This window comes from Bradyrhizobium lablabi (assembly GCF_001440475.1).
GTDB classification, from domain to species: domain Bacteria; phylum Pseudomonadota; class Alphaproteobacteria; order Rhizobiales; family Xanthobacteraceae; genus Bradyrhizobium; species Bradyrhizobium lablabi.
Genome location: NZ_LLYB01000109.1, coordinates 66,653 through 123,804, shown reverse-complemented (window position 1 = coordinate 123,804; position 57,152 = coordinate 66,653). Strand labels below are relative to the sequence as shown.

Genomic DNA, 57,152 nt, shown 5'->3' with positions numbered 1-57,152 from the left:
TTTCCTCGGCTGGCGCGGCGTGCTGGCCGTGCTCGGGGCGATCGTCGTGGTGGCTTCGATCGTGGTCGCGATCGGGTTTCGCGGCGCGGCGCTGACCCATCCGCCTCGCACCAGCTTGTGGGCCCTCAAGCAGGGCTATCGCACGATTTTCACCAACCCGAACGCGCGCATCTGCTACTCGGCCGTCTTTATCGAAGGCTGCTGCGTGCTCGGCCTGTTTCCGTTCATTGCCTCGTTCCTGTTCGATCTCGGACAAACCTCGCTGTCGATCGCAGGCGTCGTCATCGCCGGCTTCGCGGTCGGCGGCCTCATCTATACCATGACGGTGTCGCGGCTGCTGCCGAAGATCGGCGTCAACGGGATGATCATCGGCGGCGCGGCGCTGGTCGGTGTGCAGCTCATGGCGGTCGCGTTGGGGCTGGATTGGAGATTGCAGCTACTCAATCTGGTCTTCATGGGCTGGGGTTTCTACATGATCCACGGCAGCCTGCAGGTATTCGCCAGCGAATTGTCGGCGGAAGCGCGGGCGACCGCGCTGTCGTTGCATGCGTTCTTTTTCTTCATGGGCCAGACCGTCGGCCCGATCGCCTACGGTTTTGGAATCCAGCATGCCGGCAAGGTGCCGACCTTGCTCACCGCGGGGGCGATAATGATCGCGCTGGGCTTCGTCTGCGCCAAACTCCTGCGCCAGACGCGGCCGGCGGATGCACCGTCGACGTAGCCTGTCTCAGCGTGCGTTCAATGCCGCCGACAACAGCTTCTCGGCCTGCCGGGTCGCTTCCGCAAAGGCCGCCTGTTTCGGCGCGCGTTCGGCGAAGCAGCTCTTGTAGGCGTCTTCGCCCTTCTGACGCAGATTTCCCAGCCTGTCGTATGCCTTGCGGTCGATCTTTCCTGCCCGGAGATCGTCGTCGGCCTGTTCGGCCTTCTGGTTGTAACCGGTCCGGACCGTGATGCAGGCCGGGACCGTCACCTCGGGTGAGATCGATCCGTAGGCGACATAGATCTTGCCGCCGGCGATCGCGGATACGAATACGTGGTCGGCGGCATCAGGTATTTCGGATTGCGTTCGCCCGGCCAGTATGGCGTAGGCGAAGCTTGTGCCGGCAGGTTTTACAATCGGCAGCGAATTGAAGTTGACGACGGCGGAGCCGCTCGACACCGCCTGTGTATAGAAACTTTCATCCTTCAGCGCGGCGCCGATCTGTTGCGGCACGTTCCTGGCGCCCTTGTCCCACCAGTCCTTGTGGGCGCGCAGCCATCGTTCGAACAGCGTCTGCGTCGCGACGATGATGTGCGCCTTGGGTTCGACATACTTGCCGTCGGTGCCGTCCTGGCCTGCCTTCTCACCGTTCTTCCCGAGCAGGGCGTCGAAGCGCAGGCCGTCGAGCATGCCAAAGCCTTCGTCGCCCTTGGCGAAGGTGTCGATGTGCAGCCTGGCCGGGCCAAAGCCCTCGCGCGCGGACTCGTTGAGAATGGCGCGCATCTGCGCCCCGAGATCGGCGCTCGCCGCGTCCTCGGCCTTCCGCGCGGCATCGTCTGCGTTACCGGCATCGTAGATGGCCGAGATCTTGTCGATCGCCGCATCGCGCGCCGCGATGTAGCGATCCTCAGCCGATTTTGACGGTGGCGCGGCTGATACGTTCGAGATCGTTGCGGCGAGACAGAGAGGGACGAGAAGCCGGAGGACGGCAGAGGGAGCTTTGTTCATGTGCGGTGGTCGGTCATACCGGCTTTCGGGTTCAAGCAGCGGAGGTAAGGCTGGGCGCTATCAGCAAAAATTTTGCTGCCCATCAGAATTTCAAAGTCGCAATTCCGGGGCGCACGGGCCAATTTTGCTTCGTGATCTCAACGGGCGTCGGCGCTTCGTCGGATGCCACGCCGCAACTGGGAGCGAGGCCAAGTTGAACAGGTTCAGGGCCATCATGTTCGACGTCGACGGAACCATGGCGGAGACAGAGGAATTCCATCGACGCGCATTCAATGAAGCGTTCAGCCATTTCGACCTGCCCTGGAGCTGGGATGTCGCAACCTACGGCAAGCTGCTACGGATCGCAGGCGGAAGAGAGCGTATCCGGTATTTTTGGGAGTCGTTCTCCGAGGATCGCTTCGATCTGTCGGATAGCCGCATCAACGAACTGCATCGCTTCAAGACGCGCCGATATGCGGAACTGGTCGGCAGCGGCGCCTGCGGACTGCGACCGGGAGTAGCCGACCTGATCCGTCGAGCCCGCAACGCGCGGCTGCGGCTGGCAATCGTGACCACCACGTCGCGGGACAATATCGGCGCATTACTGAGCCAAAATCTGGGACCAGATTGGAATCGGAATTTCGACGTGATCGTTTCGGGAGACGAGGCGCCGAACAAAAAGCCGGCACCGGACGCCTATCACGCGGCGCTCGACACTCTTGGTGTGCCTGCCGCGTCTTGTCTAGCCATCGAGGACTCTCGCAACGGTCTGGTTGCAGCGGTCTCCGCCGGCGTCCCCGTCCTGATTACGCGCAGCCTGTACTTTCGAGACGAGGATTTCACGGGCGCTGCCAGCGTCACGGATGATCTGACCGATTTGCCCGACGACTTCTGGTTCGATCCCGGCCCTTGATCCCATTGGTCGAGCGGACTAGGTCGCGCTCCATTCGATCACCGCATCAATAAACTCCTGCGGCGGCAGATATCCGTGTGCAACGACATAATGGAGCACGAGCAAAGGAGCCACATAAATGATCCCGGCGGCGCTCGCGACACGAATCTCGCCATTTCCCAGCGTTCGAGCCGCAGGGTCGAGCATGCGTATCCTGCCAGGCGACACGGTCTTTGCCGGTTTTGGACAAAATTCGCAGAAATGCCAGCCGCGGGTGAGATTGACTGGCGAGGCGATCAATCGCTCAACTGCGCGAACCAGTTGTTCGTCGGGGATGCCAACGGGGAACGCCTGAGCGGCGGACAGCCAGCCTACGTTCAGCACGTTTGGTTGAGGTTCGGTCTGCCCGTACTCATACGGCGTGAGATCGGGGAAGTACATGCTATCGAGTCCAACGCTTACCGGTCCGCGCTGATCATGCTTCCTGCTTGACGGTCTGTCTCATCCTCGTCCGCGATAGGGCGCGACGCCCTGGTCGGGGACCCACATGTCTTTCGGCAGTTTGCCGGTCTGCCAGAACACGTCGATCGGGATGCCGCCGCGCGGATACCAGTAGCCGCCGATGCGCAGCCATTTCGGCTTGATCTCGGCCGCGATCCGCTTGCCGATCATCACCGTGCAATCCTCGTGAAAGGCGCCGTGATTGCGAAAGCTCGCGACATAGAGTTTCAGCGATTTGGACTCCAGCAGCCATTGCCCCGGCACGTAGTCGATCACGAGATGCGCGAAATCCGGCTGGCCCGTCACCGGGCAGATCGAGGTGAATTCCGGTGCGGTGAAGCGGACCAGATAATTGGTGCCGGCTTGCGGATTGGGCACGCGGTCGAGCTTTGCCTTTTCCGGGCTATCCGGCCATTCCACGGCGCGGCCGAGCTGCAATGATGCCGGCAATGACTTCTGCGATGATTTCTTGGCCATCATGATCGTCCTGTTGCGAGGGCTGACATGGACGCAACAAGCGTGGCCGTCAACTGTCAGCGCGAGGCGGGGTCGGCGAGAAACTTCACCAGCGCCTGCCGTTCGGCGGCGTTCTCGATGCCGCGCATCGACATCCATAATCCCGGAAACATCGCCGCGGGGTCGGCAAGGAAGGTCTCCAGTCGCTTCGCATCCCAGCGCAAGCCTTCGTCGCGCGCCTTGCGCAGCACCGGCGAGTAGTCGAAGCCGGCATCGCTGCCGACCGCGCGACCAATCAGGCCCGAGAGATTGGGGCCGGGCAGGTTGCGCTCGGCCGGATCGAGGCTATGGCAGGCGCGGCAGGGGGTGAACGCCTGCGCGCCGTCTTCGGCCGCATGGGCGGAAGCGGACAGGAGGAGAGACAGCAGCAGAACGCCGAGTGACTTCACGCAGGCGCGACCGTCTGGATCATCACAAGCCGGTCATTGCCGGATTCGCCGCCCCAGGTTTCGCCGGGTCGGCCGTCGAGTTGGCGCACATTCGCGCCCGCTTTGTCGCTCGGGAATGCGGTGAACTTTTCGGTCACGGGGTCGAAGCGCACAATTGCGTTCGCGCCGAAATCGGTGACCCAGACCTTGTCCTTGTCGTCGACATAGACTGCATAGGTGCGGGGATTGCTGCCCGGCAGTTTCCACGCCTTCCAGGAGCCGTCGGCGGGATCGTGCATCGACACGTTGCCGCTGTTCCACTCGCTGACCCAGATCCGGCCCTTGGAATCCGACCACACCCGCCGCGCGCCCTGGCTCGGCGTCGGCGGCTCCACCACGGTCGCGTTGCCGGTCGCCGGATCGATTTTGGCGATGTGGTTGCCGGCGAGCGAGGCGTACCAGATGTCGCCCTTCGGCGTGATGGTCATGCCGTAGGTACCGCGGCCGCGCGGCGATTTGAACACGGTCATGTCGCCCGATTTCGGATCGAGCCGGCCATGGATGCCGGACTGGCCGGTGAACCAGTAGATGCCGTTCTTGTCGAACACGGCCGTGTTGAGATTGGCGTATGCCTCCTTTTCGGGCAGGCGGAACAGCGTCACCTTGTGATCTCCGGGATCGACGCGCGCGATTGCGTTCTGGCCGCCCTCGGTGACCCAGGGCGCGCCATCCGGGCCGATGATCACGCCATGGGGCGCTGCGCCCTTGCCGAGGTCGACCAGCTTGTAGGAGCCATCGCGTGGATCGAGACGGCCCAGCGTGCCGTTGCGCTGGCCGCAGAACCAGATCGTACCGTCGGGGGCGGGGGTGGTGTCGCGCGAGCCCATGCCCGCGGCGACCGGATAATATTTGACGCGGAACGGGCCTTCCTGGGCGGCGGCCCTTCGCGAGAGGGCGGGCGCGGCAAGGATTCCAATGACGGCGGTTCCAAGAAACTGGCGGCGATTCATTGCGTTACCCCGGCTTGTGAACGTGAAGGTTTGGACGCCGATATCAACCTTGGATCAGTCTATCCTGACGGGTTTTGGCCGTCCGGAAAAGGCCGGCGGTCAAGCGTTCACATTTGCTTGCTTGCCGTGTAAGACGCCCCCGAAACCGGACCATCCACTCCCAGGAAAGTGCAGACATGACCGCCATCGTCGACATCATTGGCCGTGAAATTCTCGATAGCCGTGGCAACCCCACCGTTGAAGTCGATGTCGTGCTGGAAGACGGCTCGATCGGCCGCGCGGCGGTGCCGTCGGGCGCCTCCACCGGCGCGCATGAGGCGGTTGAACTCAGGGACGGCGACAAGAAGCGCTATCTCGGCAAGGGCGTGCAGAAGGCGGTTGAGGCCGTCAACGGTGAAATTTTCGAGGCGCTCAGCGATCAGGCGGTCGAGGACCAGGTCCATATCGACCAGATCATGATCGATCTCGACGGCACCCCGAACAAGAGCCGGCTGGGCGCCAACGCCATCCTCGGCGTCTCGCTGGCCTGCGCCAAGGCGGCGGCCGAATCCTTCGACATGCCGCTCTATCGCTATGTCGGCGGCACCTCGGCGCGGACCTTGCCGGTGCCGATGATGAACATCATCAATGGCGGCGTGCACGCCGACAACCCGATCGACTTCCAGGAATTCATGATCCTGCCGGTGGGCGCTGCAAGTTTCGCCGAAGCGCTGCGCTGTGGCGCGGAAATCTTCCACACGCTGAAGAGCGAGTTGAAGAAGGCGGGACACAACACCAACGTCGGCGACGAGGGCGGCTTTGCGCCAAACCTGCCGTCGGCGGATGCCGCCCTTGAATTCGTCGTCAGCGCGATCGGCAAGGCCGGATACAAGGCCGGCAGCGACGTGATGCTCGGGCTGGATTGCGCCGCGACCGAATTCTTCAAGGACGGCAATTACGTCTATGGCGGCGAGAACAAGACCCGCTCGCGCTCCGAGCAGGCGAAATATCTCGCCGATCTGGTCTCGCGCTACCCGATCGTCACCATCGAGGACGGCATGTCCGAAGACGACATGGAAGGCTGGAAGGAATTGACCGACCTGATCGGCAAGAAGTGCCAGCTCGTCGGCGACGACCTGTTCGTCACCAACGTCACCCGCCTGGCTGACGGCATCAAGAACGGCCGCGCCAATTCGATCCTGATCAAGGTCAATCAGATCGGCACGCTGACGGAGACACTCGCCGCCGTCGAGCTGGCGCACAAATACGGCTATACCTCCGTGATGTCGCACCGTTCCGGCGAGACCGAGGATTCCACCATCGCCGACCTCGCGGTCGCCACCAATTGCGGCCAGATCAAAACCGGCTCGCTGGCGCGCTCCGACCGCACTGCCAAGTACAACCAGCTTCTGCGCATCGAGCAGCAGCTCGGCAAGCAGGCGAAATATGCCGGCAAGTCGGCCTTGAAGGCCTTGGCGTAACGCGCCAGCGCATCCAGATAGAACGAGCACCAGGGGAGGGACTACGATGAGTGACGGCAACAGCGGGCTTCAACTGCGTACACTGCTCAAGAAGAGCGGCGAACTCGAATTGTCGCTGGCGAACGTCCCGACGCCTGAGCCGGCCGACGACGAAGTCGTGGTCCGGGTCGAGGCGACGCCGATCAACCCGTCCGATCTCGGGCTCCTGATCGGCCCGGCCGACATGTCGACCGCCAAGGAGTCCGGCAGCAAGGACGCGCCCGTCGTCACCGCGAAGATGCCCGATGCGGCGATGCGGATGATGGCGGCGCGGCTCGATCAGTCGCTTCCCGCGGGCAATGAAGGCGCCGGCGTCGTGATCCGGACCGGCTCCTCGGACGCCGCCAAGGCGCTGATGGGCAAGACCGTCTCGATGATCGGCGGCGCGATGTACACGCAGTACCGCACCATCAAGGTGCGGGACGTGATGGAATTGCCTGAGGGCACCACGCCCGCCGACGGCGCGTCATGGTTCGTCAATCCGCTGACTGCGCTCGGCATGACCGAGACCATGCGGCGCGAAAATCACAAGGCCCTGGTGCACACCGCCGCCGCCTCGAACCTCGGCCAGATGCTCAACAAGATCTGCATCAAGGACGGCATCGGCCTCGTCAACATCGTGCGCAGCAAGGAGCAGGCCGATATCCTGCACAATATCGGCGCCAAATATGTCGTCGATTCCACCGCGCCGACCTTCATGGAAGACCTCACCAATGCGCTGGTCGAGACCGGCGCGACCATCGCCTTCGACGCCATCGGCGGCGGCAAGCTCGCCAGCCAGATCCTCACCGCCATGGAGGTGGCCGCCAACAAGACCGCCAAGGAGTACAGCCGCTACGGCTCCAACGTGTACAAGCAGGTCTATATCTACGGCAGCCTCGACAACCGCCCGACCGAGCTGAGCCGCGCCTTCGGTCTGACCTGGGGCGTCGGCGGCTGGCTGTTGACGCCGTTCCTTCAGAAGATCGGCCCGGCCGAAATCGGCCGCCTGCGCCAGCGCGTGGCCTCCGAACTCAAGACCACGTTTGCCAGCCACTACACGCAGGTGGTGTCGCTGCAGGAGACGCTGCAGCTTTCCAATATCGCCGTCTACAACAAGCGCTCCACCGGCGAGAAATTCCTGATCAACCCGAACAAGGGTTGATGCTGCTGCGCTTCTCTAACCATCAATAAAACAGGCCGCCCGAGAGGACGGCCTGTTTTGCATTGTGCGCATGTCGACGAGCGCAGATGCGCAAGTACTGAGCTAAAATAAGATCGCGAAACTACCGTTGCGATTTCGATCCGGCGTCCGTCGACTTTCGTTTCGGATGGAGCGTTCGCGCGGAATGCGCGGCAGCTTCCTCGCGTTCGACGGCGCGCCTGATCCTTTGCAGTTCCAGATAGGCCTTCGCAACGTCAAAACGAGCCCTTGGCGTTTCCGCCGACATTCGATCTTCCATGACAGCCCCTTCCCGTGATGGCGCGCACGCTAACACTGTTGCCGGGGCAACGTATGTACAATCTAAGACGTANGAACTACTGGGTTCCATCGGTGGAACTCCTGAATTTCAGATGATGGTGGTCANCCCTGACGCCGTGACATCGCCGCCAACAGAGCGGCTCGCGTTGCCTGACGGTCGAGGATTTTAGTCCTGGCGGCCCGCGGCGGTGACGCCGGCTTCCGAACCGATCGCGTGGCCCGGGGGAGAGTAGCCAAATCTTGACCGGACGGAGTGCGGCCGAACCTGTAAAGGTCATTTCATGCACTTGCATCTTTCCGGCGATCTGACGTAAGGGAAGGAGCAGACGCTTTCACTCCAACAGGGATATCCAATGGCTACGCATACCATCGTCACGATCGTCGGCTCGCTCCGCAAGGAGAGCTTTTCGCTCAAGCTCGCCAACGCGCTCGCCAAGCTGGCGCCCGCGTCCCTCAAGCTCGACGTGACTACGCTCGAAAGCATTTCCTTTTTCAACCAGGACCTCGAAGCCAATCCCCCCGCCGACTGGCTGGCGTTCCGCGAAAAGCTGCAGAAGTCGAACGGTGTGCTGTTCGTGACGCCGGAATACAACCGCTCGATCCCCGGCGTCCTGAAGAACGCCATCGACGTCGCCTCGCGCCCCTACGGCAAGAGTTCGTTCCTCGGCAAGCCGATCGGTATCGTCGGCAACGCGCCCGGCGCGCTCGGTGGCGTCAGCGCCGTCAAGCATCTGCAGAACATCCTGCCCGGCATTGCCGGCCCGATCCTCGGCCAGCCCGAAATCTATTTGAACGGCATCGGCGACGCCTTTGACGACAAGGGCCAGCTGACCAAGGAATCGGTGCAGAAACTGCTGCAGCAATATCTCGACGCGTTTGCGGCTTTCATCGAGAAGCAGAACAGGTAATTTCTCTCTCAGNGTCGCGCGAATGCGCGCCCGATGACAGGCTCCGCGACGAAGCAATCCATCCATCCGTTATGCTGAGCTATGGATTGCTTCGCTGCGCTCGCAATGACGTGGCGGCATTTGTGCCCGCTTCTTTAGGAATCCATTAACCGGACCATCGCATCTTGGCGCATGGTCTCCCGCACCCGATTGAAATCCATCCTGACCGGCCTCGCCCTCTATACGGTGGCGGCGCTGATGGTCGGCTATTTCGGCGTCAACGCCTATACCGGCAAATACGGTCTGAATGCGCGCCAGGAGCTCGATCAGGAGATCATCGCGCTCACCTCGGAGCTGGCGCGGCTGAAGTGGGAGCGGGCAGAGGGTGAGCAGCGGGTATCGCTGCTGCGCTCCGACCGGGTCGACCCCGACATGCTGGACGAGCGCGCACGCTTCCAGCTCGACTACGCCAATCCACGCGACCTGATCCGGACCATCAAGCCGAACTGATTTTCAAGCCGCTGTCATCGTCAGCGCAATTGTCGGCACGATACTTCCGTCTCCGTCCGCAAATTTCAAAAAACTGCAAAATCAATTTCGAAAATGTCCCGCCACGTTGCAGTGCGGCATAGCAATATTTTCTCCAGCGCACGCAATCCTTTCACGGCGGTTTGAGTTGGGATAGAGAGGGCTGATCCCGTCTCTCTTCTCACCCCCGGAATTGCCATGGCTGCACCCAAGAAAAGCGTCGTCGCGAAGGAAGCTGGACAGGAGAAGGCAAACGAGTCCCCACCTGAATTCACCAAGGCGCAGGAATTGGCTGCGCTGCGGGACATGCTGCTGATCCGCCGCTTCGAGGAGAAGGCCGGCCAGCTCTACGGCATGGGTGCGATCGGCGGTTTCTGCCACCTCTATATCGGCCAGGAAGCGGTCGTGGTCGGGATGCAGATGGCCCTGAAGCAGGGCGATCAGGTCATAACTGGATACCGCGATCACGGCCACATGCTGGCCTGCGGGATGTCCGCAAACGGCGTCATGGCCGAGCTCACCGGCCGCCGCGGCGGCTATTCCAAGGGCAAGGGTGGCTCCATGCACATGTTCAGCATGGAGAAGAATTTCTACGGCGGCCACGGCATCGTCGGCGCCCAGGTCTCGCTCGGCACCGGCCTTGCGTTCGCCAACCGTTATCGCGGCAATGACAACGTCGCGCTCGCCTATTTCGGCGATGGCGCCGCCAACCAGGGCCAGGTCTACGAAAGCTTCAACATGGCGGAGCTGTGGAAGCTCCCGGTGATTTTCGTGATCGAGAACAACCGCTACGCCATGGGCACCTCGGTATCGCGCGCTTCGGCGCAGTCCGATTTCTCCAAGCGGGGCGCTTCCTTCAACATCCCCGGCAAGCAGGTCGACGGCATGGACGTCCGCGCGGTCAAGGCCGCCGCGGACGAGGCGGTCGCCTGGTGCCGCGCCGGCAACGGTCCCTTTATCCTGGAGATGCAGACCTATCGCTACCGCGGCCACTCGATGTCGGACCCCGCGAAATATCGCACCCGCGAGGAGGTCGAGAAAGTCCGCCACGACTCCGACCCGATCGAGCAGGTGCGTAGCCGCCTGCTGGCTGCCAAGGTCACCGAGGAAGAATTGAAGAAGATCGACGCCGAGGTCCGCGAGATCGTCAATGCGTCCGCCGATTTCGCCCAGCGCGATCCCGAGCCCGATGTGTCCGAACTCTGGACCGACATCTACCGCTAAGCGCAAGCCCCAAAAGTATCCGGAGCTACCATGCCGATTCAAGTACTGATGCCTGCGCTGTCGCCCACGATGGAAAAGGGCAACCTCGCCAAGTGGCTGAAGAAGGAAGGCGAGACCATCAAGTCGGGCGATGTCATCGCCGAGATCGAGACCGACAAGGCGACAATGGAGGTCGAGGCGACCGATGAGGGCACGCTCGGCAAGATCCTGATTCCGGAAGGTACCGCCGACGTCGCGGTGAATACGCCGATCGCGATGATCCTCGCCGACGGCGAGAACGCCGCCGAACTCTCGAAGGCACCGGCGGCGCCCGCTGCCAAGGCCGCGGAATCAGCGCCTCCCGCAGAAGCCAAGGCGGAAGCGCCGCAGCCCAAGGCCGCACATCATCCGACAGCGCCGGCGTCCGTCAGCGAACCGGAGCCGGAAGTGCCGGCCGGGACCGAATTCGTCACCCAGACCATCCGCGAAGCGTTGCGCGATGCGATGGCCGAAGAAATGCGCCGCGACGGCGACGTCTTCATCATGGGCGAGGAAGTCGCGGAATATCAGGGCGCCTACAAGGTCACCCACGGCCTGCTGCAGGAGTTCGGCGCCCGGCGCGTGATCGATACACCGATCACCGAGCACGGCTTTGCCGGTGTCGGCGTCGGTGCGGCGATGACGGGGCTGAAGCCGATCGTCGAATTCATGACCTTCAACTTCGCCATGCAGGCGATCGACCAGATCATCAACTCCGCGGCGAAGACGCTGTACATGTCCGGCGGCCAGATGGGCTGCTCGATCGTGTTCCGCGGCCCGAACGGCGCGGCTGCCCGCGTCGCCGCCCAACACAGCCAGGACTATTCGGCCTGGTACTCGCAGATCCCGGGGTTGAAGGTGGTCGCGCCGTTCTCGGCCGCCGACTACAAGGGACTGCTCAAGGCCGCGATCCGCGATCCCAACCCGGTCATCTTCCTCGAAAACGAGGTGCTCTATGGCCACACCGGCGAAGTGCCGAAGCTCGACGACTATGTCGTGCCGATCGGCAAGGCGCGCGTGGTACGCAAGGGCAAGGACGTCACCATCGTCTCCTGGTCGATGGGCATGACCTATGCGCTCAAGGCCGCGGAAGAACTCGCCAAGGAGGGCATTGAGGCCGAGGTGATCGACCTGCGCACGCTGCGTCCGATGGATACCGAAACGATCATCGCCTCGGTGCAGAAGACCGGCCGCGCGGTGACGGTGGAGGAGGGCTGGCAGCAGTCCGGCGTCGGCGCCGAGATCGCCGCCCGCATCATGGAGCACGCGTTCGACTATCTCGACGCACCGGTGGCGCGGGTCTCGGGCAAGGACGTGCCGATGCCCTATGCAGCCAATCTCGAAAAGCTGGCTTTGCCGTCGGTCGCCGAGGTGGTCGCGGCCGCCAAGGCCGTTTCCTATCGGTAAGCCCAGATGGCCGGTCCCAGCGAACAGCCATTGCCGCCCGACGTCATCGGCCGCGACGACGCCGTCGAGGTTTTGCGGGCGTTCGTCGTCGATGGCGGGCTCTCGATCGCGTTCCAGCGCGCCTTCGAGGAGCCTGACATGTGGGGCCTGATGCTGGTCGATATCGCCCGCCACGCAGCCCGCGCCTATGCGCGCGAGAGCGGCTACACCGAGGACGAGGCGCTCGCGCGCATCGTCGATATGTTCGAAGCCGAAATCAACCGGCCGACCGACACGGGTTCCACCACGCCGCGGTCGCAACAAGGTCACTGACAATGCCGATCAACATTTTGATGCCCGCGCTGTCGCCCACGATGGAAAAGGGCAACCTTGCCAAGTGGCTCAAGAAAGAGGGCGACAAGGTCAAGTCCGGCGACGTGATCGCGGAGATCGAGACCGACAAGGCGACCATGGAAGTCGAGGCGGTCGACGAGGGCACGATCGCCAAGATCCTGGTGCCGGAGGGCACGCAGGACGTCCCGGTCAACGACGTGATCGCGGTGATGGCCGGTGACGGCGAGGACGTGAAGGCGGCGAGTGCCGGAGCAGGCGCCGCGCCCGCAGCGAAGCCCGCCGAAGCACCGAAGCCCGCTGCTGCCGCGCCTGCCGCCACACCAGCGCCTGCACCGGCTGCAGCGCCCGCGCCTCAGGCGGCGGCCGCGCCCGCCAAGGGCAACGGGCACGCTCGCATCTTCTCATCGCCTCTGGCCCGCCGTCTTGCCAAGGACGCCGGCATCGATCTTTCGCGCATCACCGGCTCCGGCCCGCATGGCCGCGTCGTCGCGCGCGACGTCGAGGACGCGAAATCCGGCAAGGGCCTGAAGGCGCCGGCAGCTGCGCCTGCGGCGGGCCCAAGCCTCGCGCCGTCCATGTCGGACAAGCAGATCCTGGCGCTGTTCGAAGAGGGCTCCTACGAGGTCGTGCCGCACGACGGCATGCGCCGCACCATCGCGCAGCGGCTCACCGCCTCGGTGCAGACGGTGCCGGTGTTCTATCTGACGATGGACTGCGACATCGGCAAGCTGCTCGTGGCCCGCGAGGAGATCAACGCGGCCGCGCCGAAGGACAAGGAAAAGAAGCCGGCCTACAAGCTCTCGGTCAACGACTTCGTCATCAAGGCGATGGCGGTCGCGCTGCAGAAGATTCCGAACTGCAACGTGAGCTGGACCGAAGGCGGCATGCTCAAGCACAAGCATTCCGACATTGGCGTCGCCGTGGCGATGCCGGGCGGCCTGATCACGCCGATCATCCGCAAGGCGGAGACCAAGACGCTCTCGACGATCTCGTCCGAGATGAAGGATTTTGCGGCGCGTGCGCGCGCGCGCAAGCTGAAGCCGGAAGAGTATCAGGGCGGCACCACCGCGGTGTCCAACCTCGGCATGTACGGCATCAACCACTTCACCGCCGTGATCAATCCGCCACATGCGACGATCCTCGCCGTTGGCACCAGCGAGGAGCGCCCCGTGGTCCGCGATGGCAAGATCGAGATTGCGCAGATGATGAGCGTGACGCTGTCCTGCGATCACCGCGCCATCGACGGCGCGCTCGGCGCCGAGCTGATCGGCGCGTTCAAGCAGTTGATCGAAAATCCCGTCATGATGATGGTGTGATCGGCGCGCCAGGGGGCAACATTGAATGTCCGGACACGCTGGCCATGGATATCGATGCTGCTCACGGCCGCCGTCGCGCTCAATCCCGTCGGGATCGACTTTCTTCGCTCTGCCTTCTTCGCCGGCGAACAGCTGGCGCGGAACATCGCCCAGCCGATCGTCCTGACCGCGATGGCGATCCTCGGCCTGATCGGCGCGCTCGAATGGCTGGTCAGGCTGTTTATTATCAATCGCCGCGCGCGCGGCGGAACAACTGCGTGAGTTGAACGGGAGCCGCCATGGCCGACACATCCTTCGACGTCATCATCATCGGCTCCGGGCCCGGCGGCTACGTCACCGCGATCCGCTCGGCCCAACTCGGTTTCAAGACCGCCATCATCGAGAAATCCTATCTCGGCGGCATCTGCCTGAACTGGGGCTGCATCCCGACCAAGGCGCTTTTGCGCTCGGCCGAAATCTTTCATTACATGCAGCACGCCAAGGATTACGGCCTTTCCGCCGAAAAAGTTTCGTTCGATCCGAAGGCCGTGGTGCAGCGCTCGCGCGGCGTCTCGAAGCGGCTCAATGATGGCGTCGGCTTCCTGATGAAGAAGAACAAGGTCACCGTGATCTGGGGCGACGCCTCGATCGATGCGCCCGGCAAGGTCAGCGTGAAGAAGTCCGCCGTCGAGGCGCCGAAGGGCGCGCTGGGCGAGGGCGCCTACCAGGCCAAGCACATCATCATCGCCACCGGCGCGCGGCCGCGCGTGCTGCCGGGGCTCGAGCCCGACAAGAAGCTGGTCTGGACCTATTTCGAGGCGATGGTGCCGGACCGGATGCCGAAATCGCTGCTGGTGGTCGGCTCCGGCGCAATCGGCATCGAGTTCGCCTCGTTCTTCCACACCATGGGCGCCGACGTTACCGTGGTCGAGGTGCTGCCGCAGATTCTACCGGTCGAGGACGCCGAGATCGCGGGGCTGGCGCGCAAGCGCTTCGAGAAGATGGGCATCAAGATCCTCAGCGACACCAAGGTGACAAAGCTGGAGAAGAAGGCCGACAGCGTCGTTGCCACCATTGACGACGGCAAGAAGCCGCAGACGGTCGAGTTCGAACGGGTGATCTCCGCGGTCGGCGTGGTCGGCAATGTCGAGGGCCTCGGGTTGGAGAAGGTCGGCGTCAAGACCGACCGCGGCGTTGTCGTGATCGACGGCTACGGCAAGACCAACGTCCCCGGCATCTACGCCATCGGCGACGTCGCAGGTCCCCCGATGCTCGCCCACAAGGCCGAGCACGAAGGCGTGGTCTGCATCGAGGCAATCAAGGGCCTGCACCCGCACCCCATGGACAAGAACCTCATCCCCGGCTGTACCTATTGCCATCCGCAGGTCGCGTCGGTGGGCCTGACGGAAGCGAAGGCGAAAGAGGGCGGCCGCGAAATCCGCGTCGGCCGCTTCCCCTTCGTCGGCAACGGCAAGGCGATCGCGCTTGGCGAGGATCAGGGCCTGGTCAAGGTGATCTTCGACAAGAAGACCGGGCAACTGCTCGGTGCGCACATGATCGGCGCCGAAGTGACCGAATTGATTCAGGGCTACGTCGTCGCGATGAATCTGGAAACCACCGAGGAAGAGCTGATGCATACCGTCTTCCCGCATCCGACGCTGTCGGAGATGATGAAGGAAGCCGTGCTGGATGCTTACGGGCGGGTCCTCAATATCTAGCGTAATCCTCACAATGGCGACGTGGGACGATTGGTCGGAAGCCGGCGCCAATATCCTGGCGCCTGAATTGCTAGCCAAGGTTCAGTATATCCTGGAACGCGAGCCGATTATTCTGGAGCACCGATTGTACGCGGGGAGTTCTGCTCCGCTACGATTGGTCTTCGACGAATACGACGATTTTCTGCGCCACCTGAAGTCCCGCGCCCGTCCCGGCGATCATATTCTTATTTGGGGGTACTCCAGCCTGTGCAGGAACGATAACATCGCCATAGATGCAAAATACCCGGATGATGCTGGCCGGACCCCGCGCGGCGGCTCTTACTGAAGATCAAACTGCAACATCACATCACCACGAAAGAACAGTTGTGAAAGACAACGACAACCTCACCATCGAACGCCCGACCTTCGTGACCCATCTCGAATGCGCGATGGAGGGCGACCGCTATGAAGCCGACCAGATCCACAACCTCTCCAAGGCAGGCAAGCCGCTCTTGGTGAGCTACGATCTCGCCGGCGTGAAGAAGGCGCTGACCAAGGAAGCCCTCGCACAGCGTCCCACCGACATGTGGCGCTATCGCGAACTGCTGCCGGTGCGGAAGGTTAGCGACATCGTCAGCCTCGGCGAAGTCATGACGCCGCTGATCCGGCTGCCAAAGCTTGCGAAGAAGCTCGGCGGCGGGGAGATCATCGTCAAGGACGAAGGCCGGTTGCCGACCGGTTCGTTCAAGGCCCGCGGCCTCGTGATGGCGGTGTCGATGGGCAAGGCACTTGGCATCAGGCACATGGCGATGCCGACCAACGGCAATGCCGGCGCGGCGCTCGCGGCCTATGCCACGTCCTGTGGCATCAAGACCACGATCTTCTGCCCGGCCGATACGCCCGAGGTGAACGTCAGCGAGATCGAGCTGCAGGGCGCCACCGTCTATCGCGTCAACGGCCTGATCGACGATTGCGGCAAGATCGTCGGCGAGGGCAAGGCCAAGGCCGGCTGGTTCGACACCTCGACGCTGAAGGAGCCGTACCGGATCGAAGGCAAGAAGACGATGGGCCTCGAGCTCGCCGAGCAGCTCGGCTGGGAGATGCCCGACGTGATCTTCTATCCGACCGGCGGCGGCACCGGCCTGATCGGCATGTGGAAGGCGTTCGCCGAGCTGGAAACGATCGGCTTCATCGGCTCGAAGCGTCCGCGGATGGTGGCGGTGCAGGCGTCCGGCTGCGCGCCGATGGTGCGTGCTTTTGAAGCAGGCACCGAGCACGCGCCGCGCTGGGAAGACGCCCACACCATCGCGTCGGGCATCCGCGTGCCGCAGGCGGTCGGAGATTTTCTGATCCTGCGCGCGATGCGCGAGAGCAAGGGATTTGCGATTGCGGTCCCGGATGAGAAGATTTCTGCTGCGCTCAACGAAGTCGCGCGCGAGGAAGGGCTGCTGCTGTGTCCGGAGGGGGCGGCGACCTATGCCGCCTATCAGCAAAGCCTCGCCGAGGGCCGCGTGACGAAAAATGATCGCGTCATGCTGTTCAATTGCGCGACGGGGCTTAAATATCCGCTGCCGCCGGTCACGCGCACGCTCGATCGACACAAGCCGATCGACTACGCTAGCCTCTAGGCCGTCATTGCGAGCGCAGCGAAGCAATCCATCGGGCGACACCGGAAGAATGGATTGCTTCGTCGCAAGAGCTCCTCGCAATGACGACGATGAGGCGTTTGAGGGAGGACGTGATGCGTAGGGTTGTTTGGGCCGTATTAGTCGTATTGTTGGCATTTGCTGGCCAGGCAGCCGCACAGAATTTTCCATCGCGTCCCCTGACCATCATCGTGCCGTTCTCCGCCGGCGGTCCCTCGGATGCGATGGCGCGGATACTGGCCGAGCGAATGAAGGTCACGCTCGGCGAGCAGCTCCTGGTCGAGAACGTGACGGGGGCAGGCGGTTCGGTCGGCGTCGGCCGCGCGGTGCGCTCGCCACCTGACGGCTACACCATTAGCTTCGGCCATCTCGGCACCCATGTCGCCAACGGCGCGATCTACAAGCTCGGCTACGATCTCGTCACCGATCTGGAGCCGGTCGCGCTGCTGCCGAGCAACCCGATGATCATCGTCAGCAAGAAGGCGGTTCCGGCAACGTCGCTGAAGGAATTTCTCGCCTGGCTGAAGGCGCAGCCGGCGCCGGCGACCGCGGGCACGGCAGGCGCTGGCTCCGGCAGTCATATCGCCGGGCTCTATTTCGAGAGCGTCGCCGGCATCAAGCTGCAATACGTGCCCTACCGCGGCACGGGCCCCGCGATGAACGATCTCGTCGCCGGCCAGATCGATCTGATTGTCGACCAGACCTCGAACTCGATCGGGCAGGTACGCGCCGGCAACATCCGTGCCTACGCCATCACGGATTCCAAGCGCGTCGAATCCGCCTCCGACATCCCGACCGTGGACGAGGCGGGACTGCCGGGATTTCACATGACGCTGTGGTCCGGCCTCTGGGTCCCGAAGGACACGCCCAAGGACGTCGTCGCTAAGCTGAATGCCGCGACCGTCGATGCGCTAAGCGACCCGGCCGTGCGCAAGCAACTCGAGAATCTCGGCCTGCAGATCCCGCCCAAGGACAAGCTGACGCCCGAAGCGCTCGGCGCCTGGCAGAAGGCCGAGATCGCAAAGTGGTGGCCGATGATCAAGGCCGCCAATGTGAAGGTGGATTGAATGGCCGAAACCGGATAGCCGCATTTCCGAGATTTCCCCCTAACCGGACACGCCAAAATCGGCGCCAATGACCGGGAACGGGCATTCCGGGCGATATGAACTTGGTGGCCCCTGGCTGCGACGCGACCTGCATCCTTTGATCGTCCCTTGTGGCACCGGCTCGCGGGGGGGGCTCGTTGACCGGCGAGCGGTAGATCTGTGGGACGCCGCGCGATTTTCTTTGTCTTGGGTTGCGCGGCAGAGGTATCGTCCAGGGCATGTCAATGACCGCGAAAGCGCTTTTGCTCCGACTGCTTACCCTGCTGTTCGGTGTGACGCTGATGGCATCGCTCGCCGTGGCCGAAAGCCCCATGAAGGGGGCCGACTTTTTGCGTGTCGTCGCGGATCAAATGCATCAGCTGCAGATCGTGAAGGTCGGGACTTATGCGTTCCGCGCACAAACGTCGGCAATCGGTCAGATCGGATACAATGAGGATGCCAGCACGATCGTTCTGACGCCATTCTCCGGCCGGATTACCCGTCTGATTGCCAGGCTCGGCGATCAAGTCAAGAAGGGTGATCCGCTGCTGGAAATCGACAGCCCTGAGCAATTTGTCCTGCAGAACGACTTCATCGCGGCGCAGGCTGTAAAACGCAAAGCGAACTCTCAACACAATTTGGCACAAATCGTCGAGAAGCGCGTTCGCGACCTTCACGAGGGCAAGGCTGCACCGTCCAAGGATTTGCAGCAGGCCGAGGCGCAGCTCGTCAGCGCCGAAAATGACCTGCGATCGGCTGATTCGGCGTTCGAGGCCGCCCGCGCCCGCCTGCGGATCCTCGGCCGTACCGACGCGGAAATTTCGAAACTCGAGGAGACCGGCACGCTCAGCCGCGTGACCACGATCACGGCACCAATCGGTGGCACCGTCGTCTCACGCAAGGTAGGGCCCGGACAGCATGTCAAAGCCGATTCGGGGGACGCCCTGTATACGATCGCCGATCTCTCGACGATGTGGTTGAAGGCCCAGATCTTCGAGCAGGATATCGTGCGGGTACGTATCGGCCAGGAGATCGAGGCCAGGGTTTCTGCTGTGCCGGGCAGGATCTTCAAAGCCCGCATCAACGCCATCAACGCGGCTTCAGACTTGACGACGCGCCGTGTTGTCGTCCGATCCGAGATCGAGAATGCCGACGGTCTGCTCAAGGCCGAGATGTTCGCCATGTTCAAGATCAGCATCGATGATGGATCGACGAGCCCGGCGGTGCCGACGGACGCGGTGATCCGCGAGGGGGACGTTGCCGCCGTCTGGGTCGAGACCGAGCCAAGGCTGTTCAAACGCCGCGTGGTCGACATCGGTATCCAGCAGGACGGTTTGACGCAGATTCGCAGCGGTCTCGATCTCGGAGAATTGGTGGTCGCGCGAGGGGCGATCTTCGTTGACAACGAGTGGCGCCAATGACTCGGCGGTACGGGGCTATCGATGCTGCGTAGTCTGATCGCATTCTGCCTCTCGCGGCGGCTCTTGGTGATGGTCGCGTTTGTGGCCTTTCTCGGTCTCGGCAGCGTCGCTTTCCTGGCCCTGAACATCGAGGCCTATCCCGATCCGGCGCCGCCGATCATCGAGATCATAGCCCAGCAGGCAGGCCAGTCGCCGGAGGAGGTGGAGCGCTACATCACGATTCCGATCGAGATCGCGGTCGCCAGCACGCCCGGCCTGAAATTCATCCGCTCCAACACTGTCTATGGACTGGGCTTTATCCGTCTGCAGTTCGAATACGGGCGCGACTATCATTTCGTTCGTCAGCAGACCATCAACCGGCTGAAGGATGCGGTTCTGCCGGCCGGCGTCCTGCCGGTGATCTCGCCTGCCGGAGGCATCAGCGAAATCTTTCGCTACGAGCTCACCGGGCCTCCGGGCATGGACGTCATGAAGCTCAAGACGCTGCAGGACTGGGTGGTCGAACGCAAGCTGCGCACCGTACCGGGTGTCGCCGACGTCGCCGTGCTCGGTGGAAAGACCAAGGAGTTCCAGGCCGAGATCAATCTCGACCGCATGATGGCCCATGGGCTGACGCTGCCGCAGATCATGACCGCGATTTCGGCGAGCAATTCCAATGTCGGCGGCCGCACGATCGCGATCGGCGAACAATCGGTCAATGTCCGCAGCATCGGCGTCGTCACCTCGATGGACGACATCGGCAATATCGTATTGACCCAGCAGGGCGGTGTGCCGGTACTGGTGTCCGACGTAGCCAAGGTCCAGATCGGCTACGCGCCCCGGCTCGGCCTCGCCGGCCGGGACGACAGGACCGACGTCGTTACCGGCATCGTCCTCATGCAGAAACTCGAACGCACCATGGACGTGGTCAAGCGCGTACGCGTTGCGGTGGAGCGTATCAACTCCGACGGATCGCTGCCGGCCGGCGTCAAAATCGTGCCATTCTATGATCGCGGTGATCTCGTTGCGATCACGGTGCAGACCGTTTTGCATAATTTGCTGTTCGGAATAGCGCTCATCTTTCTTATCCAGTGGGTGTTTCTCGGCGACCTCCGCTGCGCGTTGATCGTCGCTGCCACAATTCCGGTGGCGCTATTGCTTGCAGTGATAATCACGGTGATGCGGGGCGAGTCTGCGAATCTGTTGTCGGTCGGTGCTATTGACCTCGGCATCATCGTCGACGGCACCGTCATCATGGTGGAAAATATCTTCCGCCAGATCGCCCATCACTCGCCACGGCTGCCGCCGGGACGCCAAGCCACGCTCAGCGATAAACTGAGCTGGATCCTGACCGGCGCGGTCGAGGTCGACAAGGCGATCTTCTTTTCGGTCATGATCACCATCGCAGCGTTTCTGCCGCTTTTTACGATGCAGGGCGTGGAAGGCCAGATCTTCGGGCCGATGGCGCGGACCTACGCCTATGCATTGCTCGGCGCCGTGATCGCGACCTTCACGGTAACACCGGTGCTGGCCTCATATCTGCTGCCGGCCGATGTCCAGGAAGTCGAAACCTTTGTGGTCCGCCATATCCGCAAGCTCTACCAGCCCATTCTGGCGCGCGCGGTCCGCAACTATCGCCGCGCCGCAGCCATCGCCGCAGTGTTTCTCGTGCTGTGCCTCAGTCTCGGGCTGTGGCTCGGCACGGAGTTCCTGCCCAAGCTGGAGGAGGGCAACCTCTGGATCCGGGCCGTGATGCCGCCGACCATCACGCTCGAGGCCGGGATGGAAACGGTGGCCAAGATCCGTACCATCATATCGAGCTATCCGCCGGTTCAGACCGTGTTTTCCGAGCAGGGACGCGGTGATGAAGGCACCGATCCCGACGGCTCGTTTCTCGCCGAGTTCTTCGTTCCGCTCAAGCCGGCCGACACGTGGCCATCGGGGCTGACCAAGGAGCAGATGGTCAAGCAGATGAGCGAGAAGCTCAACCGTGAATTCGTCGGCGTCGATTTCAACTTCTCGCAGTACATCCAGGACAATATGGAGGAAGCCGTCTCCGGCGTGAAAGGCGAGAACTCGATCAAGATCTTCGGCAGGGACCTCCATGAGCTGGAACGGCTTTCCAAGTCGGTGAAGAACGAACTCTCGGCCGTCCGCGGCGTCGCCGACCCCGCCGGTTTCAACCTGCTCGGCCAGCCGAATTTGATCGTCCAGATCGATCGCGCCAAGACCGCGCGCTACGGCTTCTCGATCAGCGACATCAATTCCGTGGTCCAGGCCGCGATCGGCGGCCAGGAAGTTTCCAAGGTCTATGACGGGGAGATGATCTTCGCGCTGACGGTCCGCCTGGCGCCGGAATACCGCAGAGATGTCGACGCCATTCGCGCTATACCGGTAGCGCTTCCGAACTCGGATCCCAAGTCGCCGACGGCCTATATCCGGCTTGGCGATCTTGGCGAGATCAAGCTCGTCAGCGGCGCGGCCTATATTTACCGTGAGAACAACCAGCGCTTTATCCCGCTGAAGTATAGCGTCCGCGACCGGGACCTCGGTTCGACCGTGGTCGAGGCCCAGGAGCGGGTTCAGAAGAACGTTCCGCTCCCCCAGGGCTATTCGCTCGAATGGTCCGGCGAATACGGCGCTCTGGTTGACGCAAAGAAGCGGCTCGCGCTGATTGTGCCGTTGAGCCTGCTTCTGATCCTGATGCTGCTCTACAGCCTGTTCAATTCGATACGGGACAGCCTGCTGGCGCTATCGGGCATCCCGTTCGCGGTGGCCGGCGGAATTCTCGGGCTCCATATCGGCGGCCTGAATTTCAGCGTCTCGGCCGCGGTTGGCTTCATCTCGCTGTTCGGCGTTTCGGCGATGGATGGCATCCTGCTGATGTCCTATATCCGCCGCGACATCGAGGAAGGCATGGGGACGGAGGATGCCATCATCCGCGCTTCCCAAACAAGGATGCGGCAAATCTTCATGACGGGGCTATCGGCGTGTATCGGCCTGGTTCCGGCGGCCATCTCGACAGGAATCGGTTCGCAGGTTCAGCAGCCTCTGGCGTTAGTCATCGTTGGCGGGATGCTGCTGTCCCCGATCTGCAGCCTGCTGGTCATCCCGGTGTTGGCAAGGCTATGGATGCCAACGATAAAGGAAACCGGGATGCGTGAGCTTGCAGTCCGCTAAAGCATTTTCAAGCGAAGTGGATGCCGGCTCGCATAGCAGTCAAGCTTGCGCAGATAGCGTAAACCTAGAAAAGGCGTCAAAACAAGAATCCAGAGCATCGGTTCTGATTCAATCAGAACCGACGCTCTGACTGGCCGGCGCATCTGCTATTCGGCAGACCGCACATGGCCTATCGATGCGGTGAGCTTATTGTTGCGCCGCGCTTGCCGCCGGCACCGGCGCCGCATTCACCTCCCGCGTATTGGCGCGCTGGTCGGTCTTCGAGGCCACGGCGGCGTTGTTCTCAAACCGCACGCGGTAGACCGCCAAATTCTCCATCACGCGCTGGACATAGTTCCGCGTCTCCGAAAACGGAATGCGCTCGACCCAGTCGACCGCATCGACCTTGGGGTCACGCGGATCGCCATAGGCCTTGACCCAGTCCCGCACCCGGCCCCGGCCGGCATTGTAGCCGGCAAAGGTCATGATGTGATTGCCCTTGTATTCGCTCAGCAGCGCGCTTAGTTCGGCGGCGCCCATCTGCGTGTTGTAGACCGGGTCGGAAACCAACCGGTCCCAGTCATAGCTGACGCCAAAACGCTTGGCGGTATCGCGTCCGGCTTCCGGCGTCACCTGCATCAGCCCGACTGCATTTGCCGCGGACTTGTCGCGCTGGTCGAACGCACTCTCCGTGCGCGCCACCGAATAGATGATGCTGTGCTCGATTTCGGGGGCGTGCTGGCGGTGCGGTGGAATCCCGATGATGGGAAACGCGTAATGGTCAAGCGGCAGTCCGCGGCCGAGTGAGGGCTTTCCGACCTGCAGCATCGCGCGGGCGTCGTTGCGGCGGCCGGTGAGCTCGCCCAGCGCTTCGAGCAGGGTAACATCGGAGCTTTGTTCGCCGAGATCGGCGGCAAAATAGAGCACGACGTCGCGCTCGCCGATCTCGTAGAGCATGTCGGCGGCGCGCACGCGTTCGTCAGTAGCCGGCGCATCGGCGGCCGCAAGAACGGGCGAGGGCGCACGTAGTTCGATCTGGTCACGGCCGAGCCTGGCGCGCGCAAGCTGCCCGTAATAAGCGGTAGGATAGCGTGCGGCCGCTTCGTAGCTCGAGCGCATCGCATCTTTCTGGCCGAGGGCTTCGGCGGCGCGCCCGCGCCAATAGTGCGCCCGCGACAGCACGGTCGGATTGACCTGTCCCTCATCGATGCGGGCGAAATGGCGGGCCGCGGTGGCGGGGTCGTCGAGGTAGCGCAGGGCGATCCAGCCGCACATGAAGTGGAAGTCGGACCGGTAGTATTCATTGGCCGGCAGCGCGGCGGGGCGGATCACCTGGTAGGCGGTCTGGAACTTGCCGTCATCGAGCAGCTTGCGGGCGAGAGAGCGCCGCTCGCGCCACCATTGATCGGTTTCCTGCAGCGCCATGGTCTCGGGAGCCGCGGCCAGCATCAGGTGGGCTGCATCGTCAATGCGGTTCTGGGCGAGCATCCACTGGATGTGGCAAAGGGTGTAGCCGAGATCCTGCCGTGCCTCGACCGCGACATCGTCGAGTGCATCCTTCGCCTTGTCCGCTTTTCCCTTGACCGCGGCACAGGCCTTCACGATCGCAAGCTCGTCGTCGCCAAGGCGCCGCGCGGCGCGCTTCGCGCCGGCGAGATCCTTGGCGCCGATGCGCCTGTCCATGCGCGCGCGGTGGTCATCGCGATTGAGAAGGTCACGGAACGTCTCGAGCACATCCGTCTCCAGGCGCTCCGACAATTCGTCCGATCGCCATGCGTCGCGCGCCAGCCTGGCCGCGCCGTCCCGATCGCCCTCAGCCAGCAGCACGCGCGCCAGCGCCAACTTGCCCTTGGCACTGGTGGGCCGATCGCCGGTGAAGGCGCGAACCGTCGCCGGGTCACTGCGCTGCTCCCACAGCCGTGCCTCTGCGCGCCGGCGGAGCAACGCTGCACTCGGCCATTCCGAATTAGCGGCGAGGAATGCCGCGTAACGGCCGAAATTCGCGATCGTGGCCGGGTGACGCAGGATGAACCACTCGACGAGCTTTTGCGCCGCCGGATCCGCGATCCTGTTCCTGATGTCCGTTGCCTCTTCGGTCTTTGCCTTGCGCGCGAGATCGATGGCTTCCTTTACCAGCGCAGGATCGCCCGTCAGCGGAGCGATGGCCTCCTTGGGAGCAGGCGGAGCCTCCGGCCGCTTCGCCTTGCGTTGCGCGGAAGTGTGCTTGGCGTGCCGATTTTTTCCGAGCGCAGCGCTGCGATCGGGGCGAGCTTGCTTCCCCGCGTGCGACTTCTTGGTCGCTTCGTGCGCCTTCTGGGCTTGGGGCTTATGGCTGGTCCGTGCGCTCGCATCCGTCGAGAGGAGGGCGAGGCCAGCTAGCGTGAAAAAACAGGATAGCGAGCGTAAGCATCGGTTCATTCCATGGTCCCCCTGCGAAAGCCACGTCACAAACACTGTCGAAACCACGAGATCGCGCGATGCGTGTGGTTCGAACTGTTCGAAAAATACCACAACCCTCAAGATGCAATTGTCACCTCTGCACAACAAACGCGCGCAAAATGAGGCAGATTGGGACCCGACGAGTTCCAGCGTCGCGGCGCGCACTTGCTCGCCGCCGCAAAAGGGGTGACCAATGACCGAGGGGCCGCCGATGTCAGGGCGGATTGGCCGCAGAGCACCGTAGTCCCGATGACGCGTTGTCCGCCGTAGCTCGACGGAAGCAACATCCGCGATGTCGCTCGTACGGGGCCACTACCGGGTGGCCCAAAGAGAACGCATCGACGCAGTCCAGCGCCCGGCGACGCTGCAATCGACACCGGACGCTGGAGAACAAGGGCCGGGAGGCGGCCCTTGTCCGTGATTGTGTCTTGTTGTTTTCGGCCTAGCCGTACATGGCCATGTTGGCCATTGCGGTGGCTTCGTTGTGGTGGCCGCCGTCGGTGCCGCCATTGGCCAGCACGCCGTCGTCCTCCAGTTGGAAGTGCGCGCCGTTGAGTTCGCCGACCTTTTCGTAGGCGCCATACACCGTCTGGGTCACGGCAATGTCGCTTTGCTTCACGAGGTTGCCGTAGACGGTGATGGTGCCGAGCAGATCCTCGTCATGCGCACCGGCATTGCCCTGCTGGCTGATGACGGTGATCACGCTGTAGTCGTTCTTGCCGTCACCATTGCTGTCCTTGTACTCGATCGACTTGACCTCGGCGGTGTGGCCGGAGATTTCGATCTTGTCGCCCTGGGCGCGGTTGAAGTCGCGGATCACGTCATTGCCGATGCCGTCGACCCAGTGGTCGTGGGTGGCGTTGTTTTCGCCGGTCACGCCAACCCAGTCGATCGTGCCGTCAGCATTGACGTGCTTGGCGACGATCTCGTCCTTGGCGTTCACGTTCATCTCGAAGCGGAACGTGTCAGCCCCGCTGCCGCCGGTGATGGTGTCGTTGACCGCCTTGAACGCCGCCGATTCGGTGGCGAAGATCTGCGTCTTGCCGTCTTGCGCCGCGACCATTTCGCCGGCATCCGAGCGGCTGAGCAGCACGTCGTTGCCGGTGCCGCCATCCATCCGGTCGGCGCCGAAGCCGCCGACGAGAAGGTCGTTGCCGGAGCCGCCGGCGAGGTTGTCGTTACCCGAACCACCCCACACCTTGTCGGCCCCGGAGCCGCCGTTCAGCGTGTCGTTACCGGCCATGCCGGCGAGCGTGTCTTCCTTGGCGCCGCCGGACAACGTGTTGTTGCCCGTTGTCCCGTTCAGATGGTCATGGTCGGCGGTGCCGCCGCCGAACCTGGCGAAAACATCTTCGAAGCGGCCGTCATCGAAGAATCTGTTCAGATTGAAGCGTGCCATTATTCAAACCTCTTACTCAGAGGCCTCACGTACTAAAAACGACCACGGACTTTGGGAAAGCCTCGCGTGATGCGCGCGGGAAGGACGTGAGGCAGGATCCTTCACCCGCATCGAAGAATGAACAGCCAAACGGGCCCGGGGCTGGACGTGCGCGCGGCGGATTTGCGTTTCGCAGGGGCAATATGGTGACGCGAAAGGCATCACTGCGACCGATCTTCCGCGCATCCGTCGAATTGTGTCGGCGATCAAAACCGCTGCGACAAATTACGTACGACGTTGTTTCATCTCGGGTATCAACAGATCAATTCGTTGATGCGCCTATCGCGACAAGGAATCATGCGTGACGAAAAACTGACGCAAAAAGTGCCGACCGCACAATGTTGACGCGATCGCTTCGGGCGCGATTGAGGTCAGGCCATGCAGCTTTCGGTGCTTCGCAGTTTGAGTTGCGCCAGGCGATCCAGGGAATCACTGCAGCGACGTCGATCGAATCGCGCTTTGCGATTCTCGGCGGCGCGCAGGGGGGACGCCGAATTCAGTCTGAGGTTGCAGCGGAGAAACGTCTGTTGTGATCGCCCTCAGGTTGCGAACCGCTCACGAATAGGGGTTCGCGCTGGCCTCGAGGTCGGATGGACCCCGGAAAATGGCGACACCGTGGGTTTCATAAGTCCGAATAATGGTTGCCGTCGCGCCACGATTGTTGCGAGGTTGCAACAATAAGGGAACATTTGGTTAACCACCCCGGCTGCCTCTTGCTTGCGCCGCTATTTAGCCACACCCCTCAATGAAACCATTTCTTTCAAAGCTGATTGGCCCGAAGGCGACGGGAAATTGCTCCCGAGACCGACAAGGAGATGGCTGGGAAACAGGTTCCACGGATGGACGCCAAGACCGACATCAAGAAGAGGTTGCCGAGCCGTCATGTGACGGAGGGGCCGGAGCGCGCTCCTCATCGGTCCTATCTCTACGCGATGGGTCTGACCACCCGGCAGATCCACCAGCCTTTCGTCGGCGTCGCGTCCTGCTGGAACGAGGCCGCCCCCTGCAACATCTCGCTGATGCGTCAGGCTCAGGCGGTCAAGAAGGGCGTCGCGGCCGCCGGCGGCACCCCCCGCGAATTCTGCACCATCACCGTGACCGACGGCATCGCCATGGGCCATGACGGCATGCGCTCGTCGCTGCCGTCGCGCGAATGCATCGCCGATTCGGTCGAGCTGACTGTCCGGGGCCACGCCTACGACGCCCTGGTCGGGCTGGCCGGCTGCGACAAATCGTTGCCGGGCATGATGATGGCAATGGTCCGGCTCAACGTGCCCTCGATCTTCATTTACGGCGGCTCGATCCTGCCGGGCAATTTCCGCGGCCAGCAGGTCACGGTGCAGGACATGTTCGAGGCGGTCGGCAAGCACTCGGTCGGCGAAATGTCGGATGCTGACCTCGACGAAATCGAGCGGGTGGCCTGTCCGTCGGCTGGCGCGTGCGGCGCACAATTCACCGCCAACACCATGGCGACGGTGTCCGAGGCGATCGGCCTGGCGCTGCCGTATTCGGCTGGCGCGCCAGCGCCTTACGAGATTCGCGACGCGTTTTGCGCCGCCGCCGGCGAGAAGATTCTGGAGCTGATCGCAGCCAACATCCGGCCGCGCGACATCGTCACCCGCCGCTCGCTGGAAAACGCAGCAGCCGTGGTTGCCGCCTCCGGCGGCTCGACCAATGCTGCGCTGCACCTGCCGGCCATCGCGCATGAGTGCGGCATCAAGTTTGACTTATTTGACGTCGCCGAAATCTTCAAAAAGACTCCTTATGTCGCGGATTTGAAGCCGGGGGGCCGTTATGTTGCCAAAGACATGTTCGAGGTTGGCGGCATACCGCTTCTGATGAAGACGCTGCTCGACAATGGCCACCTGCACGGAGATTGCCTAACCGTCACGGGCCGTACGATCGCCGAAAACCTCAAGAGCGTGAAATGGAATCCGCACCAGGATGTGGTGCGGTCCGCCGACAACCCGATCACCGTCACGGGAGGCGTTGTCGGGCTGAAGGGTAATCTCGCTCCGGAGGGTGCGATCGTGAAGGTCGCGGGCATGTCGAAGTTGAAATTTACCGGTCCTGCCCGCTGCTTCGATCGGGAAGAGGACGCCTTCGATTCGGTCCAGAAGCGAACCTACAAGGAAGGCGAGGTCATCGTGATCCGCTACGAGGGGCCGCGCGGCGGTCCCGGCATGCGGGAGATGCTCTCGACCACGGCGGCGCTGACCGGGCAGGGGATGGGCGGCAAGGTCGCCCTGATCACCGACGGCCGGTTCTCCGGCGCCACCCGCGGCTTCTGCATCGGGCATGTTGGACCGGAAGCGGCCGTGGGCGGTCCGATCGCCCTGTTGCAAAATGGTGACATTATCGAGATCGACGCCGAGGTCGGGACTCTTAACGTAAAATTGACCGACGCCGAACTCGCCGAACGTAAAACCAAATGGGTGCCCCGACAGACTAACCACACATCGGGTGCGCTGTGGAAATATGCCCAACAAGTTGGGCCGGCGGTGGACGGGGCTGTGACCCATCCGGGTGGTGCGCACGAGAAACAGTGTTATGCGGACATCTAGGCGTATCATTCTTGCGTTGATGCTGGGGGCCACACCAGTGGCGGCTCCCGGATTCGCATTTGATGGCGCGCCGGTGAAGCCGGACGCCACGCTGCCCATGATGAACCAGCCGGCTGCCGCGCAGGCCGTCACGGCCCAGGCTCTGAAGAAGGCTCCGCCCGCCGCGCCGACGGCAACGACGGTCGCAGCACCCTCCCTGAACTCGCTGCAATACGCCGCTGAGGGCGGCCATCCCGTGGCGCAGTGGAAGCTCGGCCGGATGTATGCCGATGGCGATGGCGTCGTGCAGGATGATCTGCGCGCCTTCGAATATTTCAGCCGTATCGCCAACGCGCATGCCGAGGACAGCCCGTCGGCGCCGCAGGCCACGATCGTCGCCAACGCCTTCGTGGCGCTGGGACGCTACTACCTCAACGGCATCCCGAACTCGAAGATCAAGCCGGACTCTGATCGCGCCCGGGAGATGTTCTCCTATGCCGCGTCCTATTTCGGCAATGCCGACGCGCAATACGATCTGGCGCGGCTTTATCTGAAGACCCCGGACGCCTCGCGGGACGACTTCCGCTATGGCGCGCGGTGGCTCGGCCTTGCTGCCCAGAAGGGCCAGCATCAGGCGCAGGCCATGCTCGGCCAGATGCTGTTCAACGGCGACCGGCTGCCGCGGCAGGCCGCCCGCGGCCTGATGTGGCTGACGCTGGCGCGCGACAACGCTGCCCCCGACGAGTCCTGGATCCGCGAAAGCTACAACCGCGCGTTCGCCAAGGCCTCCGACGACGACCGCGCCACGGCGCTGCAGATGCTCGAGCACTGGGTGCAGGGCAAGCGCGACTGACGGGCGATTGTAGGGTGGGCAAGGCGCTTCGCGCCGTGCCCATCATCTCTCCAAAATCGCTGACGTGAATGGTGGGCACGCGGAGCCTTTCATCGGACGCGCATTCGCGCGACCCGTTGGCTTTGCCCATCCTACGACTTCGCGACAATTTCCTTCGACATCGGATAGCCGCCAGCCGTGCCGAACTTTCCGGTCGGCGCGCCGTCATCGATATACCCTGCCGATTGATAGAAGCGATGCGCGGTCTCGGTGCTGGTGAGCGTGCAGCGGCGATTGCCTCGGTCGGCGGCTCTGGCTTCGAGCGCCCTCAGCAAGGCACGGCTGACGCCGCGAAACCGCGCATTGGGTGCGACATAGTTCAGCCTGATCTCGCCGGCGTCGGTTACGGCCCCGACAGCCAGGACGGCATCGCGCTCGACCGCGAGCAGGAGCGAGTTTCCCTCCTGCCTTGTCCATTCCGCCACGATTTCCGGCGTCTTGTTGGCCAGCCAGGCGTTCAGGATCACCGGATCATTGCCGTGATCGGCAACGCACAATTGCGCGATCGATTCCCTGAGTACGTGGCAGGCGGCAGCGGCATCTTCGGGCGCTGCATCCCGAACTTCCGGCTTCGCTGCGCCTGACGCGCTCAAGCCGTCTCCAGATCGAAATCCGCCCAGACCGGGACGTGGTCGGACGGCTTCTCCCAGGCGCGCACATAGCTGTCGATGCCGACATTGGTCAGCCGGTCGCTTGCCTGCGGCGACAGCAGGAGATGATCGATTCGCAGGCCCCAGTTCTTCTGCCAGGCGCCCGCCTGATAGTCCCAGAAAGTGTAGAGGCCCGGCTCGTCGGTCACCGTGCGCAGCGCATCGGTGAGGCCAAGGCCGAGCAGGGACTGGAAGGCTTCGCGGGTTTGCGGGCGGAATAGGGCGTCGTTGCTCCAGGCGGCGGGGTTATAGACGTCGGCTGCCGCCGGAATGACGTTAAAGTCGCCTGCGAGCACCAGCGGTTCTTCCGCCTTAAGCCGCTCCTTCGAATACTCAAGAAGCCGCGACATCCATTTGAGTTTGTAGGGGTATTTGTCGGTTTCCGGCGGGTTTCCGTTGGGCAGGTAAAGGCAGGCGATCCGCATGACCCCGGTCTTGAGCGTCACCACGCCTTCGAGAAATCTGGCGTGGGCGTCCTCGTCGTCGCCGGCCAGGCCGGATTTGGTCTCGTCGAACGGCAGTTTTGACAGTAGCGCGACACCGTTGAAGGTCTTCTGGCCGTGGGTGACGACGTTGTAGCCGAGCGCCTCGATTTCCAGCCGCGGGAACGCATCGTCCACGCATTTGATTTCCTGCAGGCAGACGATGTCGGGCGAGCATTCCCTGAGCCAGGTCAGGAGATGTTCTAGCCGCTGGCGGATCGAATTAACGTTCCAGGTTGCAACGCGCATGAAATGGCTCGGGATTGTAACTACACATTTTCTGGCAGTGGCATACCATGTGCAGCGAGGCTGTGATAACCGTTTAGAAATAAGGCGCGAAGATCGCCGTCAAGGGGCTAGGAGAAGACCTTCCCGTCCTTTCTTTTTGGGGACTGGCGGGCGTGAAAAAATATGAAAAAACGTTCCGTAATCCTTCTTGTCGGCGCTATCGCCATTGCCACGGCAGCCGGCTTTATAACCCGCTCCTCGTGGATGGGCGGCAGCAGCAACGCCCAGGGCCCGCAGCGTCCGCGGATGGTTTCCGTCGAGCTCGCCAAGGCCGAGCGCAAATCGATGCCGGTCGATGTGGACGCCATCGGCATGGTGACGCCGATCTCCAGCGTCGCGCTGAAGTCGCGGCTGGAGACCACCATCGTCGCGGTCCATTTCGAGGACGGCGCCAAGGTAAACGAAGGCGATCTGCTGTTCACGCTGGACAGCCGCCAGATCGACGCGCAGATCGAGCAGGCCGAGGGCGTGCTCGCCAAGGATCAGGCGCAGCTCGAGGGCGCGCAGCGCGACCTGCGCCGCTTCAACGACCTCGTCGGCAAGGGCGCCACCACGCAGGTCAATGTCGACAACGCCAGGACCCAGTCCGACATCCTGACCGGCACCATCAAGGCCGACCAGGCCGCGCTCGATAATCTGAAGGTCCAGAAGAGTTACACCACGATCCGCGCGCCGTTCTCCGGGCGCATCGGTGCCGCCAATGTGAAGGTCGGCAATTTCGTCCGCCCGGCCGACACCACCCCGCTGGCAGTCATCAACCAGATGGCGCCGGTCTACGTGACCTTCACGGTGCCGCAGCGCGTGCTGGTTGATCTGCGCGAAGCGATGGCCAAGAGCGCCTCCGGCGTCACCGCGACCATCCCGGGCTCTCAGCATTCCGAAAGCGGCAAGGTTGCGATGGTCGAGAACACCGTCGACCAGACCACCGGCATGGTCACCGTGCGCGGCATCATGGCCAACGAGAAGGAGGCGCTGTGGCCGGGGACGCTGGTCGCGACCAAGCTGATCATCCGATCCGAGGATTCGATCGTGGTGCCGACGGTCGCCGTGCAGCGCAGCCAGAGCGGCAATTTCGTTTTCATGATCAAGGACGGTGTCGCCAAGGTCCAGCCGGTCAAGGTCGACCGCACCGCCCAGGGCATGTCGGTGATCTCGGAAGGCCTTAGCGGTGGCGAGGATGTCGTGGTCGACGGGCAATTGCTGTTGTCAGACGGAACGCTGGTCCAGCAGCGGGCCAAGAAGGCCGGGGCATAGCCGATGACCCTGTCCGAACTCTGCATCCGACGCCCGGTCATGACGACGCTGATCACGGCGTCGATCATTGCGTTCGGCATTTTCGGTTTCCGCCTGCTGCCGGTCTCGGCGCTGCCGCGGGTCGATTTCCCGACCATTGCGGTGACCGCGACGCTGCCGGGCGCGAGTGCGGACACCATGGCGGCATCCGTGGCTGGCGTCATCGAGCGCCAGCTCTCGACGGTCGCCGGCATTTCGTCGATGTCGTCGAACTCGTCGCAGGGTATCAGCACCATCACCATCCAGTTCGATCTCAACCGCAACATCGACGCCGCGGCGCTCGACGTGCAGACCGCGTTGACGATCGCGCAGCGCCGGTTGCCGGTCGAGATGATTATCCCGCCGAGCTTCCGTAAAGTGAACCCGGCCGACTTCCCTGTTCTGTTCGTCGTGCTCAACTCGTCGACGCTGCCGTTGTCGGCGGTCCACGAATACGGCGACATCACCATCGGCCAGACGCTCTCGCAGCTACCGGGCGTCGCCCAGGTCAGCGCCTACGGCGCACAGAAATTCGCCATTCGCGTCCAGGCCGATCCCGAGGCCGCCGCGGCGCGCGGACTGTCGCTCGAGGACATCAGAACGGCGGTGTCCCGTGCCAATTCCTCGACCCCGGTCGGCACGCTGAACGGGCCGAAACAGGACGTCGCGCTGCAGGCCTCGGGCCAGATGGACAAGGCGATGGACTATCGCCAGATCGTGGTGGCCTGGCGCAACGGCTCCCCGGTCAAATTGGACGAGGTGGCGCGGATCTACGACAGCGTCGAGAACGAGCGGATCGCAAGCTGGTTGAACGACGAGCGCGCCATCGTGCTCGGCATCCAGAAGCAGCCCGACGCCAATACGGTGGCGGTGGTCGATTCCATTCTGGCCAAGTTCCCGGCGTTGCGAGCGCAGATCCCGCCATCGGTGTCGATCAACGTCCTGATGGACCGGTCCATTTCCATCCGCCAGGCGGTGGCCGACGTCGAGGAGACGCTGCTGATCGCGATCGGGCTGGTCATCCTGGTGATCTTCCTGTTCCTGCGCTCGGCGTCCGCGACCTTCATTCCAGCGCTGGCGGTGCCGATCTCGCTGTTCGGCACCTGCGCGGTGATGTACGCGCTCGATTATTCCATCAATAACATGACGCTGCTGGCGTTGACGCTTTCCGTCGGCTTCGTGGTCGACGATGCCATCGTCATGCTGGAAAACATCGTTCGCCATATCGAGCACGGCATGCGGCCGTTCGAGGCGGCGCTGAAGGGCGCCCGCGAGATCGGCTTCACCATCATCTCGATCACCTTCTCGCTGATCGCGGTGTTCATCCCGGTGCTGTTGATGGGCGGCATCGTCGGCCGGGTGTTCCGCGAATTCGCCGTGACCGTGTCGGTCGCGATCATCGTGTCCGGCTTCGTCTCGCTGACGCTGACGCCGATGCTGTGCGCGCGTGTGCTGCGGGCCCACGACGCGACCAAGCGACCGAATATCGTGCTCCGCGTCTTCGAGAGGATGTTCGAATCCTGGCTGCGCGCCTATGAGTGGACGCTCGACTGGGTGCTGGCGCGCAAATTCCTGATGCTGCTGGTGACGCTGGCGACGCTGGGCGGTACCGTCTATCTCTACATGATCGTGCCGAAGGGCTTCTTCCCGCAGGAGGACACCGGCTTTTTGATCGGCGTGACCGAGGCCGCCACCGATACCTCGTTCGAGGCGATGAAGGAGCGGCAGCAGGCACTGGTCGAGGTGCTGAAGGCCGATCCTGCGATCGAATACATCAACTCCACGGTCGGCGCCGGCGGACCCAATACGACGGCGAATTACGGCCGCCTATTCATCGCGCTGAAGCCGAAAAAGGAACGCGACAATCTCAACGCCATCATCGGCCGGCTGCGCGGCAAGGCTCGCCAGATCCCGGGCATGCAGGCGTTCTTCCAGCCGATCCAGAACCTCAATATCGGCGGCCGGATTTCCAAGAGCCAGTATCAGTACGTGATGCAGAGCGGCGACACCGAGTCGCTGTACCGGCTGGCACCGGAGATGCGCGACAAGATCGAGAAGCTGCCCGGTCTGCTCGACGTCACCACCGACCTCTACATCAAGAATCCGCAGATGACGGTCGACATCGATCGTGAAAAAGCGGCGGTCTACGGCGTCACCGTCGATCAGGTCCGCAACCAGCTCTACAACGCCTATGGTTCGCGCCAGGTCGGCACCATCTACATGCCGTCGAACGACTACCAGATCATCCTGGAGGTCCAGCCGCAGTTCCGCGTCGATCCGTCCGATCTCTCCAAGCTCTACATGAAGACGCAGAATAACCAGACCATCCCGCTGTCGGCGGTGGCGAAGCTGGTTCCGACGGTGGGTCCGCTGCAGATCAACCACCAGGCTCAGCAGCCGGCGGTAACGATCTCCTTCAACCTGGCGCCCGGCTATTCGCTGGGCTACGCGGTCGACAAGATCACCGAGCTCGAGCAGGCATCCAATCTGCCGGCGACGATTGCCACCGGCTTCTCCGGGACCGCGCAGGTGTTCCAGGATTCGCTGCGCGGGCAGGGCGTCCTGATCCTCGCGGCGGTGTTTGCCGCCTTCGTCATCCTCGGCATCCTCTACGAAAGCTTCATCCATCCGATCACGATCATCTCCGGCCTGCCGTCGGCCGGTATCGGTGCGATCCTGACGTTGATGCTGTTCGGGATGGAAATGTCGGTCATCGCCATGATCGGCATCGTGATGCTGGTCGGCATCGTCAAGAAGAACGCCATCATGATGGTCGACTTCGCGCTGGAGCGCCGCCGCGTGGGCTTAAGCGCCGAGCATGCGATCCGTGAGGCGGCCCTGCTGCGCTTCCGGCCCATCATGATGACGACGTTCGCGGCCATCTTCGGCACGTTGCCGATCGCCCTGGGAGCGGGCGCCGGCGCCGAACTACGTCAGCCGCTCGGCATTGCGGTCGTCGGCGGCCTCTGCCTGTCGCAGCTCCTGACGCTGTACATCACACCGGTGATCTACATCTATCTGGACCGCATCGACCGCCGCCTGCGGCGCAAGCTCGAGCCGCAGCTGGAAGAGCCGGGCGAGGAGCGGCCGCACGTGGTCGCCGCCGAATGATCGCCATCAGGCAGGTGGTGCGATCTGCCTTGCGGTGCGCCGCGATCGTCGTGGCGCTCGCATGGATGGCTGTTACGGTCGGGCAGGCGAGGGCTGACGAGCCGATCGAGATCTTTGACGCCCATCTGCACTACAATTGGGAGCCAAAGCCCCATCTTGGCATCGACGAGGTGCTGGCGCTGTTCAGAAAGCACCGCGTCACCGGCATCCTCGCCACCAGCCGCCCCAACACCGGCACGCATGCGTTGATGGATGCGAAGCCGCAGGGCCTGCAGATCGTCCCCTTCATCCGGCCATACCGGGTGCGCGCCGACATCCAGACCTGGTTCGGCGATCCCTTCATCTTCGATCTCGTGCAGGACGAATTCAAACGCGGCTATTACCGCGGTATCGGCGAATTCCACATCTCGGGCAAGGCCGCCGATACCGAGTGGGTGAAGAAGACTGTCGATTTCGCGGTCGAGCACGACCTCTATCTGCATGCCCATGCTGACGACGTGGCCGTCGAAATCCTGATGCGCCACAACCCGCGCGCCCGCATCATCTGGGCCCACACCGGCTTTGGCCTGTCGACCGACCGCGTCGCGGAGATGCTGACGAAATATCCGAAGCTGTGGGGCGAACTGTCCTACCGCAGCGGCATCACCGACGGCGGCGGCAAGCTGACCGCCGAATGGCGCGCGCTGTTCGAGCGGTTTCCGGATCGCTTCCTGCTCGGCTCCGACACCTGGATCAGCGAGCGCTGGGACAGCTACGGCCAGATCATGGCCGGGTACCGCGCCTGGCTCGCGCAGCTGCCGCCGAAGATCGCGGCGCAGATTGCCCATGGCAATGCGAAGACGCTGTTCGGCGGGGAGCGGTGAGCGGAGGTCTCAATCCGCAAACCTGCGAGCTACAGCCGAAAAGTCGTCGAAGCGACATTCACAGATGACGTGACGTGCAGCGACTTTCGGTGGGTAACCGGCGCGGCGGTTCCCACGCTGGAAGGCGGGGTTCATCGTGGAAAATGGCAGAGCGTGAGAGGTTCCGGAAGGCTTCCAGGCCATTGACGGCATCATGTTACGGTTTCTGAGCACGAGGCCGAGCGCTGAACCTTTCTTCCCTCGCTAAGACCTATAGTTGTGTCCGAGCCTGCATGCTGGACAATCCCGGGAAGGTCAGCCGCTGGCGAGGCACGGCAAGCATTCCACATCAGCAAACGCAGGAGGAGCGCATGCGCAAGTCTCTCGCCGTTTTCCTTTCTGGCGTGGCTCTGACGATTGCGGCGTCAACCGCTCTAGCCGGAGAGCAGGTGCTAGAGTTCAAGCTCATCGTCAAGCCTATCGATGTCAAGGTAACAGAGGCCGCAAACGTCGAAGGACAGACGGTCATGTCCGGCAAATTTTTTGGCGTCACCGTCTTCAAGGACGGCCGTATCGGGGTGAAAGAGTTCGTCCATTCCGCAGACTCGCTCAAAGGCTCGGGACCCTACTACGGCTACAGCACCTACACGTTCGAGGACGGCTCGATTACGGCACGTTACACCGGCGCAGTCAAAGACGGCCGGTCAAATGGCGAATATACGATCCTCTCGGGCACCGGCGCCTACGCGAACGCTACGGGCACGGGCACCATCGAGAGCGCGCCGAACCCGTTCAAGGGCGTCAACCTCTTGAACATAAAACTGGTCGTCAGAACACCTGGTACGTAAAAGGCCTTATGCGCAGCCGCGTCTCCGCCACTCCAGGGTGCCGCGAGGCGCGGCTTTGCTCATGCGCATGAGCCAGCGCTGCGCAACCGCAGCCGTGCGCCGAAGATCGCGGCGCAGGTCGCGCACGGCAATGCGCGCGCTGTTCGGCGGCGAACGCTGAGATCTGTAAGCGCAACGTCAGCCCGGATACCGCGTCTCGGCAATCCCCTGCAGACCGGCTTCCCGATGATGGAAATTTCTCCCGATCCCCTCGCGGTCGAGGCGGCGCAGCCCCATGGCAAGTTGCCTCAGGTCGTTGCGATGCGGGCCCACAGGTAATTTTCGGGCGCGGCGCAGTGCATCGACGGCATGTTGCTTGAGGGGCGTCATGACCTCGTCTGACGAATTCTTCATCAGCCTGCCCTCGGTCGAAATGATAATGATGAGGCTTGATGATATTGGCAGCCGAAACCGCGCGTCTGTCCGAAAGTGGACCTACCGAAAATTATTTTGGCGAATGCTTGCGGCAGTGCGGTTGCCCGATTATCACCGCCACAAGTTTCAAGGCCGCGCACTCCAATCAGCGGTTTACTCAATCCGCGAACTGCCCCGCTGCCTTGATGATCGGCGCCCAGCGATCGACCTCGCTGATCAGTTTTGCCTTCAGGGCTTCGGGCGTCGCTTCGTTCTGCGGCACTGGCTCGGTGTTGATGTCGTTGAACCGCTTCACCAGATCGGGATCGCGCAGCGCCTCCTGCAGCGTTTTGGCCAGCTTTTGAACGATCTCATCAGGTGTGCCCTTGGGTGCATAGATGCCGTGCCAGGCACCGAGCTCGAAGCCCTTCAGCCCGGATTCGTCGGCAGCAAGAAGATCGGGCATCGATGCCAGCCGGGTCTTCGTGGTGATGGCATAGGCCTTGACCAGCTTCGAGGCGATCGGGCTCGTGGTGTTGGTGGTCTGGTCACAGGAGAGGTCGATCTGCTTGGCGATCAGATCGTTCATGACCGGGGCATTGCCCTTGTATGGCACGGTGAGGATTTCCTTGCCGACCGCGTTCATGAACAGCAGGCCGCAAAGATGCGAGGCGGCCCCCAGGCCCGCATTGCCAAAGGTCATCTTGTCGCCATTGGCCTTGATGTAGGTGACGAGCTCGGCGAGCGTATTCGGCGGTAGGTCGGGACGGCCGATGATCGTCATCGGCGCGTTGGTGACGAGGCCGATCGGCGCGAACGCCGTCTTGGTGTCGTAGGCAAGCTTGCGATAGAGCGTCGCCGCCGTAGAGATGCCGATGTGGTGGATCAGGATCGTGTAGCCGTCCGGCTCCGCACGCGAAGCCCGCGTCGCCGCGATGGTGCCGCCGGCACCTGTAGCGTTCTCGACGACAATCGTCTGTCCGAGCAGTTTCGACATCGACTGCGCGGTGACCCGCGCCACCGTGTCGGTGGCGCCGCCGGCGGCGAAGGGGACCAGCAGGGTGATCGGTCGGCTCGGGTAGCTCTGCGCCTGACTTGCAGAACTGACCATGGCGAACGCAAGCGCGATAGCGGCCGTCTTTCTCATTTGCATCTGCACCTCCCAAAATTCTTGTTCTGATTTGTTGCGCGGGCATTTTTGCCTCGCGCGGTCCGCCACGCCGGCGACTGGCCGTCACACGTTGGAGCTATGAATGGCGTCCACGACGGCCTGGGTGACATCCTTTGTCGTCGCGGTGCCGCCGACATCGGGCGTGGTGACGCCGGCGCCCGTGACCTTCTCCACGGCACGCATCAGCCGCGCCGACGCCTCGGACTCGCCGAGATGATCGAGCATCTGCGACGCCGTCCAGAAGCTCGCCACCGGATTGGCGATTCCCTTGCCGGTGATATCGAACGCCGAGCCATGGATCGGCTCGAACATTGAAGGGAAGCGTCGCTCGGGATCGATGTTCGCGGTCGGCGCCACACCGAGGCTGCCAGCCAGCGCGCCGGCGAGATCGGACAGGATGTCGGCGTGGAGGTTGGTGGCGACGATGGTATCGAGGCTCTGTGGCTTCAGTGTCATTCGCACCGTCATGGCATCTACCAGCATCTTGTCCCAGGTGACTTCAGGAAATTCTTTCGAGACTTCGTCGGCGATCTCGTCCCACATCACCATGCCATGCCGCTGCGCGTTCGACTTGGTGACGACGGTGAGCAGTTTTCGCGGGCGCGACTGTGCCAGCCCGAACGCGTAGCGCATGATGCGCTGGACGCCGACGCGGGTGAACACGGCGACTTCGGTGCCGACTTCCTCCGGCAGGCCGCGATGCACGCGGCCGCCGCAGCCCGCATATTCGCCTTCGGAATTTTCACGCACGATCACCCAGTCGAGATCGCCGGGGCCGGCATGGCGCAGCGGCGAGGTGATGCCGGGCAGGATCCGGGTCGGCCGCACATTGGCATATTGATCAAAGCCCTGGCAGATCGGCAGGCGCAGGCCCCACAGCGTGATGTGATCGGGAACATCGGGCGCGCCAACCGCGCCGAAATAGATCGCGTCGAATTTTTTCAGGGTGGTGAGCGCGTCGGCCGGCATCATCACGCCGTGCTTGCGGTAGTAGTCGGAACCCCAGTCAAAGGTCTCGACATTGAATTTCACGTCGCCGAGCCGCTTCTGGAGGGCTTCGAGCGCCTGCACGCCGGCGGCGATCACTTCTGGCCCGATGCCATCGGCAGGGATGGCCGCGATTGAATATTCACGCATCGAAATCTCCTTGGGAACAGGCTCGGCTCGTAGACCGTCATTGCGAGGAGCAAAGCGACGAAGCAATCCACCTCTCCACTTACGGGCCATGGTTGCTTCGCTGTGCTCGCAATGACAGCGGCTGCTGCGGGGCTTGCGCTCAGGGTATCCTGCGGCCGCCGCCGTTGATGGACAACTACCTCCCATTTATACAAAAAATTGATATAATCCCGCCGGGAGGACCGATGGATCTGCATCATTTGCGTTGCTTCGTGGCCGCGGCCGAGGAACTGCATTTTGGCCGCGCCGCGCAGCGGCTCGACATGCTGCCGTCGGCGCTCGGCCGTTTTATCCGCTTGCTCGAAGACGACCTCGGCACGCGGCTGATGACGCGCACGACGCGCAGCGTCGCGCTGACGGATGATGGCGCCGTGCTGCTGAAGGAGGCGAGGGCGCTATTGGCACAGGCCGATGCGCTCGCCGGAAAATTCCGCACGCGCGGCCGCAAGCGGGCCGCGATCATTCGTGTCGGCGCGATCGATAGCGCCGCCGCGGGATTGTTGCCGCCGCTCCTGCACGATTTCCGGAAGCGCCGCCCCGACGTCACCGTGCAACTGGTCGAGGACAAGACCGTGCGCCTGCTGCCGCGCCTGTTGTCCGGCCGGCTCGATCTCGCCTTCGTGCGTCCGCCTGATAGGCCCGACAAGCGGCTGGAGTTTCTCTTCCTGCTGCACGAGACCGCCGTCGTCGCGGTCGCCGAGCGTCATCCGCTGTCACAGCGCAAGCGCCTGACCATCGCCGATCTCGAAGACGAGCCGCTGATCGTACCCGAACGCCGGTCGCGCCCGCACAGTCATGACCTCACCATGAAACTGTTCGCCGAAGCCGGGCGCGAGGCGTGCGTTGCGCAAATTGCCGACGAGAAGCAGACCATCGTCAACCTGGTCTCCACAGGCCTTGGCGTTGCCATCGTTCCGCGCTGGACATCGCGCATGGCAACCCGTGGCGTTCGCTTCATCCGCCTCGCCGCCTCCGACATGAACAAACTGCCGCTCGCGGCCGCCTTCACCCGCGGCACCCGCGATCCCGTGAGGGACGACGTATTGGAGATGCTGAAAGCCGATCTGCGGCGCTATTCGCGTGAGGCGTAGGCGCGAGCTGGCATTCGAAGTGGCGCAGTTCGTACGTTCGCAGAGTGGGCAAAGCGAAGCGTGTCCACCATCGAGCAGCACGACTGGTGATGGATGGTGGGCGCGTCGCTAGTGCTTCCTTTGTCCACCCTGCGGACTTCGCTTTCACGCGGTCATCGGCACCACATCATTTGGTAGGGGACCGAGGGCGGCGAGCGCGCATGCTCGTTACGGCCGCGCTGGCGTCACCTCGGTGCAACGGTAATGCGATCGCCATAAGCAAATTTAATGCCCAAGAACGCACCTGATGCAGTTCCGCACATCGGCCCGCACTTGCGAGGCATTTGCAATGAAAAGGACACATCTCTGCTTTCGGTGCGGCATGTGTTGAATTTAATTTGCCCTTCCAATCCCAAGTCGATAGTTGCCCTCCAAGAGCGACGCGACTGGCGATGGCCGGGCGAGAAGGCGCTGCAACAACAAGCAAGAAAAGCAAGCAGAGCGGCTACTTTTCGTCCCTGGAGAACATTTTGCCCGGCATCGTCCATGTCGTGGATGACGACGCGTCGTTTCGAACAGCCATCCAGCGCTTGCTGGAAATCGCCGGCTACGGAGTCATCACTTATCCATCGGCTCAGCAATTGCTGGATCAGCGGCCAGACGAAAATGCGAGAGGTTGCATTCTTCTGGATGTCCGACTGCCCGGCTTGAGCGGGCCTGAGTTGCAGAGCCGTTTGACTGAACTCGGCTCATCCCTGCCGATCATCTTTCTGACGGGCTACCAGGACATCACTACCACGGTGAGGGCGATCAAGGCGGGCGCAGATAACTTCTTGATCAAGCCTGCCAGTGCGGGCGAACTACTGAGCGCAATTGAAAAGGCGATAGCGCGGCACGACGCAGAGCGCGCGCTAATCGGCGAACTGGAAGCGCTACGGGCCCGGCTATCGACCCTGACACCGCGCCAGCGGCAAGTCTTTGAACTGGTCGTGCGGGGTAAAACGAACAAGCATGCCGCGCGCGTACTCGGGTGCACCGACCGAACGATCAAGGCTCATCGGCAAGCGATCATGAGAAAAATGAAGGTTCAGACGTTGCCTCAACTCGTCACGATTGCCGAGCGGCTTGACGTATCAGGTCCGGAGAACGGGCCCCGAGACGACTAGGCGCCACGCTGGCGGCGGCATTTGCCGCGGTAGCCGCAATCCGGTGAGGGATGACGTTCTGGCAATACTGAAGCCGATTTGCCGTGCTACGAAACTGTATGCACCCGTCATTGCGAGCGCAGCGAAGCAATCCTCGCCTCCACTTGCGGCGCTATGCATTGTTTCGCTGCGCTCACAATGACGTGGAAGGGCCGCGGCGTACTGGATAGCCGCATGCGCGGCTAAGATGACCTTGATTGGGCGGCCGTTGCTTTCGCCTCAGATCGAAAAACTGGTCCCGCAGCCGCACGACGCCGTGGCGTTCGGATTGACCACGCGGAACGACGCGCCGATCAGATCGTCGACGAAATCGACTTCGGAGCCCGCGAGGAACGGCACCGAGGCCGGATCGACCAGCACCACCGCGCCTTCACGTGCGATCACCAGATCGTCCTCGGCCTTGGCATGGTCGACGTCGAACTTGTACTGGAAGCCGGAGCAGCCGCCGCCCTCGACGGAGATGCGCAGCATGGCGCCGTCGCCTTCGCCCTTGAGGATTTCGCCGATGCGGCGAGCGGCCCGCTCGCTGACGGTGATGGCAGTGGTCATGGCATGGTCTCCAGCGGCGTCATACCCAATTCATTTGGTATGGCGCCTCAGACATAGTTAAGTGCGTAATCTCGCGGAATCAAATGGATAAGGACTAAAAAATCGTGTCGGTCGGAATGGCTGCCCCCCGCGCGCCTTATGGCTGCGACCCCGATTCCAGCCGCGGCCGGCTGTTCGCGGAGCCGCCGAGCCGGACCCGGAGCCCGTTCCGGCGCGATTGCGACCGGGTGATCCATTCCACTGCGTTCCGCCGGCTGAAGCACAAGACACAAGTTTTCGTGTTTCATGAGGGCGATCATTACCGCACCCGGCTGACCCATTCGCTGGAAGTGGCGCAAGTCGCCCGCGCGCTCGCCCGCCAACTCGGCCTCGACGAGGACCTCACCGAAACACTGGCGCTGGCCCATGACCTCGGCCATCCCCCGTTCGGCCATGCCGGCGAGCGGGCGCTCGACAAATGCCTCGCGGCCCATGGCGGCTTCGACCATAACGCACAGGCGCTGCGGGTGGTGACTTCGCTGGAGCACCGCTACCCTGATTTCGACGGGTTGAACCTGACCTGGGAATCGCTGGAAGGCATCGTCAAGCACAACGGACCGCTCACCGCGCGGGACGGAGCGGCAGGCGAAGGCGGGATCCCCATCGGCATCGCCGAGTTCAACCAGAAATTCGATCTGGAGCTGTGGAGCTACGCCTCGCTGGAGGCGCAGGTCGCAGCCTTCGCCGACGACATCGCCTATGATGCCCACGACATCGACGACGGTCTGCGCGCGGGGCTGTTCGCCGTCGACGACCTCAAGGTGATGCCACTGACCGAAGCGATCATCGGCGAGATCGACCGTCACTATCCCCATCTCGACGACGCCAGGCGCGGCGCGGAACTGGTGCGCGAGCTGATTTCCTACATGATCGGCGCTGTCATGTCGGAGGCGGGCAGGCGCCTTGCCGCGGCGAAGCCGCAATCGGCCCATGACGTCCGCCACCACCATCAGCCGCTGGTCGCCTTTCCGCCCGATGTCGCGGAGGAGGAGGCCGCCATCAAGGCGTTCCTGAAGCTGCATATGTACAGGCATCACCGGGTGATGCGGGTGATGGGCGAGGCCGAAGGCATCCTGTTTGATCTGTTTGCGCGCTACCAGTCCTCGCCGGGTGACCTGCCGGCCGAATGGGTTGAGGGCACCGAGCGCGAAACGGAGGGCGAGAGGGCCCGCCGGATCGGCAATTTCATCGCCGGAATGACCGATCGTTTTGCCTTAATCGAGCATCAAAGGCTTTTTGACTCGACCCCGGATTTGCGTTAGGCGGCGCCCATGTCCGACAAGCCAGTTTCACAACACCTGTTTGCCGACGCGCTGGCGCGCGTGCAGGCAATCTGCGCCGCGCTCGCGGCCGAGGGCCAGTGGCCCGCCGGTATCGATTTCTCCCGCGTCGTGGTCGAGCCGCCGCGCGATGCCAGCCATGGCGACATGGCAACCAACGCCGCAATGGTGCTCGCCAAGGAGGCGAAGGTAAAACCGCGCGATCTCGCCGATAAAATCGCGGAAAAATTGCGCGCTGACGATTTGGTCGCCGCGGTCGAGGTCGCCGGCCCGGGCTTCATCAATCTCACCCTGAAGCCTCAGGTCTGGGCGAACGAACTGCTGACGATGCTGCGCGAAGGCGCGTTCTACGGCAAAAGCGCGGTCGGCCACGGCGCCAAGGTCAATGTCGAATACGTCTCGGCCAACCCGACCGGGCCGATGCATGTCGGCCACTGCCGGGGCGCAGTGTTCGGCGACGCGCTGTGTGGCCTGCTCGACTTTGCCGGCTATGACGTCACGCGCGAATATTACATCAACGATGCCGGCGCGCAGGTCGACGTGCTCGCGCGCTCGGCGTTCCTGCGCTACCTGGAAGCGCTTGGCGAAAACATCGGCGAGATTCCGGAAGGGCTCTATCCCGGCGACTATCTCGTTCCCGTCGGACAGGCGCTCGCCGCCGAACATGGCGACAAGCTGAAGGCGATGCCTGACACGTCATGGCTGCCGATCGTACGCGCCAAGGCGATCGCGATGATGATGGACATGATCAAGGGCGATCTCGCTGCGCTCAATATCAGGCACGACGTGTTCTTCTCGGAGCGCTCGCTGGTCGAGACCGGCAATAACAAGGTCACCGAAACCATCGATTTCCTGCGCGCCAAGGGCGATATCTACGAAGGTCGCCTGCCGCCGCCGAAGGGCAAGCCGGTCGAGGATTACGAAGACCGTATCCAGACGCTGTTCCGCGCCACCGCCTATGGCGACGACGTCGATCGTCCGCTGATCAAGTCGGACGGCTCCTACACCTATTTCGCGTCCGACATCGCCTACCACAAGAACAAGGTCGATCGTGGCTTCTTCGACATGATCAACGTGTTCGGCGCTGATCACGGCGGTTACATCAAGCGAATGCAAGCGGCGGTGAAGGCCATCAGCGCCGGCAAGGCCGCGCTCGACATCAAGATCGTGCAGCTCGTGCGCCTGTTGCGCGCCGGCGAGCAGGTGCGGATGTCGAAGCGCTCCGGCGATTTCGTCACGCTGCGCGAAGTGGTCGACGAGGTTGGTTCCGACGCGGTGCGGTTCATGATGTTGTTCCGCAAGAACGACGCCGTGCTCGATTTCGATCTTGCCAAGGTGCTCGAACAGTCGAAGGACAATCCCGTCTTCTACGTGCAGTACGGACATGCACGTGGACATTCGATTTTCAAGAATGCCCGCGAGGTGGTTCCCGAGTTGCCCACGGACAACGCCGCGCGGGCCGCCTGGCTGGGTTCCGCCCCGGTCGAGCGGCTGACAGATCCGGCCGAAATGGACCTTTTGAAGCGGTTGGCGCTCTATCCCCGAATAATCGAGGCGGCGGCGGTCGCGCATGAACCACACCGAATCGCTTTTTATCTATATGATTTGGCCAGTGAATTTCACGCGTTGTGGACCAAGGGGCGGGATTTGCCCTATTTACGCTTCATTATGACTAATGATGCAGAGATCACGAGGGCGCGACTGGCTATGGTCCAGGGCGTCGTCTCGGTTCTGGCATCGGGCTTAGCCGTTCTCGGCGTCCACGCTCCGACCGAGATGCGGTAGGCAGGGGCGAAGGCCTTCACGAATGGGGGTTCGTGAGGGTATCTGGCAGGGGCCGCTCGTCATGGTTTGTTTACATGGCGGGTTGGCGCTGTCCCGTAGGGATGCATCATCACGATGGCTGATCGATATCAGGACCGACCTTTTCCCTCCGCCGACCAGGCTCGCGGCGAGAGCGATCCATTGGCCGAACTCGCAAGGCTGATCGGGCAGAACGACTCGTTCGGGAACGCCCCCAAGCCAGCGCCACGCCCGCTGCAGTCGCGGGCCAATGCGCGTCCGCCACAGTACGATCCGCCGGCGTATGATCAGCCGGAAGAGGAGCCCGCCGCGCCGCCGGCCCTGCCGGCGTGGATGCAGCGCGCACGGCAGGAGACGACCCCGCCGCCGCCACTTCCGTCGCCGCTGCCGGAGAACCACTACGACGACGAGCCGGAATACCAGCAGCCATCGCCGGTACATCCGTTGCATCGCTATTCGGCCCAGCCGCCGCAGGTGCCTGCTCATGAAGCGCCCGTGCGGGACGACTATTACGAGGCTCCGCAACACCAGCAATATGCCGACGACCCGCAGCCGCAGGACCCGTCGCGCTACGACGATGCGCTGTATGGGCGGTTGGAGAACGGCGAGCACGACTATCAGCGCGATCCGGCCTATCCGGACGATCCCTATGCCTACCAGAGCGAATACGAGGAAGAGCCCGAGCCCAAGAAGCGCTCGAGCGGCCTGATGACGGTCGCCGCGGTGCTGGCGCTGGCCGTGGTCGGGACCGGCGCTGCCTTTGCCTATCGCACCTATGTGGGTTCGCCGCGCTCAGGCGAGCCGCCGATCATCCGGGCCGACAACAGCCCGACCAAGGTGGTACCGGCGCCGTCAGATGCAGGCGCCGCCAAGAACCCCGACCGGTTGCTGTCAGGCGATGGTGGCGAGAAACTGGTGTCGCGCGAGGAGACCCCGGTCGACGTCACGAGGTCCGGCGCGCCGCGCGTGGTGTTTCCGCCGCTAAACCAGAACAACAGCCCGCCTCCGGTTTCGAGCGTTTCTCCTCAGGGCCTGCCGCCGCAGAACGGGGCGAACGGCACGATGAACAACGAGCCGCGCCGGATCAGGACGCTCGCCGTCAAGGGTGACCCGGCCGACAATGGCGGTGTCCCGGCAGGCGCTGGCGCGCCGCCTCCGCGGCCGGCGCCGACGACACGAAGCGCTGCCGCTCCAGGACCAGGCCCGACTGTGCCGCCCGCAGCGCCGGCCGGGCGTAACCCGGCATCGGCCAATGCCAGTGCCAATCCGCCGATGTCTCTGGCACCCGGTGCGGCCGATCCTGCGCCGGCAGCGCCCGCGCGTGTCGCCGCCGTCAATCCGGCGCAGCAGGCTCCGGCAGCCAGCGGTGGTTATTTGGTCCAGGTCTCCTCGCAGAAGAACGAGGCCGATGCGCAGGCCTCCTACCGGGCGCTGCAGGGCAAGTTCCCGAGCGTGCTGGGACCGCACTCATCGATGGTGAAGCGGGTCGATCTCGGCGAAAAGGGCGTCTACTACCGCGCCTTCGCCGGTCCGTTCGGCTCGTCCGAGGAGGCGGCGCAGGTCTGCAACAGCCTGAAATCTGCCGGCGGCCAGTGCTTCGTCCAAAGGAATTAACGGCGCTTTCCTTGACCCAGGGGCTGCGAGGGGCCTAATCGGCCCCCATGACAAGCCGCGCATTCATCACGGGCGTATCGGGACCGGAATTGACCGCTGAAGAGCGGGAATTCATCCGTGGCGAACTGCCATGGGGCTTGATCCTGTTCAAACGCAATATCGAAGCGCCGGATCAAGTATCTGCGCTTGTTAATGAATTCCGGCGCCTTGTGGACGAGGCGGACGCGCCGGTCCTGATCGATCAGGAAGGCGGCCGGGTGGCCCGGCTCGGGCCGCCGCACTGGTCGGTCTATCCGCCCGGCGCCACCTTCGGCGCGCTCTATGATCTCGACCCGGCGCTGGGCCTGAAGGCGGCCCGCCTGAGTTCCCGCCTGATCGCGGCCGATCTGATCGACCTCGGCATTACCGTCGACTGCCTGCCGCTGGCGGACGTTCCCGTGGCCGGCGCCGACGCCGTGATCGGCAACCGGGCCTACGGAACCGAGCCCGCCAAGGTCGCGGCGATCGCGCGCGCGGTTACCGAGGGGCTGGACCAGGGCGGCGTGCTGCCCGTGCTGAAGCACATTCCCGGCCATGGCCGGGCTACCGCAGATAGCCATTTTCGGCTCCCGACCGTTGATACGGCGCGAGACGAGCTGGAACGGACCGATTTCGCGGCCTTTCAGCCACTGGCGGACCTGCCGATGGCGATGACCGCACATGTTGTGTTTAGCGCGTTAGACCCCGCCCAACCCGCGACGACTTCTGCGACAATCATCCATCAGGTGATTCGCGGCGAAATTGGGTTCCAGGGTTTGTTGATGAGTGATGACGTGTCGATGAATGCGCTGGCCGGATCGATCGCCGTGCGGACCCGCGCCATCGTCAACGCCGGCTGCGACATGGTCCTGCATTGCAACGGCAAGCTCGACGAGATGCGCGACGTGGCGCGCGAGACGCCGGAACTGGCTGATGGGGCCTTGGAACGCGCCAGGCGGGCGCTGGCCGCGCGAAGGCAGCCTGAGCCCTTCGACCGGCAGGCGGGACGGGCTGAACTTGAAGCGTTGGTGGATCGGGTAGGAACGGTATGACGGCTGAGATTCTATCGTTTGAAACCGGACGGCCCGCCGAGATCACCGACGGCGAGGCCGCGCTGGTCGTCGACGTCGAGGGTTATGAAGGCCCGCTCGACCTGCTCCTGACGCTGGCGCGGCAGCAGAAGGTCGACCTCGCCAAGATTTCGATCCTGGCGCTGGCCGATCAGTATCTGACCTTCATCGAGGCCGCGCGAAAGATCCGCCTCGAACTCGCGGCCGATTACCTCGTGATGGCTGCCTGGCTTGCCTACCTGAAATCGCGCCTGCTGCTGCCCGAACCGCCCACGCCGGACGGACCGAGTGCGGAAGAAATGGCGACCGCACTTGCCAATCGGCTTCGCCGACTCGAGGCTATCAGGGAAGCCGCCAACCGGCTGATGAACCGTCCGCAGTACCAGCGCGATATTTTTCCGCGCGGCAATCCGGAGTCGATCGCCGAAATCCGTCACCCCAAATTCACCGCGACACTGTTCGACCTGCTCTCCGCCTATGCCGCGCAGCGTCAGCAGCGCGTGCTGGCGACGGTGCATCTGGCCAAGCGCACGGTGTGGTCGCTCGCCGAAGCGCGCGCCTCGCTGGAGCGGCTGGTCGGCATGACCGAATCCGAGGACTGGAGCTGCCTCGACGATTTCCTGCTCAGCTACGTCGTCGATCCCTCGCAAAAGGCGACGGTGTTTGCGTCGAGCTTTGCCGCAGCGCTCGAACTGGTGCGCGAAGGCGAGATGGAGCTGAACCAGAAAGAGGCGTTCGCGCCGCTGTATTTTCGCAAGCGTCCGCCGCAGGCAGCGGCGCCGGCGCCGGATATGACGGTCGAGTAAGTGGAAGGAGACCTAGCCATGGCAAGCCTGGCGGAAAAACGCATGGAAGATGCCGAGGATCATCCCATCGACCAGAATACCGATCAGGCCGCGCGGCCAGAGGAATTGCGGCTGCTCGAAGCGTTGCTGTTTGCCTCTGCCGAGCCGATCGATCAGGCCGCCTTAGCCAAGCGCATGCCCGATGGCGTCGACGTCAAGGCGGCGCTGGCGCAGCTGCAGGCGGAATATGCCCCGCGCGGCGTCAATCTGGTTCGCGTGGCGAACAAGTGGACGTTCCGTACCGCCGGCGATCTGTCGTGGCTGATGACGCGCGAAAGCACGGAGACGCGGCGCCTGTCGCGGGCGGCGATCGAGGTGCTCGCGATCATCGCCTATCACCAGCCCGTGACGCGCGCCGAGATCGAGGAGATCCGCGGCGTGATCACATCCAAGGGAACGTTGGATGTGCTGCTCGAAACCGGCTGGATCCGGCCCCGCGGCCGTCGCAAGACGCCGGGCCGGCCGCTGACCTTCGGCACCACAGAGGCGTTCCTCTCGCAGTTCAGCCTGGAGGCGCTGGGAGATTTGCCGGGCCTGGAAGAGCTGAAGGGCACGGGACTGCTGGATTCGCGGCTGCCTTCCGGCTTCAGCGTTCCGACGCCGTCGGACGACGTGGCGCTGCGTGAGGACGAGGACCCGCTGGAGGCTGGAGACAATCTGGAACTGCTGCTGGCGCCGGCTGCCGAGCCGGAAGAGGGCGGCGGAGCCGGTTCCGAAGGCTCGGCTGGTTAGTCCCTCAGGCCGGGTTAACAATAGCAATATTACGTAGCCGCGACAGCGATTTGCCGCGGCAGGGGTCCTTGTTTTTGACACCTCTCGGGCCTACCTTCCGCCAAAGCTTGGCCGGAAGCCGGCCGTCTCTTTTTGGAGGGTTGCAGGATGGGTTCGCTTAGCATTTGGCACTGGATCGTCGTGATCGCAGTGGTCCTGCTGCTGTTCGGGCGCGGCAAGATTTCGGACTTGATGGGCGATGTCGCGCAGGGCATCAAGGCCTTCAAGAAGGGCATGCAGGACGACACCAAGGAAGCCGAAAAGCCCGCTGAACCGGTGAAAACCATCGATCACAATGCGACGCCGGCGCCGACGGCGGCACGCACGGATGTCGGCAGCAAGGCTGTCTGAACCGGGCATCTTGAGATTGGCGCCGGTTGAGAAAAGGCGCGGGCGGCTCCAAATCTTGGCTATGATGGATTGGGGCGCGGACGTCTCGCGCGAGCGGAAGAATTCATGTTCGACATCGGGTGGAGTGAACTGGTTGTCATCGCGGTTGTCGCGCTGATTGCCATCGGCCCGAAAGAGCTGCCGGGCGTGCTGCGCATGGTCGGGCAATGGATGGGCAAGGCGCGCAAGATGGCGTCCGAATTCCAGGGCCAGTTCCAGGAAGCCATGCGCGAGGCCGAAATGGCCGACCTCAAGAAGAGCTTTGACGAGGTCAAGGAAACCGCAACCGCGCTTTCCCCGGCCAACGTCATGACCTCGCTGCAAAAGGACGTCAACGACGCCCTGCAGATCGGCGACATCGACAAGCCGGCTGCCGCCCCAGCCAACGACGCGCAGGTGGCAGGCGCGATCAGCGAACCCGTTACCCCGACGACACCGGCCGCGCCGACGCCAGAGACCTTCGTCGAGGCGGAGGCGCATGCGGCCGTATCCGAGCCGCTGGCAATCACGCGTGAAGTTCAGCCCACGCCGCAGGACGTTGCGCCGCCGGCGCCCGACATTCTCAAGGACGCCAAAGCGTCATGACCATCGAAGACATCGAGGCCAGCAAGGCCCCCTTGATGGATCACCTGATCGAGCTGCGCTCGCGGCTGATCAAGGCGCTGCTCGGCTTCGGCATTGCGTTCATCTTCTGCTTCTTCTTCGCCAAGCAGATCTACAACGTGCTGGTCTGGCCGTTCGTCTGGGTCGCGGGCGCCGAGAATTCCAAATTCATCTACACCGCGCTCTTGGAATATTTCCTCACGCAGTTGAAGCTCGCGCTGTTCGGCGCCGCCTTCATCTCGTTCCCGATCGTGGCGACGCAGATCTATAAATTCGTGGCGCCCGGCCTCTACAAGCACGAGCGCGGCGCGTTCCTGCCGTACCTGATCGCAACCCCGTTCTTCTTCGTGCTCGGCTCACTGCTGGTCTATTTCGTGGTGCTGCCGATGCTGGTGCGGTTCTCGCTCGGTATGCAACAGATGGGCGGCGAGGAGAGCGCGCAGATCCAGTTGCTGCCCAAGGTCGGCGAATATCTGTCGCTGATGATGTCGCTGATCTTCGCCTTCGGCGTCGCGTTCCAGTTGCCGGTGATCCTGACCTTGCTGGGGCGGATCGGCATCGTCACCTCCCAGATGCTGCGCGAGAAGCGGCGCTATTTCATCGTGATCGCCTTCGTGATCGCCGCCGTGCTGACGCCGCCCGACGTCATCAGCCAGGCCTCGCTCGCGATCCCGCTGCTGGCGCTCTACGAGGGCGCGATCATTGCGGTCCGCATGGTGGAAAAGAAGGCCGCTGCCGCGCAGGCCGCGTCAGGCGCACCACCCGCCAGCCCGCCTCCGGAAGTCAATCCGGCGGAATAGGGCCTTAGGGCTGCATTTTTCCCTATCATCGCGCCGTGCTGCCCATGATTCGTCATGCCCGGGCTTGACCCGGGCATCCACGACTTGGTCTAACGCAGCAAAGACGTGGATGGCCGGGATTCTGGGGTGAAGATGCGCTTCGCGCTTTTGCCCGGCCATGACGGGAAGTGAGCAATGCACGACATCAAATCGATCCGCGACAACCCGCAAGCCTTCGACGCCGGACTGAAGCGCCGGGGACTGGCGCCGCTGTCGGCTTCGCTGCTTGCGATCGACGAGAAGCGCCGCGCCGCCATCCTGGCGTCCGAGCAGGCGCAGGCGCGGCGCAATGCGGCTTCGAAGGAAATCGGCGAGGCGAAGAAAGCCAAGGATGACGCGCGCGCCGGCAAGCTGATGGCCGAGGTCGCCGAGCTCAAGACCACGATGCCGGAGCTCGAACTGGCTGCGAAAACGGCGGATGAGGAGCTGGCGAAGGAGCTTGCCGCGATTCCGAACTTGCCGCTCGACGACGTGCCCGAGGGCGCAGACGAGCACGGCAATGTGCAGCGCCACCTCTACGGCAAGATCCGCAACTACGCCTTCACGCCGAAGCCGCATGACGATCTCGGTGGCGCGCTCGGCTACATGGATTTCGAGGCCGCCGCGAAATTGTCCGGCGCGCGCTTCGTCGTTCTGAAGAAGGGCCTGGCGCGGCTGGAGCGCGCGATCGGCCAGTTCATGCTCGATCTCCACACCAACGAGCACGGCTACACCGAGGTGAATCCGCCGCTGCTGGTGCGCAACGACGTCATGTTCGGCACCGGACAATTGCCGAAGTTCGAAGATGACCAGTTCTGGGCCATCAAGGGCGAACTGCTCGTGGCTCCCGACGAACGATTGAAGACCGAACGTCTCGGTCTCATTCCGACCGCCGAAGTCTCGCTGACCAACCTCGTCCGTGAATCCATCGTCGACGAAAAAGAGCTGCCGATGCGGCTGACCGCGCTGACGCCATGCTTCCGCGCTGAAGCGGGGGCTGCCGGGCGCGATACCCGCGGCATGATCCGACAGCATCAATTTACAAAAGTCGAACTGGTGTCGATCGCGACGCCGGAGACCAGCCGCGATGAGCATGAACGGATGCTTTCGTGTGCCGAGCAGGTATTGCAAAAGCTCGACCTGCATTACCGCGTGATGACACTGTGCTCCGGCGACATGGGATTTTCAGCGCAGAAGACCTACGACATCGAGGTCTGGATGCCCGGGCAGGGCGAGGGCGGTGCCTTCCGGGAAATTTCGAGCTGCTCGGTGTGCGGCGATTTCCAGGCGCGGCGCATGGACGCGCGTTCGCGCGGGCCCGATGGCAAGCCGCGCTTCGTGCACACGCTGAACGGCTCCGGCACCGCGGTCGGCCGCGCGCTGATCGCGGTGATGGAAACCTATCAGCAGGAAGACGGCTCCATCGCGGTGCCCGCTGTGCTGCAGCCCTATATGGGCGGGCTCAAAGCCATCGAGCGGGACAAATAGCACAAGGCACGAATGGCCCTGCATCGCGACATCCTTTGGATCGGGAGGCAATGGGCTGTAACCGGCCACGGGATGCAGTTGATCGACCAGCGGCTGCAAGGCGCCTTCGATATAGAAGTAATCAGCCTGTGGGACGATGATCTGATCGATCGGATGCGGGCCAAGGAGTGGCTCAATGTAGCCGATTTCGATAAGGGGCTGGCGGTTGCGCGGACGCGGCACAAGCTGCCGGAGGCGGGATCGGAGCCGGTAGCTATGGCAGTGCCGGCGGTCGACCTCGTCGCACCATCTCCGCCACCGAAACTGGAGCTCCCGGCTGCCACTGAGCCTCCGCAAGCGGCGCCGGCGTCGCCAGCGGCTGCGATGCCGCCGTCTCCGCCCATCGAATTGGCGCAACAGGCATCGCCGGATCTGCAGATGAAAATCGATGGCGGCGCCAGATTCGCGCGCCCATGGCGGGTCTGGATAAAGAAAACATGAGGAATCGGGCCGGTTTGCCTCAGCTGCGATAGCCGGATAAGACGACGTCCAAAGGCAAAAGCCCGCCTCGATCTGAACCAAAAGGCATTTTGACGGATGCGAATTCTCTGCACCAATGACGACGGCATTCATGCGCCGGGCCTGAAGATCGTCGAGGAGATCGCCCGCGCGCTATCCGACGATGTCTGGATCGTGGCGCCCGAGCTCGATCAGTCCGGCGTCTCGCATTCGCTGTCGCTGAACGATCCATTGCGCCTGCGCGAAGTCGGTCCGCGTCATTTCGCGGTGCGCGGCACGCCGACCGATTGCGTGATCATGGGCTCGCGCCACATCCTCGGCGAGAAGATGCCCGATCTCGTGCTGTCTGGCGTTAACAGGGGCCGCAACGTCGCGGAAGACGTTGTCTATTCCGGTACGATCGCGGGAGCGCTCGAGGGCACGATTCTGGGCTTTCCGTCGTTTGCACTGAGCCAGGAGTTTTCCATCGAGACCCGTCACGCGCCGTTGTGGGAAACCGCACTGAAATTCGGCCCTGACATTATTCGCAAGGTGATCGATGCGGGCGTGCCGAAGAACACCGTGATCAACGTCAACTTTCCTGCCTGCACGCCCGACCAGGTCAAGGGCATCCGTGTGACGCGGCAGGGCAAGCGCAATCTCGGCTTCCTGAAAGTCGACAAGCGGCACGACGGCCGCGGCAATCCCTATTTCTGGATCGGTTTCGAGCGCGCGGCGATGATGGATACGCCGGCCGAGGGCACCGATCTGGCGGCGCTTGCTGCGCGCTACGTCTCGGTCACACCGCTGCGGCTGGACCGCACCGATGAAGCGTTTTCGGAAGAGCTGGTGACGACGTTGAAGTGATGCCTGTAGCCCGGACGGAGCGAAGCGAAATCCGGGGAAGCTCTCGCAGGTTGGCTCACCGATCCCGGATTACGCTTCGCTCCATCCGGGCTACTTATCGCGGCTAAACCGGCGCGCTCTTCATCGTCGCACTGATCACCTGAGCCAGCGTTTCCAGTTGGAAAGGCTTCTGCAGCGCGGGGCGGTCTCGATATTCCTGGGGCAGGCCGGAGGAGCCGTAGCCGGTTGCAAAGATGAAGGGGCGGTTGCGCGCAGTGATCAGCTCGGCCACTGGCGTGATCACCTTCCCGTTGACGTTGACGTCGAGAATCGCGAGATCAAATTCAGTCGTTTGCACCAGCTTGACCGCTTCGCCGATTTCGCCGGCCTCGGCCGCGACGCTGTGGCCGAGCTCTTCCAGCATATCAGCGACCATCATCCGGATCATGACCTCGTCCTCGACGAGGAAAACAGAACAGCCCGCCGGCCGTGTCGCTACCATGATGGATTCCTTGCCCTTCCGAGTGTCAAGGTTCGCAAAAAACGTCATATGTTGCAATGTCGACATAGACGGCGAATCCCGTTTCTCGCGAGGGATTTTCCGTCCCCCTAACGCCGGGACGCGACCACCGGTTCCTGAGCCGGAACCACAATCTTGAGGAAATCGTTCCTTAAATGCGCGGACGCTATTACATCTCGGCGTGGCTGATGCATTGGATTGGCGGCTGAGTCCCGCCACGAGACCGCAATGTCGCAAGAACCGCCCGAGAAGATGATGTTTCAGCTCACCCTGCGGCGGCGGGGGATCAGCGACCAGGCGGTGCTGCGGACCATGGAGGCGGTGCCCCGCGAGGCTTTCGTGACGGCGGGCGATCGCGGTCATGCCTACCGCGACAGCGCGCTCGGCATTGCCTGCGGGCAGACCATCAGCCAGCCCTTCGTGGTCGCCTACATGACCGAGCAGTTGAAGCTGCAGAAGGACCACAAGGTGCTCGAGATCGGTACCGGCTCCGGCTACCAGGCCGCGGTGCTGTCGCGGCTGTGCACGCATGTCCTGACCATCGAGCGCTACCGGACGTTGGCGGACTCGGCGCGCGATCGGCTCGAGGCGCTCGGCTATTTCAATATCGAGGTGATGCTCGGCGACGGTTTTGACATTCCAGCGGGCGCCGGTGACTTCGACCGCATCATCGTGACGGCAGCGATGGAGCAGATTCCCGAAAAGCTGCTGGAGCGGCTGGTGCCGGGCGGCATCCTGATCGCCCCGGTCGGGCCCCATCACGGCACCCAGACGCTGGTCCGGATGACCCGGACGGAGAGCGGTTTCGAGCGCAAGGAATTGGTCGATGTCCGCTTCGTCCCGGCCCTGCCGGGAATAGCCCGCGAGCTGTAAAATCCCGGATTGGCGGTTCCCGCCAACATCTTATTCCAAGGGTTAAGCGGTTATTTACTCGGTACGTGTTTACTCAAAACAGTATTTTGTTGCGTACGAGTGAGTAACCATGTCCCGTCTCACCGAGTTGCTTCGCTCGCGTCGGCTGCCGCAGGCCGCGGTGCTGACGCTGATGTCGGTTGGCTTTGTCGGCTGCAGCGCCGATATGCAGACGCGCTTTTCCGATAGCTCGTTCTCCAACCCCTTTGCCTCCCAGCCCGAAGAGACCGGTTCGGTCCGCGCGCCCGCGGCCGAACGCCGCGAGCTGCCGCAATATTCCCGGCCGCCAGCCCAGACCGCTCCGCAATTCCAGTCCCAGGCCTTGCCGCCGCCCGCCGTCGCTGCACCGCACGCTTATCCGGCGAGCCCGAGCGGCGTGTCGGGAGGAGGCCGCGGGGTTTCGTCTTATGCACCGCCCTCCAATCCGCCGATCGAGACCACTGCCACGGTGCCGCCGCGCTCGGTCGCGGCCGCCCGTCCGGCCGCGGCGCAGGGTGGCACGACGATCATCGTCGGCACCAGCGACACGCTCGACCTTCTGGCGAAGCGCTACAATGTTTCGGCTGCGGCGATCCTGCAGGCCAATGGCTACAAGGGCCCGCGCGTGCTGTCGCCCGGCCAGCAGCTGATCATTCCGCGGCAGACGGCGGCGGCGACCCCCGCGCCGGCGCCTGC

53 protein-coding genes (1 of these 53 cut by a window edge) are annotated in these 57,152 nt (G+C 63.1%); 39 read left to right on the top strand and 14 right to left on the bottom strand.

The genetic code is table 11. The features are described from left to right. A protein-coding gene (locus CQ14_RS31905) for an MFS transporter (RefSeq protein ID WP_057861782.1) crosses the window boundary here: on the top strand, positions 1-721 show its 3' portion. The gene continues 455 nt to the left of window position 1, outside the view; only the last 721 of its 1,176 coding nucleotides appear in the window; its start codon lies off the left edge, out of view; the stop codon is at positions 719-721. 6 nt (positions 722-727) lie between these two features. Here CQ14_RS31905 and CQ14_RS31900 read toward each other — a convergent pair whose 3' ends face one another. Beyond that, positions 728-1,708: a hypothetical protein gene (locus tag CQ14_RS31900; protein WP_057861763.1), complete on the bottom strand. Its 981-nt coding sequence runs from the start codon at positions 1,706-1,708 to the stop codon at positions 728-730. Between the two features lie 214 nt (positions 1,709-1,922). On the opposite strand from CQ14_RS31900, the gene CQ14_RS31895 reads away from it, so the two are divergent. Continuing rightward, positions 1,923-2,600, top strand: coding sequence for an HAD-IA family hydrolase (locus CQ14_RS31895; protein WP_245320672.1), 678 nt, complete (start codon positions 1,923-1,925; stop codon positions 2,598-2,600). Between the two features lie 18 nt (positions 2,601-2,618). Here CQ14_RS31895 and CQ14_RS44025 read toward each other — a convergent pair whose 3' ends face one another. From CQ14_RS44025 to CQ14_RS31875, 4 genes are read right to left on the bottom strand one after another with little or no spacing between them, the layout of a single operon-like run. Continuing rightward, the gene (locus CQ14_RS44025) at positions 2,619-3,020 is read right to left on the bottom strand and encodes a DUF7919 family protein (protein WP_063800452.1); all 402 of its coding nucleotides are present in this window, start codon (positions 3,018-3,020) and stop codon (positions 2,619-2,621) included. 60 nt (positions 3,021-3,080) lie between these two features. Then, entirely contained in the window at positions 3,081-3,557 is a 477-nt protein-coding gene (gene queF, locus CQ14_RS31885) for a preQ(1) synthase (RefSeq protein WP_057861781.1), read from the bottom strand. Between the two features lie 56 nt (positions 3,558-3,613). Then, positions 3,614-3,985 carry a c-type cytochrome gene (locus tag CQ14_RS31880; RefSeq protein ID WP_057861760.1) on the bottom strand — a complete coding sequence of 124 codons (372 nt, stop codon included), beginning with the start codon at positions 3,983-3,985 and terminating at the stop codon, positions 3,614-3,616. Further along, positions 3,982-4,974, bottom strand: coding sequence for a Vgb family protein (locus tag CQ14_RS31875; RefSeq protein WP_057861759.1), 993 nt, complete (start codon positions 4,972-4,974; stop codon positions 3,982-3,984). Before CQ14_RS31875 ends, CQ14_RS31880 begins: the two co-directional genes overlap by 4 nt. A 176-nt stretch (positions 4,975-5,150) precedes the next feature. Here CQ14_RS31875 and eno point away from each other — a divergent pair, with 176 nt between their 5' ends. From eno to CQ14_RS31800, 15 genes are all read left to right on the top strand, one after another. After that, complete coding sequence (eno, locus tag CQ14_RS31870; protein WP_057861758.1) at positions 5,151-6,434, top strand: phosphopyruvate hydratase; 1,284 nt, start codon at positions 5,151-5,153, stop codon at positions 6,432-6,434. Between the two features lie 46 nt (positions 6,435-6,480). Continuing rightward, the gene (locus tag CQ14_RS31865) at positions 6,481-7,617 is read left to right on the top strand and encodes a zinc-binding dehydrogenase (protein ID WP_057861757.1); all 1,137 of its coding nucleotides are present in this window, start codon (positions 6,481-6,483) and stop codon (positions 7,615-7,617) included. 671 nt (positions 7,618-8,288) lie between these two features. Next, complete coding sequence (locus CQ14_RS31860) at positions 8,289-8,843, top strand: NADPH-dependent FMN reductase (RefSeq protein ID WP_057861756.1); 555 nt, start codon at positions 8,289-8,291, stop codon at positions 8,841-8,843. 171 nt (positions 8,844-9,014) lie between these two features. Beyond that, entirely contained in the window at positions 9,015-9,332 is a 318-nt protein-coding gene (locus tag CQ14_RS31855; RefSeq protein WP_057861755.1) for an FtsB family cell division protein, read from the top strand. Between the two features lie 216 nt (positions 9,333-9,548). Further along, complete coding sequence (gene pdhA, locus CQ14_RS31850) at positions 9,549-10,574, top strand: pyruvate dehydrogenase (acetyl-transferring) E1 component subunit alpha (protein WP_057861754.1); 1,026 nt, start codon at positions 9,549-9,551, stop codon at positions 10,572-10,574. Between the two features lie 30 nt (positions 10,575-10,604). Next, positions 10,605-11,999, top strand: coding sequence for a pyruvate dehydrogenase complex E1 component subunit beta (locus CQ14_RS31845; protein WP_057861753.1), 1,395 nt, complete (start codon positions 10,605-10,607; stop codon positions 11,997-11,999). 6 nt (positions 12,000-12,005) lie between these two features. After that, on the top strand, positions 12,006-12,311 hold the full coding sequence (locus CQ14_RS31840; protein WP_057861752.1) for a DUF5076 domain-containing protein: 306 nt from the start codon (positions 12,006-12,008) through the stop codon (positions 12,309-12,311). A gap of 2 nt (positions 12,312-12,313) precedes the next feature. Next, positions 12,314-13,648, top strand: coding sequence for a pyruvate dehydrogenase complex dihydrolipoamide acetyltransferase (locus tag CQ14_RS31835; RefSeq protein ID WP_057861751.1), 1,335 nt, complete (start codon positions 12,314-12,316; stop codon positions 13,646-13,648). 54 nt (positions 13,649-13,702) lie between these two features. After that, on the top strand, positions 13,703-13,909 hold the full coding sequence (locus tag CQ14_RS31830) for a hypothetical protein (RefSeq protein WP_057861750.1): 207 nt from the start codon (positions 13,703-13,705) through the stop codon (positions 13,907-13,909). A gap of 17 nt (positions 13,910-13,926) precedes the next feature. After that, positions 13,927-15,345, top strand: coding sequence for a dihydrolipoyl dehydrogenase (lpdA, locus tag CQ14_RS31825; protein WP_057861749.1), 1,419 nt, complete (start codon positions 13,927-13,929; stop codon positions 15,343-15,345). A gap of 13 nt (positions 15,346-15,358) precedes the next feature. Continuing rightward, positions 15,359-15,670 (top strand): hypothetical protein, encoded by a 312-nt coding sequence (locus CQ14_RS31820; RefSeq protein WP_057861748.1) that lies wholly within the window; start codon positions 15,359-15,361, stop codon positions 15,668-15,670. 40 nt (positions 15,671-15,710) lie between these two features. Then, positions 15,711-16,952: a threonine synthase gene (locus tag CQ14_RS31815; protein ID WP_057861747.1), complete on the top strand. Its 1,242-nt coding sequence runs from the start codon at positions 15,711-15,713 to the stop codon at positions 16,950-16,952. Positions 16,953-17,065: 113 nt separating this feature from the next. Continuing rightward, the gene (locus tag CQ14_RS31810) at positions 17,066-18,037 is read left to right on the top strand and encodes a tripartite tricarboxylate transporter substrate binding protein BugD (RefSeq protein ID WP_057861780.1); all 972 of its coding nucleotides are present in this window, start codon (positions 17,066-17,068) and stop codon (positions 18,035-18,037) included. A 263-nt stretch (positions 18,038-18,300) separates the two neighbouring features. Next, positions 18,301-19,476 (top strand): efflux RND transporter periplasmic adaptor subunit, encoded by a 1,176-nt coding sequence (locus tag CQ14_RS31805; RefSeq protein WP_057861746.1) that lies wholly within the window; start codon positions 18,301-18,303, stop codon positions 19,474-19,476. A 21-nt stretch (positions 19,477-19,497) separates the two neighbouring features. Further along, complete coding sequence (locus tag CQ14_RS31800) at positions 19,498-22,635, top strand: efflux RND transporter permease subunit (RefSeq protein WP_057861745.1); 3,138 nt, start codon at positions 19,498-19,500, stop codon at positions 22,633-22,635. A gap of 186 nt (positions 22,636-22,821) precedes the next feature. Here the strand turns inward: CQ14_RS31800 and CQ14_RS31795 are convergent, their stop codons facing one another. Together CQ14_RS31795 and CQ14_RS31790 are read right to left on the bottom strand one after the other, a co-directional pair. Continuing rightward, positions 22,822-25,032 carry a lytic transglycosylase domain-containing protein gene (locus tag CQ14_RS31795; RefSeq protein ID WP_057861779.1) on the bottom strand — a complete coding sequence of 737 codons (2,211 nt, stop codon included), beginning with the start codon at positions 25,030-25,032 and terminating at the stop codon, positions 22,822-22,824. Between the two features lie 463 nt (positions 25,033-25,495). Beyond that, entirely contained in the window at positions 25,496-26,452 is a 957-nt protein-coding gene (locus CQ14_RS31790) for a calcium-binding protein (RefSeq protein ID WP_057861744.1), read from the bottom strand. A gap of 878 nt (positions 26,453-27,330) precedes the next feature. Between CQ14_RS31790 and ilvD the strand changes: the two genes are divergently transcribed. Beyond that, positions 27,331-29,055, top strand: coding sequence for a dihydroxy-acid dehydratase (gene ilvD / locus CQ14_RS31785; RefSeq protein WP_057861743.1), 1,725 nt, complete (start codon positions 27,331-27,333; stop codon positions 29,053-29,055). After that, positions 29,042-29,887: a tetratricopeptide repeat protein gene (locus CQ14_RS31780; protein ID WP_057861742.1), complete on the top strand. Its 846-nt coding sequence runs from the start codon at positions 29,042-29,044 to the stop codon at positions 29,885-29,887. The genes ilvD and CQ14_RS31780 overlap by 14 nt, the downstream gene beginning before the upstream one ends. A gap of 131 nt (positions 29,888-30,018) precedes the next feature. On the opposite strand, the gene CQ14_RS31775 is transcribed toward CQ14_RS31780, so the two are convergent. Together CQ14_RS31775 and xth are read right to left on the bottom strand one after the other, a co-directional pair. Then, the gene (locus CQ14_RS31775) at positions 30,019-30,519 is read right to left on the bottom strand and encodes a GNAT family N-acetyltransferase (RefSeq protein ID WP_057861741.1); all 501 of its coding nucleotides are present in this window, start codon (positions 30,517-30,519) and stop codon (positions 30,019-30,021) included. Next, positions 30,516-31,307 carry an exodeoxyribonuclease III gene (xth, locus tag CQ14_RS31770; RefSeq protein WP_057861740.1) on the bottom strand — a complete coding sequence of 264 codons (792 nt, stop codon included), beginning with the start codon at positions 31,305-31,307 and terminating at the stop codon, positions 30,516-30,518. Before xth ends, CQ14_RS31775 begins: the two co-directional genes overlap by 4 nt. A 162-nt stretch (positions 31,308-31,469) precedes the next feature. Between xth and CQ14_RS31765 the strand changes: the two genes are divergently transcribed. From CQ14_RS31765 to CQ14_RS31750, 4 genes are all read left to right on the top strand, one after another. Beyond that, positions 31,470-32,600 (top strand): efflux RND transporter periplasmic adaptor subunit, encoded by a 1,131-nt coding sequence (locus tag CQ14_RS31765; RefSeq protein ID WP_057861739.1) that lies wholly within the window; start codon positions 31,470-31,472, stop codon positions 32,598-32,600. A gap of 3 nt (positions 32,601-32,603) precedes the next feature. Continuing rightward, on the top strand, positions 32,604-35,729 hold the full coding sequence (locus CQ14_RS31760; protein WP_057861738.1) for an efflux RND transporter permease subunit: 3,126 nt from the start codon (positions 32,604-32,606) through the stop codon (positions 35,727-35,729). Next, positions 35,726-36,592 carry an amidohydrolase family protein gene (locus tag CQ14_RS31755; RefSeq protein WP_245320669.1) on the top strand — a complete coding sequence of 289 codons (867 nt, stop codon included), beginning with the start codon at positions 35,726-35,728 and terminating at the stop codon, positions 36,590-36,592. The genes CQ14_RS31760 and CQ14_RS31755 overlap by 4 nt, the downstream gene beginning before the upstream one ends. Positions 36,593-36,864: 272 nt before the next feature. Then, the gene (locus tag CQ14_RS31750; RefSeq protein WP_245320667.1) at positions 36,865-37,419 is read left to right on the top strand and encodes a hypothetical protein; all 555 of its coding nucleotides are present in this window, start codon (positions 36,865-36,867) and stop codon (positions 37,417-37,419) included. A gap of 177 nt (positions 37,420-37,596) precedes the next feature. Here CQ14_RS31750 and CQ14_RS31745 read toward each other — a convergent pair whose 3' ends face one another. The 3 genes from CQ14_RS31745 to CQ14_RS31735 form a co-directional block, all read right to left on the bottom strand. Then, positions 37,597-37,812 carry a hypothetical protein gene (locus CQ14_RS31745; protein ID WP_057861736.1) on the bottom strand — a complete coding sequence of 72 codons (216 nt, stop codon included), beginning with the start codon at positions 37,810-37,812 and terminating at the stop codon, positions 37,597-37,599. Between the two features lie 178 nt (positions 37,813-37,990). After that, positions 37,991-38,959: a tripartite tricarboxylate transporter substrate binding protein BugD gene (locus CQ14_RS31740; protein ID WP_057861735.1), complete on the bottom strand. Its 969-nt coding sequence runs from the start codon at positions 38,957-38,959 to the stop codon at positions 37,991-37,993. Positions 38,960-39,046: 87 nt separating this feature from the next. Next, a complete protein-coding gene (locus tag CQ14_RS31735; protein WP_057861734.1) occupies positions 39,047-40,120 on the bottom strand; it encodes a tartrate dehydrogenase in 1,074 nt (357 codons plus the stop codon). 224 nt (positions 40,121-40,344) lie between these two features. Here CQ14_RS31735 and CQ14_RS31730 point away from each other — a divergent pair, with 224 nt between their 5' ends. Continuing rightward, the gene (locus CQ14_RS31730; protein WP_057861733.1) at positions 40,345-41,250 is read left to right on the top strand and encodes a LysR family transcriptional regulator; all 906 of its coding nucleotides are present in this window, start codon (positions 40,345-40,347) and stop codon (positions 41,248-41,250) included. Between the two features lie 509 nt (positions 41,251-41,759). Beyond that, on the top strand, positions 41,760-42,395 hold the full coding sequence (locus tag CQ14_RS31725; protein ID WP_057861777.1) for a response regulator transcription factor: 636 nt from the start codon (positions 41,760-41,762) through the stop codon (positions 42,393-42,395). A gap of 258 nt (positions 42,396-42,653) precedes the next feature. Here the strand turns inward: CQ14_RS31725 and erpA are convergent, their stop codons facing one another. After that, entirely contained in the window at positions 42,654-42,983 is a 330-nt protein-coding gene (erpA, locus tag CQ14_RS31720; RefSeq protein WP_057861732.1) for an iron-sulfur cluster insertion protein ErpA, read from the bottom strand. A 104-nt stretch (positions 42,984-43,087) separates the two neighbouring features. Between erpA and CQ14_RS31715 the strand changes: the two genes are divergently transcribed. From CQ14_RS31715 to surE, 12 genes are all read left to right on the top strand, one after another. After that, entirely contained in the window at positions 43,088-44,284 is a 1,197-nt protein-coding gene (locus CQ14_RS31715) for a deoxyguanosinetriphosphate triphosphohydrolase (RefSeq protein WP_057861731.1), read from the top strand. Between the two features lie 9 nt (positions 44,285-44,293). Then, the gene (argS, locus tag CQ14_RS31710; protein ID WP_057861730.1) at positions 44,294-46,087 is read left to right on the top strand and encodes an arginine--tRNA ligase; all 1,794 of its coding nucleotides are present in this window, start codon (positions 44,294-44,296) and stop codon (positions 46,085-46,087) included. 114 nt (positions 46,088-46,201) lie between these two features. Then, entirely contained in the window at positions 46,202-47,719 is a 1,518-nt protein-coding gene (locus CQ14_RS31705) for an SPOR domain-containing protein (RefSeq protein ID WP_057861729.1), read from the top strand. A 47-nt stretch (positions 47,720-47,766) separates the two neighbouring features. Then, positions 47,767-48,789, top strand: a complete 1,023-nt coding sequence (gene nagZ / locus CQ14_RS31700) for a beta-N-acetylhexosaminidase (RefSeq protein ID WP_057861728.1) — start codon at positions 47,767-47,769, stop codon at positions 48,787-48,789. Further along, positions 48,786-49,613: a segregation and condensation protein A gene (locus CQ14_RS31695; RefSeq protein WP_057861727.1), complete on the top strand. Its 828-nt coding sequence runs from the start codon at positions 48,786-48,788 to the stop codon at positions 49,611-49,613. Before nagZ ends, CQ14_RS31695 begins: the two co-directional genes overlap by 4 nt. Positions 49,614-49,631: 18 nt before the next feature. After that, positions 49,632-50,384 carry an SMC-Scp complex subunit ScpB gene (scpB, locus tag CQ14_RS31690; protein ID WP_057861726.1) on the top strand — a complete coding sequence of 251 codons (753 nt, stop codon included), beginning with the start codon at positions 49,632-49,634 and terminating at the stop codon, positions 50,382-50,384. 147 nt (positions 50,385-50,531) lie between these two features. Further along, positions 50,532-50,774, top strand: a complete 243-nt coding sequence (locus CQ14_RS31685) for a twin-arginine translocase TatA/TatE family subunit (RefSeq protein WP_057834624.1) — start codon at positions 50,532-50,534, stop codon at positions 50,772-50,774. 105 nt (positions 50,775-50,879) lie between these two features. Then, positions 50,880-51,398, top strand: coding sequence for a Sec-independent protein translocase protein TatB (tatB, locus tag CQ14_RS31680; protein ID WP_057861725.1), 519 nt, complete (start codon positions 50,880-50,882; stop codon positions 51,396-51,398). Beyond that, positions 51,395-52,216: a twin-arginine translocase subunit TatC gene (gene tatC, locus CQ14_RS31675; protein WP_057861724.1), complete on the top strand. Its 822-nt coding sequence runs from the start codon at positions 51,395-51,397 to the stop codon at positions 52,214-52,216. Before tatB ends, tatC begins: the two co-directional genes overlap by 4 nt. A gap of 174 nt (positions 52,217-52,390) precedes the next feature. Then, the gene (gene serS / locus CQ14_RS31670) at positions 52,391-53,722 is read left to right on the top strand and encodes a serine--tRNA ligase (RefSeq protein ID WP_057861723.1); all 1,332 of its coding nucleotides are present in this window, start codon (positions 52,391-52,393) and stop codon (positions 53,720-53,722) included. 12 nt (positions 53,723-53,734) lie between these two features. Then, complete coding sequence (locus CQ14_RS48410) at positions 53,735-54,202, top strand: hypothetical protein (protein ID WP_082650123.1); 468 nt, start codon at positions 53,735-53,737, stop codon at positions 54,200-54,202. A 96-nt stretch (positions 54,203-54,298) separates the two neighbouring features. Continuing rightward, on the top strand, positions 54,299-55,066 hold the full coding sequence (gene surE, locus CQ14_RS31660) for a 5'/3'-nucleotidase SurE (protein WP_057861721.1): 768 nt from the start codon (positions 54,299-54,301) through the stop codon (positions 55,064-55,066). 103 nt (positions 55,067-55,169) lie between these two features. Here the strand turns inward: surE and CQ14_RS31655 are convergent, their stop codons facing one another. Continuing rightward, the gene (locus CQ14_RS31655) at positions 55,170-55,547 is read right to left on the bottom strand and encodes a response regulator (RefSeq protein WP_082650126.1); all 378 of its coding nucleotides are present in this window, start codon (positions 55,545-55,547) and stop codon (positions 55,170-55,172) included. Between the two features lie 246 nt (positions 55,548-55,793). On the opposite strand from CQ14_RS31655, the gene CQ14_RS31650 reads away from it, so the two are divergent. Beyond that, positions 55,794-56,438 carry a protein-L-isoaspartate(D-aspartate) O-methyltransferase gene (locus CQ14_RS31650; RefSeq protein WP_430650232.1) on the top strand — a complete coding sequence of 215 codons (645 nt, stop codon included), beginning with the start codon at positions 55,794-55,796 and terminating at the stop codon, positions 56,436-56,438. A gap of 109 nt (positions 56,439-56,547) precedes the next feature. After that, positions 56,548-57,152 (top strand): LysM peptidoglycan-binding domain-containing protein (locus CQ14_RS47080; protein ID WP_245320665.1); only part of this gene is annotated, 605 nt, incomplete at its 3' end.

Excerpts from the sequence above, each read along its gene's own strand:
- CQ14_RS31900 (WP_057861763.1), bottom strand. The coding sequence starts at position 1,708 with ATGAACAAAGCTCCCTCTGCCGTCCTCCGGCTTCTCGTCCCTCTCTGT.
- CQ14_RS31895 (WP_245320672.1), top strand. The coding sequence starts at position 1,923 with ATGTTCGACGTCGACGGAACCATGGCGGAGACAGAGGAATTCCATCGA.
- CQ14_RS44025 (WP_063800452.1), bottom strand. The coding sequence starts at position 3,020 with ATGTACTTCCCCGATCTCACGCCGTATGAGTACGGGCAGACCGAACCT.
- queF (WP_057861781.1), bottom strand. The coding sequence starts at position 3,557 with ATGGCCAAGAAATCATCGCAGAAGTCATTGCCGGCATCATTGCAGCTC.
- CQ14_RS31875 (WP_057861759.1), bottom strand. The coding sequence starts at position 4,974 with ATGAATCGCCGCCAGTTTCTTGGAACCGCCGTCATTGGAATCCTTGCC.
- eno (WP_057861758.1), top strand. The coding sequence starts at position 5,151 with ATGACCGCCATCGTCGACATCATTGGCCGTGAAATTCTCGATAGCCGT.
- CQ14_RS31865 (WP_057861757.1), top strand. The coding sequence starts at position 6,481 with ATGAGTGACGGCAACAGCGGGCTTCAACTGCGTACACTGCTCAAGAAG.
- CQ14_RS31860 (WP_057861756.1), top strand. The coding sequence starts at position 8,289 with ATGGCTACGCATACCATCGTCACGATCGTCGGCTCGCTCCGCAAGGAG.
- CQ14_RS31855 (WP_057861755.1), top strand. The coding sequence starts at position 9,015 with ATGGTCTCCCGCACCCGATTGAAATCCATCCTGACCGGCCTCGCCCTC.
- pdhA (WP_057861754.1), top strand. The coding sequence starts at position 9,549 with ATGGCTGCACCCAAGAAAAGCGTCGTCGCGAAGGAAGCTGGACAGGAG.
- CQ14_RS31845 (WP_057861753.1), top strand. The coding sequence starts at position 10,605 with ATGCCGATTCAAGTACTGATGCCTGCGCTGTCGCCCACGATGGAAAAG.
- CQ14_RS31840 (WP_057861752.1), top strand. The coding sequence starts at position 12,006 with ATGGCCGGTCCCAGCGAACAGCCATTGCCGCCCGACGTCATCGGCCGC.
- CQ14_RS31835 (WP_057861751.1), top strand. The coding sequence starts at position 12,314 with ATGCCGATCAACATTTTGATGCCCGCGCTGTCGCCCACGATGGAAAAG.
- CQ14_RS31830 (WP_057861750.1), top strand. The coding sequence starts at position 13,703 with ATGCTGCTCACGGCCGCCGTCGCGCTCAATCCCGTCGGGATCGACTTT.
- lpdA (WP_057861749.1), top strand. The coding sequence starts at position 13,927 with ATGGCCGACACATCCTTCGACGTCATCATCATCGGCTCCGGGCCCGGC.
- CQ14_RS31820 (WP_057861748.1), top strand. The coding sequence starts at position 15,359 with ATGGCGACGTGGGACGATTGGTCGGAAGCCGGCGCCAATATCCTGGCG.
- CQ14_RS31810 (WP_057861780.1), top strand. The coding sequence starts at position 17,066 with ATGCGTAGGGTTGTTTGGGCCGTATTAGTCGTATTGTTGGCATTTGCT.
- CQ14_RS31805 (WP_057861746.1), top strand. The coding sequence starts at position 18,301 with ATGACCGCGAAAGCGCTTTTGCTCCGACTGCTTACCCTGCTGTTCGGT.
- CQ14_RS31800 (WP_057861745.1), top strand. The coding sequence starts at position 19,498 with ATGCTGCGTAGTCTGATCGCATTCTGCCTCTCGCGGCGGCTCTTGGTG.
- CQ14_RS31795 (WP_057861779.1), bottom strand. The coding sequence starts at position 25,032 with ATGAACCGATGCTTACGCTCGCTATCCTGTTTTTTCACGCTAGCTGGC.
- CQ14_RS31790 (WP_057861744.1), bottom strand. The coding sequence starts at position 26,452 with ATGGCACGCTTCAATCTGAACAGATTCTTCGATGACGGCCGCTTCGAA.
- ilvD (WP_057861743.1), top strand. The coding sequence starts at position 27,331 with ATGGACGCCAAGACCGACATCAAGAAGAGGTTGCCGAGCCGTCATGTG.
- CQ14_RS31780 (WP_057861742.1), top strand. The coding sequence starts at position 29,042 with ATGCGGACATCTAGGCGTATCATTCTTGCGTTGATGCTGGGGGCCACA.
- xth (WP_057861740.1), bottom strand. The coding sequence starts at position 31,307 with ATGCGCGTTGCAACCTGGAACGTTAATTCGATCCGCCAGCGGCTAGAA.
- CQ14_RS31765 (WP_057861739.1), top strand. The coding sequence starts at position 31,470 with ATGAAAAAACGTTCCGTAATCCTTCTTGTCGGCGCTATCGCCATTGCC.
- CQ14_RS31760 (WP_057861738.1), top strand. The coding sequence starts at position 32,604 with ATGACCCTGTCCGAACTCTGCATCCGACGCCCGGTCATGACGACGCTG.
- CQ14_RS31755 (WP_245320669.1), top strand. The coding sequence starts at position 35,726 with ATGATCGCCATCAGGCAGGTGGTGCGATCTGCCTTGCGGTGCGCCGCG.
- CQ14_RS31750 (WP_245320667.1), top strand. The coding sequence starts at position 36,865 with ATGCTGGACAATCCCGGGAAGGTCAGCCGCTGGCGAGGCACGGCAAGC.
- CQ14_RS31745 (WP_057861736.1), bottom strand. The coding sequence starts at position 37,812 with ATGAAGAATTCGTCAGACGAGGTCATGACGCCCCTCAAGCAACATGCC.
- CQ14_RS31740 (WP_057861735.1), bottom strand. The coding sequence starts at position 38,959 with ATGAGAAAGACGGCCGCTATCGCGCTTGCGTTCGCCATGGTCAGTTCT.
- CQ14_RS31735 (WP_057861734.1), bottom strand. The coding sequence starts at position 40,120 with ATGCGTGAATATTCAATCGCGGCCATCCCTGCCGATGGCATCGGGCCA.
- CQ14_RS31730 (WP_057861733.1), top strand. The coding sequence starts at position 40,345 with ATGGATCTGCATCATTTGCGTTGCTTCGTGGCCGCGGCCGAGGAACTG.
- erpA (WP_057861732.1), bottom strand. The coding sequence starts at position 42,983 with ATGACCACTGCCATCACCGTCAGCGAGCGGGCCGCTCGCCGCATCGGC.
- argS (WP_057861730.1), top strand. The coding sequence starts at position 44,294 with ATGTCCGACAAGCCAGTTTCACAACACCTGTTTGCCGACGCGCTGGCG.
- CQ14_RS31705 (WP_057861729.1), top strand. The coding sequence starts at position 46,202 with ATGGCTGATCGATATCAGGACCGACCTTTTCCCTCCGCCGACCAGGCT.
- nagZ (WP_057861728.1), top strand. The coding sequence starts at position 47,767 with ATGACAAGCCGCGCATTCATCACGGGCGTATCGGGACCGGAATTGACC.
- CQ14_RS31695 (WP_057861727.1), top strand. The coding sequence starts at position 48,786 with ATGACGGCTGAGATTCTATCGTTTGAAACCGGACGGCCCGCCGAGATC.
- scpB (WP_057861726.1), top strand. The coding sequence starts at position 49,632 with ATGGCAAGCCTGGCGGAAAAACGCATGGAAGATGCCGAGGATCATCCC.
- CQ14_RS31685 (WP_057834624.1), top strand. The coding sequence starts at position 50,532 with ATGGGTTCGCTTAGCATTTGGCACTGGATCGTCGTGATCGCAGTGGTC.
- tatB (WP_057861725.1), top strand. The coding sequence starts at position 50,880 with ATGTTCGACATCGGGTGGAGTGAACTGGTTGTCATCGCGGTTGTCGCG.
- tatC (WP_057861724.1), top strand. The coding sequence starts at position 51,395 with ATGACCATCGAAGACATCGAGGCCAGCAAGGCCCCCTTGATGGATCAC.
- serS (WP_057861723.1), top strand. The coding sequence starts at position 52,391 with ATGCACGACATCAAATCGATCCGCGACAACCCGCAAGCCTTCGACGCC.
- CQ14_RS48410 (WP_082650123.1), top strand. The coding sequence starts at position 53,735 with ATGGCCCTGCATCGCGACATCCTTTGGATCGGGAGGCAATGGGCTGTA.
- surE (WP_057861721.1), top strand. The coding sequence starts at position 54,299 with ATGCGAATTCTCTGCACCAATGACGACGGCATTCATGCGCCGGGCCTG.
- CQ14_RS31655 (WP_082650126.1), bottom strand. The coding sequence starts at position 55,547 with ATGGTAGCGACACGGCCGGCGGGCTGTTCTGTTTTCCTCGTCGAGGAC.
- CQ14_RS31650 (WP_430650232.1), top strand. The coding sequence starts at position 55,794 with ATGTCGCAAGAACCGCCCGAGAAGATGATGTTTCAGCTCACCCTGCGG.